Annotated in this window: 48 protein-coding genes and 2 pseudogenes (1 of these 50 only partly in view); 19 read left to right on the top strand and 31 right to left on the bottom strand. The window is 59.1% G+C overall.

Annotated features, from left to right (window positions below):
* Positions 1–1,112 carry the 3' portion of an alkyl hydroperoxide reductase subunit F gene (gene ahpF, locus HB680_RS21565; RefSeq protein ID WP_163910275.1) on the top strand. The gene continues 454 nt to the left of window position 1, outside the view, so 1,112 of the gene's 1,566 nt are visible here — the last part of the coding sequence; its start codon lies beyond the left edge, outside the window; it ends in the stop codon at positions 1,110–1,112.
* 150 nt (positions 1,113–1,262) lie between these two features.
* Here the strand turns inward: ahpF and gloA are convergent, their stop codons facing one another.
* Positions 1,263–1,784 (bottom strand): lactoylglutathione lyase, encoded by a 522-nt coding sequence (gloA, locus tag HB680_RS21560; protein ID WP_213940520.1) that lies wholly within the window; start codon positions 1,782–1,784, stop codon positions 1,263–1,265.
* A 145-nt stretch (positions 1,785–1,929) separates the two neighbouring features.
* Here gloA and HB680_RS21555 point away from each other — a divergent pair, with 145 nt between their 5' ends.
* A complete protein-coding gene (locus HB680_RS21555; RefSeq protein ID WP_213940519.1) occupies positions 1,930–2,454 on the top strand; it encodes a DUF4946 domain-containing protein in 525 nt (174 codons plus the stop codon).
* Between the two features lie 212 nt (positions 2,455–2,666).
* On the opposite strand, the gene HB680_RS21550 is transcribed toward HB680_RS21555, so the two are convergent.
* The 3 genes and pseudogenes from HB680_RS21550 to HB680_RS21540 all read right to left on the bottom strand — a co-directional run bounded on the left by HB680_RS21550 (position 2,667) and on the right by HB680_RS21540 (position 5,728).
* Entirely contained in the window at positions 2,667–3,032 is a 366-nt protein-coding gene (locus HB680_RS21550; protein WP_123408041.1) for a histone-like nucleoid-structuring protein, MvaT/MvaU family, read from the bottom strand.
* A gap of 224 nt (positions 3,033–3,256) precedes the next feature.
* Positions 3,257–4,793: pseudogene (locus tag HB680_RS21545) on the bottom strand (EAL domain-containing protein).
* A gap of 62 nt (positions 4,794–4,855) precedes the next feature.
* Positions 4,856–5,728, bottom strand: a complete 873-nt coding sequence (locus HB680_RS21540) for a LysR family transcriptional regulator (protein WP_213940518.1) — start codon at positions 5,726–5,728, stop codon at positions 4,856–4,858.
* 69 nt (positions 5,729–5,797) lie between these two features.
* Here HB680_RS21540 and HB680_RS21535 point away from each other — a divergent pair, with 69 nt between their 5' ends.
* The gene (locus HB680_RS21535) at positions 5,798–6,742 is read left to right on the top strand and encodes an EamA family transporter (protein ID WP_213940517.1); all 945 of its coding nucleotides are present in this window, start codon (positions 5,798–5,800) and stop codon (positions 6,740–6,742) included.
* Positions 6,743–7,007: 265 nt separating this feature from the next.
* Entirely contained in the window at positions 7,008–8,084 is a 1,077-nt protein-coding gene (gene hppD / locus HB680_RS21530) for a 4-hydroxyphenylpyruvate dioxygenase (RefSeq protein ID WP_213940516.1), read from the top strand.
* 126 nt (positions 8,085–8,210) lie between these two features.
* Here the strand turns inward: hppD and rarD are convergent, their stop codons facing one another.
* The 3 genes from rarD to HB680_RS21515 form a co-directional block, all read right to left on the bottom strand.
* Positions 8,211–9,092, bottom strand: a complete 882-nt coding sequence (gene rarD, locus HB680_RS21525) for an EamA family transporter RarD (protein ID WP_213940515.1) — start codon at positions 9,090–9,092, stop codon at positions 8,211–8,213.
* A gap of 331 nt (positions 9,093–9,423) precedes the next feature.
* On the bottom strand, positions 9,424–10,437 hold the full coding sequence (locus HB680_RS21520) for an aldo/keto reductase (protein ID WP_213940514.1): 1,014 nt from the start codon (positions 10,435–10,437) through the stop codon (positions 9,424–9,426).
* A 198-nt stretch (positions 10,438–10,635) separates the two neighbouring features.
* The gene (locus tag HB680_RS21515; RefSeq protein ID WP_213940513.1) at positions 10,636–11,946 is read right to left on the bottom strand and encodes an MFS transporter; all 1,311 of its coding nucleotides are present in this window, start codon (positions 11,944–11,946) and stop codon (positions 10,636–10,638) included.
* Positions 11,947–12,117: 171 nt separating this feature from the next.
* On the opposite strand from HB680_RS21515, the gene HB680_RS21510 reads away from it, so the two are divergent.
* From HB680_RS21510 to HB680_RS21495, 4 genes are all read left to right on the top strand, one after another.
* Positions 12,118–13,230, top strand: a complete 1,113-nt coding sequence (locus HB680_RS21510; RefSeq protein ID WP_213940512.1) for a sugar diacid recognition domain-containing protein — start codon at positions 12,118–12,120, stop codon at positions 13,228–13,230.
* A gap of 222 nt (positions 13,231–13,452) precedes the next feature.
* Complete coding sequence (locus tag HB680_RS21505) at positions 13,453–14,595, top strand: glycerate kinase (RefSeq protein ID WP_213940511.1); 1,143 nt, start codon at positions 13,453–13,455, stop codon at positions 14,593–14,595.
* 438 nt (positions 14,596–15,033) lie between these two features.
* The gene (locus tag HB680_RS21500; protein ID WP_213940510.1) at positions 15,034–16,659 is read left to right on the top strand and encodes a methyl-accepting chemotaxis protein; all 1,626 of its coding nucleotides are present in this window, start codon (positions 15,034–15,036) and stop codon (positions 16,657–16,659) included.
* A gap of 40 nt (positions 16,660–16,699) precedes the next feature.
* Positions 16,700–17,887: an aminotransferase class I/II-fold pyridoxal phosphate-dependent enzyme gene (locus HB680_RS21495; protein ID WP_213940508.1), complete on the top strand. Its 1,188-nt coding sequence runs from the start codon at positions 16,700–16,702 to the stop codon at positions 17,885–17,887.
* 234 nt (positions 17,888–18,121) lie between these two features.
* Here the strand turns inward: HB680_RS21495 and HB680_RS21490 are convergent, their stop codons facing one another.
* The 5 genes and pseudogenes from HB680_RS21490 to HB680_RS21470 form a co-directional block, all read right to left on the bottom strand.
* Positions 18,122–19,099: an NAD(P)-dependent oxidoreductase gene (locus HB680_RS21490; RefSeq protein ID WP_213940507.1), complete on the bottom strand. Its 978-nt coding sequence runs from the start codon at positions 19,097–19,099 to the stop codon at positions 18,122–18,124.
* A 21-nt stretch (positions 19,100–19,120) separates the two neighbouring features.
* Positions 19,121–20,419, bottom strand: coding sequence for an MFS transporter (locus tag HB680_RS21485; protein WP_213940505.1), 1,299 nt, complete (start codon positions 20,417–20,419; stop codon positions 19,121–19,123).
* Between the two features lie 45 nt (positions 20,420–20,464).
* Positions 20,465–21,510 (bottom strand): annotated as a pseudogene (locus tag HB680_RS21480) (sugar kinase).
* Positions 21,503–22,285 (bottom strand): TIM barrel protein, encoded by a 783-nt coding sequence (locus tag HB680_RS21475; protein ID WP_213940503.1) that lies wholly within the window; start codon positions 22,283–22,285, stop codon positions 21,503–21,505. The pseudogene HB680_RS21480 and the gene HB680_RS21475 overlap by 8 nt, the downstream one beginning before the upstream one ends.
* Positions 22,286–22,454: 169 nt before the next feature.
* A complete protein-coding gene (locus HB680_RS21470) occupies positions 22,455–23,480 on the bottom strand; it encodes a LacI family DNA-binding transcriptional regulator (protein WP_346657414.1) in 1,026 nt (341 codons plus the stop codon).
* 242 nt (positions 23,481–23,722) lie between these two features.
* Here HB680_RS21470 and HB680_RS21465 point away from each other — a divergent pair, with 242 nt between their 5' ends.
* The 3 genes from HB680_RS21465 (at position 23,723) to HB680_RS21455 (ending at position 29,282) form a co-directional block, all read left to right on the top strand.
* Positions 23,723–24,544, top strand: a complete 822-nt coding sequence (locus HB680_RS21465; RefSeq protein ID WP_213940501.1) for a hypothetical protein — start codon at positions 23,723–23,725, stop codon at positions 24,542–24,544.
* Between the two features lie 116 nt (positions 24,545–24,660).
* Entirely contained in the window at positions 24,661–26,679 is a 2,019-nt protein-coding gene (locus tag HB680_RS21460) for a hypothetical protein (RefSeq protein WP_213940500.1), read from the top strand.
* A 236-nt stretch (positions 26,680–26,915) separates the two neighbouring features.
* The gene (locus HB680_RS21455) at positions 26,916–29,282 is read left to right on the top strand and encodes an autotransporter outer membrane beta-barrel domain-containing protein (protein WP_213940499.1); all 2,367 of its coding nucleotides are present in this window, start codon (positions 26,916–26,918) and stop codon (positions 29,280–29,282) included.
* 92 nt (positions 29,283–29,374) lie between these two features.
* Here the strand turns inward: HB680_RS21455 and HB680_RS21450 are convergent, their stop codons facing one another.
* The 6 genes from HB680_RS21450 to HB680_RS21425 all read right to left on the bottom strand — a co-directional run bounded on the left by HB680_RS21450 (position 29,375) and on the right by HB680_RS21425 (position 36,712).
* Entirely contained in the window at positions 29,375–29,827 is a 453-nt protein-coding gene (locus HB680_RS21450) for a hypothetical protein (RefSeq protein ID WP_213940498.1), read from the bottom strand.
* Between the two features lie 208 nt (positions 29,828–30,035).
* On the bottom strand, positions 30,036–30,653 hold the full coding sequence (locus HB680_RS21445) for a LysE family translocator (protein WP_213940594.1): 618 nt from the start codon (positions 30,651–30,653) through the stop codon (positions 30,036–30,038).
* A 52-nt stretch (positions 30,654–30,705) separates the two neighbouring features.
* On the bottom strand, positions 30,706–31,545 hold the full coding sequence (locus tag HB680_RS21440) for an AraC family transcriptional regulator (RefSeq protein ID WP_213940497.1): 840 nt from the start codon (positions 31,543–31,545) through the stop codon (positions 30,706–30,708).
* Between the two features lie 76 nt (positions 31,546–31,621).
* Complete coding sequence (locus tag HB680_RS21435) at positions 31,622–32,263, bottom strand: DUF1345 domain-containing protein (RefSeq protein WP_213940496.1); 642 nt, start codon at positions 32,261–32,263, stop codon at positions 31,622–31,624.
* Between the two features lie 177 nt (positions 32,264–32,440).
* On the bottom strand, positions 32,441–35,539 hold the full coding sequence (locus HB680_RS21430) for an efflux RND transporter permease subunit (protein ID WP_213940495.1): 3,099 nt from the start codon (positions 35,537–35,539) through the stop codon (positions 32,441–32,443).
* Positions 35,540–35,554: 15 nt separating this feature from the next.
* Entirely contained in the window at positions 35,555–36,712 is a 1,158-nt protein-coding gene (locus HB680_RS21425; protein WP_213940494.1) for an efflux RND transporter periplasmic adaptor subunit, read from the bottom strand.
* A 267-nt stretch (positions 36,713–36,979) separates the two neighbouring features.
* Between HB680_RS21425 and HB680_RS21420 the strand changes: the two genes are divergently transcribed.
* Together HB680_RS21420 and HB680_RS21415 are read left to right on the top strand one after the other, a co-directional pair.
* Entirely contained in the window at positions 36,980–37,681 is a 702-nt protein-coding gene (locus HB680_RS21420) for a response regulator transcription factor (RefSeq protein ID WP_149661758.1), read from the top strand.
* A gap of 4 nt (positions 37,682–37,685) precedes the next feature.
* Positions 37,686–38,987: an ATP-binding protein gene (locus HB680_RS21415; RefSeq protein ID WP_213940493.1), complete on the top strand. Its 1,302-nt coding sequence runs from the start codon at positions 37,686–37,688 to the stop codon at positions 38,985–38,987.
* 248 nt (positions 38,988–39,235) lie between these two features.
* Here HB680_RS21415 and pncA read toward each other — a convergent pair whose 3' ends face one another.
* The 5 genes from pncA to HB680_RS21390 all read right to left on the bottom strand — a co-directional run bounded on the left by pncA (position 39,236) and on the right by HB680_RS21390 (position 42,417).
* A complete protein-coding gene (pncA, locus tag HB680_RS21410; protein ID WP_213940492.1) occupies positions 39,236–39,877 on the bottom strand; it encodes a bifunctional nicotinamidase/pyrazinamidase in 642 nt (213 codons plus the stop codon).
* 41 nt (positions 39,878–39,918) lie between these two features.
* Positions 39,919–40,695: a transcriptional regulator gene (locus tag HB680_RS21405; RefSeq protein WP_213940491.1), complete on the bottom strand. Its 777-nt coding sequence runs from the start codon at positions 40,693–40,695 to the stop codon at positions 39,919–39,921.
* Complete coding sequence (locus HB680_RS21400) at positions 40,692–41,189, bottom strand: sigma-70 family RNA polymerase sigma factor (RefSeq protein ID WP_213940490.1); 498 nt, start codon at positions 41,187–41,189, stop codon at positions 40,692–40,694. Before HB680_RS21400 ends, HB680_RS21405 begins: the two co-directional genes overlap by 4 nt.
* A 52-nt stretch (positions 41,190–41,241) precedes the next feature.
* Positions 41,242–41,772 carry a tetratricopeptide repeat protein gene (locus HB680_RS21395; RefSeq protein WP_213940489.1) on the bottom strand — a complete coding sequence of 177 codons (531 nt, stop codon included), beginning with the start codon at positions 41,770–41,772 and terminating at the stop codon, positions 41,242–41,244.
* An 81-nt stretch (positions 41,773–41,853) separates the two neighbouring features.
* The gene (locus tag HB680_RS21390) at positions 41,854–42,417 is read right to left on the bottom strand and encodes a cytochrome b (protein WP_213940488.1); all 564 of its coding nucleotides are present in this window, start codon (positions 42,415–42,417) and stop codon (positions 41,854–41,856) included.
* Between the two features lie 136 nt (positions 42,418–42,553).
* Between HB680_RS21390 and HB680_RS21385 the strand changes: the two genes are divergently transcribed.
* The 3 genes from HB680_RS21385 (at position 42,554) to nudC (ending at position 45,184) form a co-directional block, all read left to right on the top strand.
* Complete coding sequence (locus HB680_RS21385; RefSeq protein WP_213940487.1) at positions 42,554–43,327, top strand: class I SAM-dependent methyltransferase; 774 nt, start codon at positions 42,554–42,556, stop codon at positions 43,325–43,327.
* Positions 43,328–43,534: 207 nt separating this feature from the next.
* Positions 43,535–44,347, top strand: a complete 813-nt coding sequence (locus HB680_RS21380) for a crotonase/enoyl-CoA hydratase family protein (RefSeq protein WP_213940486.1) — start codon at positions 43,535–43,537, stop codon at positions 44,345–44,347.
* A gap of 6 nt (positions 44,348–44,353) precedes the next feature.
* On the top strand, positions 44,354–45,184 hold the full coding sequence (gene nudC / locus HB680_RS21375) for an NAD(+) diphosphatase (protein WP_213940485.1): 831 nt from the start codon (positions 44,354–44,356) through the stop codon (positions 45,182–45,184).
* Here the strand turns inward: nudC and HB680_RS21370 are convergent.
* Together HB680_RS21370 and HB680_RS21365 are read right to left on the bottom strand one after the other, a co-directional pair.
* Entirely contained in the window at positions 45,152–45,931 is a 780-nt protein-coding gene (locus tag HB680_RS21370; protein WP_054045796.1) for a TSUP family transporter, read from the bottom strand. The genes nudC and HB680_RS21370 overlap by 33 nt on opposite strands.
* A 218-nt stretch (positions 45,932–46,149) precedes the next feature.
* Positions 46,150–47,391, bottom strand: coding sequence for an acyl-CoA dehydrogenase family protein (locus tag HB680_RS21365; RefSeq protein WP_213940484.1), 1,242 nt, complete (start codon positions 47,389–47,391; stop codon positions 46,150–46,152).
* 354 nt (positions 47,392–47,745) lie between these two features.
* On the opposite strand from HB680_RS21365, the gene sfnG reads away from it, so the two are divergent.
* Positions 47,746–48,840 carry a dimethylsulfone monooxygenase SfnG gene (gene sfnG, locus HB680_RS21360; RefSeq protein ID WP_213940483.1) on the top strand — a complete coding sequence of 365 codons (1,095 nt, stop codon included), beginning with the start codon at positions 47,746–47,748 and terminating at the stop codon, positions 48,838–48,840.
* Positions 48,841–48,974: 134 nt separating this feature from the next.
* Here sfnG and HB680_RS21355 read toward each other — a convergent pair whose 3' ends face one another.
* Positions 48,975–49,454, bottom strand: coding sequence for a nuclear transport factor 2 family protein (locus tag HB680_RS21355; RefSeq protein ID WP_213940482.1), 480 nt, complete (start codon positions 49,452–49,454; stop codon positions 48,975–48,977).
* Between the two features lie 57 nt (positions 49,455–49,511).
* On the bottom strand, positions 49,512–50,075 hold the full coding sequence (locus tag HB680_RS21350) for a TetR/AcrR family transcriptional regulator (protein ID WP_213940481.1): 564 nt from the start codon (positions 50,073–50,075) through the stop codon (positions 49,512–49,514).
* Between the two features lie 194 nt (positions 50,076–50,269).
* On the opposite strand from HB680_RS21350, the gene pssA reads away from it, so the two are divergent.
* Positions 50,270–51,613 carry a CDP-diacylglycerol--serine O-phosphatidyltransferase gene (gene pssA / locus HB680_RS21345; RefSeq protein WP_213940480.1) on the top strand — a complete coding sequence of 448 codons (1,344 nt, stop codon included), beginning with the start codon at positions 50,270–50,272 and terminating at the stop codon, positions 51,611–51,613.
* A gap of 107 nt (positions 51,614–51,720) precedes the next feature.
* Here pssA and efeO (HB680_RS21340) read toward each other — a convergent pair whose 3' ends face one another.
* From efeO (HB680_RS21340) to efeU, 4 genes are read right to left on the bottom strand one after another with little or no spacing between them, the layout of a single operon-like run.
* The gene (efeO, locus tag HB680_RS21340) at positions 51,721–52,545 is read right to left on the bottom strand and encodes an iron uptake system protein EfeO (protein ID WP_213940478.1); all 825 of its coding nucleotides are present in this window, start codon (positions 52,543–52,545) and stop codon (positions 51,721–51,723) included.
* Positions 52,546–52,569: 24 nt separating this feature from the next.
* Entirely contained in the window at positions 52,570–53,865 is a 1,296-nt protein-coding gene (gene efeB / locus HB680_RS21335) for an iron uptake transporter deferrochelatase/peroxidase subunit (RefSeq protein ID WP_213940477.1), read from the bottom strand.
* 18 nt (positions 53,866–53,883) lie between these two features.
* Positions 53,884–55,083 (bottom strand): iron uptake system protein EfeO, encoded by a 1,200-nt coding sequence (efeO, locus tag HB680_RS21330; RefSeq protein ID WP_213940476.1) that lies wholly within the window; start codon positions 55,081–55,083, stop codon positions 53,884–53,886.
* Positions 55,084–55,091: 8 nt separating this feature from the next.
* Positions 55,092–55,931 carry an iron uptake transporter permease EfeU gene (gene efeU / locus HB680_RS21325; protein ID WP_213940475.1) on the bottom strand — a complete coding sequence of 280 codons (840 nt, stop codon included), beginning with the start codon at positions 55,929–55,931 and terminating at the stop codon, positions 55,092–55,094.
* Positions 55,932–56,339: 408 nt separating this feature from the next.
* Here efeU and HB680_RS21320 point away from each other — a divergent pair, with 408 nt between their 5' ends.
* Positions 56,340–57,356, top strand: coding sequence for an AraC family transcriptional regulator (locus HB680_RS21320; RefSeq protein WP_213940473.1), 1,017 nt, complete (start codon positions 56,340–56,342; stop codon positions 57,354–57,356).
* The last annotated feature ends 94 nt before the right edge of the window (positions 57,357–57,450 follow it).

Genomic DNA, 57,450 nt, shown 5'->3' with positions numbered 1-57,450 from the left:
CCATCGACGGCGCGCTGTTCCAGGCTGAAGTCGACAAGCGTCAGATCATGGCCGTGCCGAGTGTTTACCTGAACGGCGAGATTTTCGGCCAGGGCCGCATGGGCGTGGAAGAAATCCTCGCCAAGATCGACACCAGCGGTGCCGAACTCCAGGCCGAAAAAATCAGCGCCAAAGAAGCCTTTGACGTATTAATCGTCGGCGGTGGCCCGGCCGGTGCTGCGGCCGCGATCTACGCCGCCCGTAAAGGCATTCGTACCGGCGTGGCCGCTGAGCGTTTTGGCGGGCAGGTGCTGGACACCATGGCCATCGAAAACTTCATCTCCGTGCAGGAAACCGAAGGGCCGAAACTGGCCAGCGCCCTGGAAGAACACGTCAAGCAATACGACGTCGACATCATGAACCTGCAACGCGCCACCGCGCTGATCCCGGCGAAGAACGCTGGCGAACTGCACGAAGTGCGTTTCGAAAGCGGTGCCAGCCTGAAAACCAAGGCGCTGATCCTCGCCACTGGCGCCCGCTGGCGCGAAATGGGTGTGCCGGGCGAACAGCAATATAAAGCCAAGGGCGTGTGCTTCTGCCCGCACTGCGATGGTCCGTTGTTCAAAGGCAAGCGCGTGGCAGTGATTGGCGGCGGTAACTCCGGCGTCGAAGCCGCCATCGACCTGGCCGGCATCGTCAGCCACGTCACGCTGCTGGAATTCGACAGCAAACTGCGCGCCGATGCGGTCCTGCAACGCAAGCTGTACAGCCTGCCGAACGTCAACGTCATCACCAGCGCGCTGACCAGCGAAGTGAAAGGTGACGGACAGAAGGTGACCGGTCTGGTCTACAAGGATCGCGATTCGGGCGAGTTCACCACGGTCGAACTGGAAGGGATCTTCGTGCAGATCGGTTTGTTGCCGAACACCGACTGGCTCAAAGGTACCGTCGAGTTGTCGCCCCGTGGCGAAATCATCGTCGATGCCCGTGGCGAAACCTCGCTGCCGGGTGTGTTTGCCGCCGGTGACGTGACCACCGTGCCGTACAAGCAGATCGTGATTGCGGTGGGCGAGGGCGCCAAGGCTTCCCTGAGCGCATTCGACCACCTGATCCGCACCTCCGCCCCGGCTTAAACGTCAGCGCTGAAAACACAAAACCCCATGAGTGATCATGGGGTTTTTTGTGCCTGTCGAAAAGATCGCAGCCTGCGGCAGCTCCTACAAAAGCCCGGTCATGCGTGATTCTGTAGGAGCTGCCGCAGGCTGCGATCTTTTGACTTTGCTTTACATCGGCGCTGGCTGGATGATTTCGACCCAATACGCATCCGGGTCCTTGATAAACGCCAGGCTCTTCATGCGGCCATCGTTCAAACGTTTCTGGAAATCGCAGCCCAAGGCTTCAAAACGCTCACATGCGGCGCGGATATCCGGCACCGAAATGCAGATATGACCGAAGCCACGCGGGTCGGTGTTGCCGTTGTGGTAGGCGAAATCCGGATCGTTTTCGGTGCCGTGGTTGTGGGTCAATTCCAGAATGCCGGGGATCGACTTCATCCACTCGGTACGCGCGGCAGCATCGGCCGGGATCTGGTTTTTATCGACCAGCGCCAGAAAGTACAGGCTGAACTCGGCTTCCGGGAAGTCGCGTTTTTCAACCAGCGAGAAACCGAGGATGCGCGTGTAGAAATCCAGGGACTTGGTGATGTCCTTGACCCGCAGCATGGTGTGGTTGAAGACGAACTTCTGGGTCGCGGTGTCAGGAGCGGCGGTGACGCCGGGGAAGGTATTCAATTCGTGCAGGCTCATGGGCCCTCCGGAAAATGAGTGGGGCTGGCGAATGCTCGCAATGATACGCAAGCGTCCCGCCATCGCCAAACCAAAACGCCCGGCTATTGCCTGGCGGCCGGGTGAGGCTCAGACTTTGCGGTTCAATCTGTGAGTGCCTCTCGTAATGATCCGACCGTTCGCATCGCTATTCGTTTTCATGGGTTTGTTCGCGCTGGCCACGGCGGCTCAGGCAGACACCCCGAGCATCACTTGGCCAAGCGGCTGGGAGGTGGAAGCTGTCGCGCCAAATGAAGCCGCGCCGCAAGTGTCCCGGCAGCGCGCGGTGAAAAACGACGCCGACGGCAACCAGGTGCTGGTGATGGAACTGACCATGACCCCAGTGGAAAGCGGTCATCAGGTGAACTTGCAGGGTGTGCTGTTGGAGATGCGCAAGTCGGTGCAGAAAGACTTTTTCCAAGGCGGTTATCAAAGCGTCTGTAACAAGATTCACCCGACCACGTTGAGTCAACTGTCGGCGCTTGAAACCACCTGCACCATCACCCAGAACGGCCGACACGTGCTCTCTCAAACATTGGTCGCGGCCGTACAGGCGGACAAGGCTTATGTTCTTTCCTACGCCGGGCAGGCTGAGGTTTATAAGGCCAGTCAGGACGAAATAGAGGCCGCGCGTAACAGCTTGAAACTTTAGTTGGAGAATGGAAGGTGGATTTTCTCAAGGCTTGGTCTTTTAGATACCCAAAGGGATTAAGCCCAAAGTAAGACGGTAAGTATTGAGTGTGCTCAGAGGCGTGCACCTCATTAAAGGCATTTCCACTTTTATCGACGACTATCGTTGCATTTGTTAGATGTCGGCCATGAAAAAGCCCTGCATTAGCAGGGCTTTTTTGTTGCTGCGAAGGGTTAACCGCGCAGCCAGGAATCGACAGTGGCTGCACCGTACTGTTCCTTCCAGGCTTTCAGGCCGCGGTGGTTGCCGCCCTTGGTTTCAATCAGTTCACCGGTGTGCGGGTTGTGATAGACCTTGACCACGCGAGCGCGGCGGGTTTTAGGCGCCGCGGCCTGTTGCAGGCCCGATTTTGCCGGGTTCGGATCGAGAATGGCGATGATGTCGCGCAGGCTTTTGCCGTAGGTTTTCATCAGCCCCTGGAGCTTTTCTTCGAATTCGATTTCTTTCTTGAGCCCGGCATCGTTCTTCAAGGATTCCAGCTGCTTGAGCTGTTCTTGAAGGGCCTTTTCAGCTGCACGAAATTCAGCGAGTCTGGACAATATCTTTACTCCAATAGTGTGTTTGGCTGATACCAACCGCAAACAAAGCTATAAGCCAAGAGCCTTGTAGCGACTCGGTGATAATGGCTCACCTGCCAATCTTGCACAGGCAAGAAAAATTGTAGTAGTTAATTGCCCAAGAGTAAATCATGTCTTTTTCTTCATGTAACAACAGCAGCGTCTTGATTCAATTTGGTGCAGGATATCGTTATTTGCCAGATCGGTTAATGGTCACTTAATGCATTAATGAAGTCCGTGCCGGGCATCGGCCGGCCGTACAGATAGCCTTGCAGAAAGTTAACGTGGTGGGCGGTCAGGTAGTCGCTTTGCTCCTGGGTTTCTACACCTTCAGCAACAATTCCAAGGTCCAGCTTGGCCGAGAGTTCGATAATGCTGTCCAGAATGTGTCGGGAGAGCGCGTCGGCGCCGATCATGGCGACAAAGCTCTGATCGATTTTCAGAAAGTCCACGTTGAACTGGCGCAGATAGCCCAGGCTCGAATGACCGGTGCCGAAGTCATCAATCGCGATCATCACGCCCAACCCGTGAAGTTGCTCAAACAACTGGTGCGTCAGGGGCGTCGGTTCGATCAGTTCACGCTCGGTCAGCTCCAGCACCAGACTGACGCTGCCGGGCGGGAAAGCGCTGAGAAATTCGCGGCAATCTTCTACCAGTTCCAGATCCTGGCAGTGGCTGGCGGTGATGTTGATCCCGATATGAAACAGCCCGTCAAACGAGGTCGATACCGGCGCCAGCAACGCGGCGGTCTGGCGCATCAACGAGCGGGTCATCGGCACGATCAGCCCCGAGTGTTCGGCAAACGGGATAAACAGGTCCGGGCGCACCAAGCCTTCCTTGGGGTGATTCCAGCGCATCAGCACCTCGGCGCCGCTCCACTTTTTAGTGTCGCCAATGCACCACGGGCTGAAAATACGGAATGAACTCCCCGGCCTCCAGCGCACGTTGCAGTTCAACGCTGGGCGAGGACGCGCGTTTCTGCAGGATGTGCCCGATCGAACCCGCCAACACGCCAAAAAAGATCAGCAGACTGAACAGCGGCGGGTATTCGCGACTCATGTAGCGCCAGGTTTCACCGTCGGGGAAACCGGCGGCCACGGTGAACGCGTATTGCTCGGAAACCCGCTTGCTTTGCGCCACCGGAAAGACGGGCAGGGCGCTGTCATGGACTTTACCGTCGGCGGATAACCAGTTATTGCCCACTTGCAGCAACAACGAGGTCTGGCGGCCGATCAGCCGCAACACATTGCTCAAGTGATAACCGTCGAGGGTCGTCAGCGCGCCCTTTTTTTCATCGCTGAGACGATAGACCAGCAGCGCGGTGTCGGGCGTCACCGGGTTGCCGTCCATCAACCACAACTGACCGTGGGTGTAATCGCCGGGGTTGACCTTCTCCTGATAATCACCAAACAACGAACTGCAATAAAGGTTGTTGTCCCACACCAGATTGGTCGAGCGCACAAAGGGCCGGCGGGTTACTTGTTCGCGCAACGCCAGTTTCGCGTCGTTGCAACTGTCGCCGGCCAGAGGCAGCAACACCCGCGCCGCCTCGGCGGTGTTGTCGAGCATCAGGTTGAACTGGCGCAAGGCTTCGTCGGCGGTTTGTTCAGTACTTTGTTTCAGTGCGCGTCCGGCTTGCATATAAAGGATGGCGACGCCCAACAGAACCGGGAGCACCCCGCTCAAAATAGTCACAGCAATCCGGATGCTGCGCTTACGGCGGGATTTAACGGTCAGTGGCATGTGCGAAACCAAGAAGAGTTCAGTCATTGGCCATGATAGATGGCTGTTCGTGCTTATGCCGCTCAGCGATCGCTTAGTTTTGAAGCCAGTTCGATAAAGGCCAGCGTCGCCGGGGATGACTGGCGTTGATCCAGCACGGCCAACCCGACCTGACGTTTGACCGGTGGCGATAGCGGTCTTTTCACATAGCGGCGGTCGTTGTCTTGGGGCAATGAGCTTTCGGCAACCACCGTCAGGGCATCGCCGCGACCCACGGTGTCCAGGGTGCTGAGCAGTTGCGAGCAGCGATAGCGAATGTTCGGCGTCAGCCTCGCGGCGTTGAACAGCCGGGAAACCAGTTCCGAAGAACCGGCCTCGGTCAGCACGAAAGGGTCATGACACAAGTCCTGCAAACTCACGTCATCGCGGGCCGTCAGCGGATGATCGGTGGGCAGCAACGCCACCATCTGATCCTCCATCAGCGCAAACGTGTCGAAACGATCTTCGGGCAGCACCACAAAACCCACATCGATGCGCCGCTCTTCCAGCCATTGAATCACCTGGCGGTCCGGGCCTTCGTCGATATGCACTTCGATGCCGGGATGCGCCGCGCGGTATTGCTGCAGGATCATCGGCAGCAACTTGATCGATGAGGTTGGGCCGAACGAACCGATGCGCAGCGTGCCGCGTTTCATCCCGCGGGCATCGGCGGCTTCCTGGCGCAAGGTGTTAGCCAATCCGAGCATCGCCCGGGCGCGCAGTAATAGTTGCTGACCGATATCGCTGAGTTCGACCTGGGACTGATGCCGGCGCAGCAGCTCGACGCCCAGTTCCTGTTCCAGCGACTTGAGCGCATGGGAAACCGCCGATTGCGAAATGCCCAGGCGATTGGCGGCCGCCGTGAAGCCGCGCAGTTCGGCCACCAGCGAGAAGATTTCCAGTTGGGTCAGAGTCATGAGTATTTGCTCATTTTACGATGATCAAGCATTAGCCAGATGATACGTCATCCGTACTTCTGGTGACTTATGAATAGCTATGAACAAAGCCTGGCAAAACCGTCGGACGTCCCGGTTTACGTGAAGCTGGCGGCGGTAACGATGATATGGGGCGGGACTTTCGTGGCCGGGCGGTTTTTGGCCGACAGCCTGAGCCCGTTGTTTGCCGCGAGCCTGCGTTTCTTGCTCGCCAGCGTGGCGTTGCTGCTGTTTGTGCTGCTGGCCCGCGTGCCGCTGGTGCGTCCGAGCCTGGGGCAATGGCTGCAACTGGCGCTGCTGGGGTTCTTCGGGATTTTCTTCTACAACCTGTGCTTCTTTTATGGGCTGCATTACATCAATGCGTCCCGGGCGTCATTGATTGTGGCGTTGAACCCGGCGGTGATTGGCCTGGCATCGTGGCTGCTGTTCAAGGAGCGCTTGAGCCGGGCGAAAGTGGCGGGGATCGCGATCTGCATCGCTGGGGCGGGAATGGTGATCGTCAGCCGTAACCCGCAATTGCTCGCAGCCAACGCCGATGCGTGGATGGGCGATCTGCTGATTTTCGGCTGCGTGTTGAGTTGGGGCGTTTACTCGCTGTTTTCCAAAGCGCTGAATCAGACGCTGGGGCCGGTGCAAACGGTGACGTATTCGATTCTGCTGGGCACGGCGATGCTCTGGGCGGCCAGTGCGGTGCGCGGCGAATTGAGTGTCGATGCGCTGCTCAGCCTGGGGCCGCAACAATGGCTGAGCCTGATGTACCTCGGCGTACTCGGCTCGGCGCTGGCCTACATCGGCTATTACGACGGTATCCGCAAAATTGGCGCGACCCGCTCCGGCGTGTTCATTGCCTTGAATCCGCTGACCGCCGTGATCCTCGGGGCACTGCTGTTGGGCGAGCAACTGACACCGGCCATGTACTTGGGCGGCGGGCTGATTCTGGCGGGGATTTACCTGTGCAACAAACCGCTTGCGCCGGCCACGAAAAAGGGGATTTGATACAGAAGGCGGACAAACCGTTTTACGCTGTGTAGAATCGGGTTACGCATACAATAATAAACGTCTTCTGGCAGCAGAAGCCTCGCCCGCAAGAGCCTTGGGTCGACAATGAAGAGTTTTGGGTTTCAATTGATCTACGGTGACTTCCTCGCCCGCAGCGTTCGGGGCATCTCCTGCGCGCCACCCGCCAGTCTCAGCATTGCTAGCAACTAACGATCCGTTAATTCAGCCGTTAATTTCAAATGCAGATGATGAGGCGCCAACCATGGCAGATTTATACGAAAACCCAATGGGCCTGATGGGCTTTGAATTCATTGAGTTCGCATCGCCGACCCCCAACACCCTGGAGCCGATCTTCGAGATCATGGGCTTCACCAAGGTCGCGACCCACCGTTCCAAAGACGTGCACCTGTATCGCCAGGGCCAGATCAACCTGATCCTCAACAACGAACCGAACAGCGTCGCGTCGTACTTCGCGGCCGAGCACGGTCCGTCGGTGTGCGGCATGGCGTTCCGCGTCAAGGATTCGCAACAGGCCTACAAGCGAGCCCTCGAACTCGGCGCCCAGCCGATTCACATCGAAACCGGTCCGATGGAGCTGCACCTTCCGGCGATCAAAGGCATCGGCGGCGCGCCACTGTACCTGATCGACCGTTTCGGTGAAGGCAGCTCGATCTACGACATCGACTTCGTGTTTATCGAAGGCGTGGACCGCAACCCGGAAGGGGCGGGCCTGAAGATCATCGATCACCTGACCCACAACGTGTATCGCGGGCGCATGGCCTACTGGGCCAACTTCTACGAGAAGCTGTTCAACTTCCGCGAAATCCGTTACTTCGACATCAAGGGCGAATACACCGGCCTGACCTCCAAGGCCATGACCGCGCCGGATGGCATGATCCGCATCCCGTTGAACGAAGAATCGTCCAAGGGCGCCGGGCAGATCGAAGAGTTCCTGATGCAGTTCAATGGCGAAGGCATCCAGCACGTCGCGTTCCTCAGCGACAACCTGATCGACACCTGGGATCGCCTGAAGAAAATAGGCATGCGCTTCATGACCGCGCCGCCGGAAACCTATTACGAAATGCTCGAAGGCCGTTTGCCGAACCACGGCGAGCCGGTTGATCAACTGCAATCGCGCGGGATTCTGCTGGACGGTTCGTCCGAGTCCGGTGACCGCCGCCTGTTGCTGCAGATCTTCTCGGAAACCCTGATGGGGCCGGTGTTCTTCGAATTCATCCAGCGCAAAGGCGATGATGGGTTCGGTGAAGGCAACTTCAAGGCATTGTTCGAATCGATTGAGCGGGATCAGGTGCGTCGGGGCGTGCTGTCCACGGACTAAACCGTCACCGCTGTAAAACTGTGGGAGCGGGCTTGCTCGCGAATGCGGTGTGTCAGACGACATTAATGTCGACTGACACACCGCATTCGCGAGCAAGCCCGCTCCCACATTTGTTTTGCGCCGTCGTTAAGGCCGGCGACTACGCATCATGTGCTTGAACCCTTCAAACACCAGCACCACCACCGCCAACCAGATCGGAATATAGGTCAGCCACTCCCCAGGCTTGATGCTCTCGCCCAGCAGCAACGCCACGCCCAGCAACAACACCGGCTCAACGTAGCTCAACAGCCCGAACAGGCTGAACGGCAGCAAGCGGCTGGCAATGATGTAGACCACCAGCGCAGACGCACTGATCAACCCGAGTACAGGGATCAGCAGCGACAGCCACGGATATTGATCGAACACGCCGAAACCTTGCTCACCGCCCCAGACAAACCAGAACGCCACTGGCAGCATCAGGCTCATGTCCAGCCACAAGCCGCCGAGGTTGTCGGTCGCCAGCCATTTGCGCAACACGAAGTACAGGGGGTAACCGACCACCACCAGTAAGGTCGCCCAGGAAAAACCGCCGACCTGATACAGCTCGTTGAGCACGCCGAGCGAGGCGAAAAATACGGCGACTTTTTGCAGGTAGGACAAGCGTTCGCCATAGGCAATCCGCCCGGTCAGCACCATCGCCAGCGGCAACAGGAAGTAACCCAGCGAGACGTCGAGGCTGTAGCCGTTGAGCGGCGCCCACATGAACAGCCAGAGTTGCACGCCCAACAGCGCCGCCGACACGATCAGGCCAGCGAACAACTTCGGCTTGCCGCCCAGGCGTTTGACGATCTCGATCGCGCGCCGCCATTCGCCGGACACCAGCATGAACACCGTCATGCAGGGCACGGTCAGCAGCATCCGCCAGCCGAAGATTTCTACACCGCTCAAGGGCGTGAGCAGTGAGGTGTAGTAATACATGACGGCGAACAGCACCGAGGCTGTGACCGATAGAGCGATACCTTTAGACAAACTGTCCTCGCGGAGTTGAACGTGAAACGGGGGCGCAGAGGATACGTGGTTTTCAAGATGAATATTGACCGATCAATCAACACCAGCCGAATGTGGGAGCGAGCCTGCTCGCGAAGACGGACTTTCAGCCAACATTAATGCTGAAGGGTAGACCGCTTTCGCGAGTAGGCTCGCTCCCACAGTTGATCCGGGGTTATCTACAAGATTTGCAGACAACACAAAACCCTGTGGGAGCGGGCTTGCTCGCGAAGGGGCCGTGTCAGTCAACATTTACATTGCCTGACACACCGCTTTCGCGAGCAAGCCCGCTCCCACAGGGGGACTGTGTTTTTCAGGTATTACGGGGTTTACGGCCTGACACAAAATGGCTCACGTCATTGAACCCCGGTGTCGAGGAATGCCCCGGTGTCACCAGCGAATCGATAAACGCTTCATCTTCCGCCGTGATCTTCACCGCCTGCGCCTTGGTGTAGGCATCCCACTGTTCTTCAGTGCGCGGCCCGACGATCGCCGAAGTCACGGCGCTGTTGTTGATCACCCAGGCAATGGCGAATTCAACGATGCCCACGCCACGGCCCTGGGTGTATTCCTGGATCTGCTGGGCAATGCGCAACGACTCGACGCGCCATTCGGTTTCGAGGATGCGCTTGTCCTGACGCCCGGCGCGGCTGTTGGCGTCTGGCGTCACGTCCGGTGCGTATTTGCCGCTGAGCACGCCGCGAGCCAACGGGCTGTAGGGCACGACACCCAATCCATACGCGTGGGCGGCGGTGATTTGTTCGGTTTCGGCCTGGCGGTTGACGATGTTGTACAGCGGCTGACTGATCACTGGCCGGTCGACCCCGAGCTTGTCGGCCACACGAATGACTTCGGCGATGCGCCAGCCACGGTAGTTGGACAGGCCCCAATAACGGATCTTGCCCTGGCGAATCAGGTCGCCAATGGCCGAAATGGTGACCTCCAACGGCGTGTTGTGGTCTTCGCGGTGCAGGTAATAGATGTCGACATAATCGGTGCCGAGCCGCGTCAGGCTGGCGTCGATGCCATTGAACAGGTGCTTGCGGCTCAGGCCGCTGCGGTTCGGTATGCCGTCCACCGGGCCGAAGCCGACTTTGGTGGCGAGTACCCATTCGTGGCGGTTGCCGGCGACGGCTTCACCGACGATCTCTTCGGAACGGCCGCCGGTGTAAACGTCGGCGGTGTCGATGAAATTGATGCCCTGGTCCCAAGCCTTGTCGATGATCCGCAGGGAATCTTCGGTGCTGGTCTGTTCGCCGAACATCATGGTGCCCAGGGTCAGGGTAGACACCTGCAGACCCGAATGACCCAATGTGCGGTAGCTCATGACGAAATCCTTTTGCCGGTGGGGAGGGCGTCAATCAAATACCAGAACTACCCCACGGATCAATCTGATTTATCGAACACAGCGGATCAAATGTGGGAGCGGGCTTGCTCGCGAAGAGGGAGTGTCAGGCGACATCTTTATTGCCTGACACACCGCTTTCGCGAGCAAGCCCGCTCCCACAGGGGCCTACGGCGGATATCAGGCGCGCAACGTACGCGTCATCCGCAACGCCAACACACTCCCGCACACAATCACACCCGCCAACAGATACAACGCCGCATCGGTCGACCCGGTGCTGTCCTTGACCCAACCGACCAGGTACGGGCTCAAGAAGCCGGCCATCTGCCCCATGGAGTTGATCAGCGCCAGACCACCCGCCGCCGCACCCGCGCTCAGCAGGGCGGTCGGCACCGGCCAGAACATCGGCAGGCCGGTGAGGGCACCCATGGTGGCGATGGTCAGGCCGAGAATCGCAATCGCCGGCGTGGTGGCGAAGTTCACGGCAATCAGCAAACCCACCGCGCCCATCAGCATCGGCACTACCAAATGCCAGCGGCGCTCCTTGCGCAAGTCCGCCGAGCGACCGACCAGCAACATAAACACCGCAGCCAGCAGGTACGGAATCGCACTCAACCAGCCAATCACCAGGTTATCGCTGAAGCCCAGGTTCTTGATGATCGACGGCAACCAGAAGTTGATCGCGTAAACGCCGCTCTGGATGCAGAAGTAGATCAGCCCAAACGCCCAGATCGCCGGGTTCTTGAACACCGCAGCCAGCGAGTCAGTGGTGGTTTTCGGCTTGTTGGCCAAATCTTCTGCGTGATCGGCTTCCAGCACCGAGCGCTCGAACGGCGTCAGCCACTTGGCATTGGCATAACTGTCGCTGAGCAAGAAGTAGGCGAGGGCACCGAGAATCACCGTCGGGATCCCTTGCAGCAAAAACATCCACTGCCAGCCGGCCAAACCCGCTTGCCCGGCGCCGAAGTGGTTAAGAATCCAGCCGGAGAACGGGCTGCCGAGCAGGCCGGACACCGGGATCGCCGACATGAACAGCGCCATGATGCGGCCACGACGGAAGGTCGGGAACCACTGCGAGAGATAGAGCACCACGCCCGGGAAGAACCCGGCTTCGGCCGCGCCGGTGAACAGACGCAAGGTGTAGAACTCGGTCGGGGTGGTGACGAACAGCAGGCCCGTCGAGAGCGAACCCCAGACGATCATCATCAACGCGATCCAGCGCCGTGGGCCAAACTTGGTTAATGCCAGGTTGCTCGGCACGCCGCACAGCACGTAGCCGATAAAGAAGATCCCGGCCCCGAGGCCGTATACGGTTTCGCTGAATTTCAGCGCGTCGAGCATCTGCAACTTGGCGAAGCCAACGTTCACACGGTCGAGGTAGTTGAACAGGTAGCAGATGAAAATGAAGGGGATCAAACGCAGGGTGATGCGTTTATAAACGGCGTTTTTTTCGTCAACGATGGTCTGGGTAGCGGCTGCGCTCTGTGACATGGCGGGCTCTCTCTTTATTATGATTTTTTGCGATGCAAAGGGTAACGTTGATCGCCCTGTGAGTCTCGGCCACCCCTTGGGTGATTGTCTTTGTGCCTGAGCACAGGGTTTGCCACCAAGGCCTGTGCGGGTGAACAACCCGTCCCACCCCGTTTTCAAGGATCCGCCCGCATGTTTGAACTCGATCACGACCTGGCCCAGGACATCGTCGACCGGGCCATGGCCATCCTGCCGTACAACGTCAACGTCATGGACAGTCAGGGTCTGATCCTCGGCAGCGGCGAGCCGGAGCGGATCAACACCCGCCACGAAGGCGCGCAACTGGTGTTGGCCAACGGGCGGGTGGTGGAAATCGATGCGCAAACCGCGATTCATCTCAAAGGCGTGCAGCCGGGGATCAACCTGCCGCTGTTGCTCGATCAACGATTGATCGGCGTGCTTGGCATCACCGGCGAGCCGGAGCAACTGCGCACCTACGCCGAACTGGTGCGCATGACTGCCGAGATGTTGGTAGGCCAGCGCAATCAGCAGGCCGAACAGCAATGGCGGCGCCAGCGTTGCGATGATTTGCTGGCGTTGCTGCTGACCGACGCCGGGGATTCGCCGCGATTGGTGGACGAGGCGCAACAACTGGGGCTCAAGCCGCAATTGACGCGGGTGCCGTATCTGTTCGAGTTGGGGCTGGAGCACGGGCCGGGGCAGACTGTCGAAGCCCTCAGTTCCTGGTTGATCAGTCGTTACCCCGACAGTTGGTGCGTGAGCTCCGCCAAGTCGTCGCTGCTGTGGTGCCGACCGGCGAGCCAGGCGATCGAACATGAACGACTGCTGGAAAAACTCGATGGCCTGGGCTGGAACATCCTGCGCATCGCCGTCGGCGGGCAGGCCGATGGACTGCCGGGTTTGCGCCGCTGCTATCGCCGGGTCGCCGATTTGCTGGCCTATGGGCGCGATGTATTGCCACGCTCGCGGTTGCTGACCCTGAACCGTTATCGTCTGCCGGTGATGCTTTGGCGGCACCGCAACGACGATGCCCTGGACGAACTGCTCAAGCCGTTGCGCAAAGTCATCGCCAAGGACAGCAACGGCCAACTGCTCGCGACCCTGCGTTGTTGGTGCGATCACGACGGGCAGAGCCAGGCGTGCGCCGATGCGCTGGGTATTCATCGCAACAGCTTGCGCTATCGCATGGAGCGGATTGCCGAGTTGAGCGGGGTCGATCCGTTGCGGTTGGATGGGATGCTTGCTTTGTACCTGGGGGTGCAACTGCTTCCGCAGACCGAGTAGAGATGTGGCGATTGTAAGGACGCCTTCGCGAGCAAGCCCGCTCCCACACGGGAACACATTCCAAAATGTGGGAGCGGGCTTGCTCGCGAAGAGGCCATCCCTGCCACCACAATGCCCACTTTGTAGAAATGAACAACAAACGCCACCCCCGTTTGTGCAGCGGACCGGCGTCATCACTCCGGGCAACTGGCAGCATGGAGGCATTGGAACTGGAGAATGCTCATGAAAATCGTCATCGCCCCCGATTCGTTCAAGGACAGCCTGAGTGCCCAGGGCGTAGCCGATGCCATCGCGTCGGGTTTGGCCGAGGTTTGGCCGCAGGCGCAATTGGTCAAATGCCCGATGGCCGACGGCGGGGAGGGGACTGTCGAGTCGATTCTGGCGGCGTGCGCCGGTGAGTTACGCCGCACCCCGGTTCGCGGTCCGCTGGGCGCAACCGTCGAAGCCGCTTGGGGCTGGTTGCCGCACAACCACACCGCAATCATCGAAATGGCCGAAGCCAGTGGCTTGCAACTGGTCCCACCCGGGCAGCGCGATGCCTGCATCAGCAGTACTTTCGGCACTGGCGAACTGATCCGCGCCGCACTCGATGCCGGCGCGCAACGGGTGATCCTGGCGATTGGCGGCAGCGCCACCAATGACGGTGGCGCCGGCGCGATGCAGGCCTTGGGCGTGAAACTGTTCGACGCGCAGGGACAAGTTCTCGCGCCCGGCGGATTGGCGCTGGCACAACTGGCGAATATCGACCTGAGCGAAATCGATTCACGGCTGAACGCGGTGCGCTTCGACATCGCTGCAGACGTCAACAATCCCTTGTGCGGTCCTCATGGCGCGTCGGCGATTTTCGGTCCGCAGAAAGGCGCGTCACGGCAACACGTCCAGCAACTCGATCAAGCCCTTGGGCACTTCGCCGATCTGTGTGCGCAGGCGTTGAATAAAGACGTGCGCGATGAACCCGGCAGCGGAGCGGCGGGTGGCTTGGGCTTTGCGGCCAAGGCGTTTCTCTGCGCGCAATTTCAGGCCGGTGTCGAAGTGGTCGCCGAACTGGTTGGTCTGGCCGAGGCGGTCAAAGACGCGGATCTGGTGATTACCGGCGAAGGCCGTTTTGACGCCCAGACCTTGCGCGGCAAGACGCCGTTTGGCGTAGCGCGGATCGCTCGTCAGCAGGGTGTGCCGGTGATTGTCATTGCCGGGACGTTGGGGGAGGGGTATCAGGAGCTTTATGGTCACGGGATTGATGCGGCGTTTGCCTTGGCGAGCGGGCCGATGACGTTGGAGCAGGCGTGTGCCGAGGCACCGCGGTTGTTGCGCGAGCGGGCGAGTGATATTGCGCGGGTTTGGCGGATGGCGGCTGGCAAGGTTTGATTTTTTGGGTGGATTCAAGAGCTACCCCTCACCCCAGCCCTCTCCCCATAGGGGAGAGGGGGAAAGGGAGCTGATCGGGGACACTTCAAAATCTGTGTTCGGCTCGCCATCCAGACCTGAATCCAACTCGGACTTTCAGGTCGATGTAGCTCGTAAGACTCCTCGGTCAGTCCCCTCGCCCCTTTGAGGATAGGGCTAGGGTGAGGGGGCGATCTAACGGTCGCTCACTTCTAAGTGTTTCACCGTTGAAACACCCGTAACCCCTTGAAATATATTTCCACTTCCCCCGCAAAAATCCTCAAGTCCAGCCGATAACCCTCATAGGCGCACACAAACCTATTACAACAGTGGCGCCAGGCTGCTCCGGCCGGCTTACACGCCCACCCGCCAGCGATCACGGCACGGATGCTCGAAGTTCAATCACCCGAGACTCATCCTATGTCCATGCGTAATCTGAATATCGCGCCCCGCGCCTTCCTCGGCTTTGCCTTTATTGCGTTGCTGGTCATCGTGCTAGGCGTGTTTGCGGTGAGTCGCATGTCGATCATCCGCCAGGCCTCCGTGGACATGGAAAGCAACCACCTGCCCAGCATCGGCTTCCTCGGCACCATGACCGAAAACGTCCTGCGCCTGCGCATTCTCTCGTTCCGCGTCCTGGTGAACCGTGAGCCGGCGAGTCTGCAAGAAGCCGCTGCCCGCATCGACGTGCTGGTAGAAAAAGTTAAAACAGCACAGGCCGGTTATGCGGCATTGCCGGCGGGCGGCGAAGAGGCGACGTTGTACAAAACGTTCGCCACCACGCTCGACAATTACATGCAGGCCCAGCGCGAGATGATGGATCTGTCCCGCCAGGACAAACTGGATGAGTTGCGCAAGTTGATCAACTCACGCATCAAGGACGGCACCGACCAGATGGGTGAGCAGTTGAACAAGCTGATCGCGATCAATAAGGCTGACGCTACAGCGGCCGACGCCGAAGCCGATGACCAGTATTCCTTCGCCTTCAACGGCATCATCGTGGTGTCGGTGATCGCGGCGCTGCTGACGGTGCTGCTGGCCTGGCTGCTGACGCGCAGCATCGTCGAACCGCTGAACCGTGCGGTACAGGCCGCGGAAACCATCGCCGGCGGTAACTTGATCAAAGCCATCGAAGTCGACGGCAAGGATGAGCCGGCCCGTTTGCTCGGCGCCTTGTCCGCCATGCAAAGCAGCCTGCGCCAAACCATCGAGCAGATCGCCGGCTCTGCCACCCAGTTGGGGGCCGCCGCCGAGGAACTCAGCACGGTCACCGAAGAGTCTTCCCGTGGTTTGCAAAAACAGAACAACGAAATCGAACAGGCCGCCACGGCAGTGAATGAAATGACCGCCGCCGTGGAAGAAGTGGCGCGTAACGCCGTGTCGACTTCCGAAGCCTCGAACCAGTCGACCCAGGCCGCCCGTGAAGGTCGCAACCGCGTGGTGGAAACCGTCGACGCGATCCAGACCATGACGCACGACGTGCAAAACACCTCGCTCATGATCGAAGGCCTCGCGGCCCAGGGCCGTGACATCGGCAAAGTGCTGGACGTGATCCGCGCCATTGCTGAACAAACCAACTTGCTGGCACTCAACGCCGCGATCGAAGCGGCCCGTGCCGGTGAAGCCGGGCGTGGTTTTGCGGTGGTGGCGGACGAGGTTCGGGCACTGGCTCATCGCACCGCGCAATCGACCCAGGAAATCGAAAAAATGGTCGCCGGTATTCAGAACGGCACCGGTGAAGCGGTTTCCTCGATGCAGCAAAGCAACCAGCGCACCCAAAGCACCCTGGAAATGGCCCGCGCCGCCGGTGTGGCACTGGAGCAGATCACCCAGTCGATCAACTTGATCAACGAGCGCAATCAGGTGATCGCCAGCGCCTCCGAAGAACAGGCCCAGGTGTCCCGCGAAGTAGACCGCAACCTGGTCAACATCCGCGACCTCGCGACCCAGTCCGCAGCCGGTGCCAACCAGACCAGTGCCGCGACTCATGAACTGTCGCGATTGGCGGTGGATTTGAATGCGATGGTGGCGCGTTTTGTAATTTGAGATAGGGTTGAGACTGGAGCACGCGCGATAGGAGAAGTACATGCGCTATTCAGCCTTGACCCAACGGATTGCCGGTGACGGAGCGGCAGCCTGGCAAATTCATGATCGAGCGCTGGAGATGCGCGAGCAGGGCGTTGACGTGCTGCTCCTGTCGGTGGGCGATCCGGATTTCGATACGCCCAAGCCCGTTGTCCAGGCGGCCATCGATAGCTTGTTGGCCGGCGATACTCATTACTCGGACGTGCGCGGCACCCGGGCGCTGCGCACCAGCATCGCCAGTCGGCACCGGCGTCGCAGCGGTCAAGCGGTGGATGCCGAGCATGTGATCGTGTTGCCCGGCGCGCAATGCGCGGTGTACTCGGTGGCGCAGTGCTTGCTCGATCCGGGCGATGAGGTGATCGTCGCTGAACCGATGTATGTCACTTACGAAGGTGTCTTCGGTGCCTGCGGCGCCAAGGTGATGCCGGTGGCGGTGCGTCCGGAGAATGGCTTTCGGGTGGATCCGACGGATGTCGCGGCGCTGATCACGGCCAAGACTCGGGTCATTGTGCTTAACAGTCCGAACAATCCTTCCGGCGCCAGTCTGTCCTTGAAGATCTGGCAGGAACTGGCGGCGCTGTGCGTTCGCCACGACTTGTGGCTGATCAGCGACGAGGTCTACAGCGACTTGCTGTACGAAGGCGAACACATCAGCCCGGCCAGTTTGCCGGGCATGGCCGAACGCACCGCGACCCTCAACAGTCTGTCCAAATCCCACGCCATGAGCGGCTGGCGGGTCGGTTGGGTGATCGGCCCCAAGCCTTTGGCCGAACACTTGATGCACCTGTCGCTGTGCATGCTGTTTGGCATTCCGGATTTCGTGCAGAAAGCCGCGCAGGTCGCGCTGGACAGGGATTTGCCGGAAGTGGCGCAGATGCGCGAGGAATATCGCCAGCGGCGGGATCTGGTGTGTGCGCGGTTGAGCAATTGCCCGGGCATCCGGCCAATCAAGCCAGACGGCGGGATGTTCGTGATGGTCGACGTGCGCCCGACCGGGCTGTGTGCCCAGGGCTTTGCCGAGCGGCTGCTGGAAGGCTATGGCGTGTCGGTGCTGGCGGGAGAAGCCTTCGGGCCGAGCGCGGCGGGGCATATCCGGATTGGGTTGGTGGTGGATCAGGTGAAACTGGCGGATGCGTGTCGGCGGATTGCCCTTTGTGCGGCGGATCTGTTGGAAGCACGGCGGGCCTGAAGGCCTCTTCGCGAGCAAGCCCGCTCCCACATTGGATCGGTGGCGCACACAAATCTCCTGTGGGAGCGAGCTTGCTCGCGATAGCTATCTGGCAAGCGGCAAATAGCTCAAGCCTTCACCCCTGTGTTGTTAGGACTGGCCTCTTCGCGAGCAGGCTCGCTCCCACATTTGGAATGCGTTCCCCTTGTGGGAGCGAGCCTGCTCGCGAAGGCGTCCTGGCAGGCGCCAAATCTCTCAGGCCTTCCACGCCCCGGCATTCACCAGATTCACCGGCCGCTCACCCGCTAACGCCATCAGCAGGTTGTCCACCGCACACTGGGCCATGGCCTCTCGCGTCTCATGCGTCGCCGAGCCAATGTGCGGCGTCGCCACCACATTGTTCATCTGCATCAACGGCGAATCATGGTTCAGCGGTTCTCGCTCGAACACATCCAGCCCGGCGGCGCGGATCTGCCCGTTGCGCAGCGCGGTGATCAGCGCCGCTTCGTCCACCACTTTACCCCGGGAAATGTTGATGAAGATCGTTTCCGGGCCCATCAAGGCGAACTGTTCGGCGCCGATCAAACCTTCGGTTTCAGCGGTGAGCGGCAAGGTCAGGCAGACAAAATCCGCCTGCTGCAACAGCTCCGGCAGGCTGCGGTATTGCGCGTTGAAACGCTGCTCCACCGCCGGTTTCGGCGAGTGGCTGTGATAGATCACCGGCATGCCAAAACCGAAATGCCCACGCTGGGCCAGCGCCTCACCGATGCGGCCCATGCCGATGATGCCCAGGGTTTTGCCATGCACATCCGTGCCGAACTGCGCCGGGCCGATGTTGCGGTGCCAATGGCCGGCGCGCACCATGTTCGCCAGTTCCACCACGCGCCGGGCGGTGGCCAGGATCAGTGCGAAACCGGTGTCGGCCGTGGTTTCGGTGAGCACATCCGGGGTGTTGCTCAGCAGGATCCGGCGCTCGGTCAGGTAATCGATGTCGTAGTTGTCGACGCCCACCGAGACGCTGGCAATCGCCTCCAGATTCGGCGCCAGGTCGAGCAGTGCGGCGTCCAGTTTCAGACTGGCGCCGAGCAAACCCTGGGCCCGGGGCAGGGCATCGCGCAATTTGGCCAGGCCTTCGGCATCGAGGCTGTCGATCAAGGTCACGTCGGCGTGTTCGTGAAGGCGAGCCATCAGCAACGGCGAGAGTTTCTTGTACAGCACAACCTGCTTTTTCATCGTCATCGTCTCAACTTCAATTCAAGGGTGAGCAGGCACGGGCCGTTTCGCAACGGTTTTGGCCACGACCCGGTCACTTGCGCCGGGCTTGAGGAAAATCGTCAGCACCACCGAGAGCATCAATGCACCGCTCATCAGCAGGTACGAAGCGCCGGGCGAACCGGTGCTGCTGTTCAGGTAACCGACCAAATAGGAACCGCCAAACGAGCCGAGCGCGCCCATGCTGTTGATCAGCGCCATGGCGCCACCGGCGACGTTGGCCGGAAGGATTTCCGGGACGATCGCAAAGAACGGCCCGTACGGCGCATACATGCAAGCCCCGGCTATCACCAGCAAGGTGTAGGACCACCAGAAATGCTCAGCGCCCAAGGCGTAGGAGCCGTAGAACGCAATCGAAGCGATCAACAGCGGCGGCCAGACAAAGCGTTTGCGCTTCTGCAACTTGTCCGAGCCCCAGGACACCGCGAGCATGCCGATCACTGCCGCCAGATACGGCAGCGCCGAGAGCCAACCGGCTTCAACCATGTCCATCTGCAGACCAGCCTTGAGGATCGACGGCAACCACAGCACAAAGCCGTAGACGCCAATGCTCCAGCAGAAAAACTGCAAGGCCAGCACAATGACTTTCGGCGAGCGGAAGGCTTCGGCGTAGTTCTTCACCGCTTTGATCCCGACCTGTTCGGCGGCCAAAGCGCTTTCCAGATCCTGTTTCTCCTGGTCGCTGAGCCACTTGGCCTGGGCCGGACGCTCGTCGGCCAGGCGCCACCAGATAAACGCCCAGAGCACCGCCGGCAAGCCCTCGATGATGAACATCCAGCGCCAGCTGAAATGCTGAACCAGGTAGCCCGAGACCACCGACATCCACAGCATGGTCACCGGGTTGCCGAGGATCAGGAAGGTGTTGGCCCGTGAGCGTTCGGCACGGGTGAACCAGTGGCACAGATAAACCAGCATCGCCGGCATCACCGCGGCTTCGACCACGCCGAGCATGAAGCGGATGACGATCAACCAATAGGCGCTGGAGACGATGCCGGTCAGGGTGGCGAGGCCGCCCCAGAGAATCAGGCTGACGAAAATCAGTTTCTTCACGCTGTGCTTCTGCGCGTAAATCGCCCCCGGGACCTGGAAGAAAAAGTAGCCGAGGAAGAACAGCGCACCGAGCATCGATGACAGGCCCGGCGTGATCATCAGGTCTTCGGCCATTCCGGAGGCGGCGGCGAACCCGTAGTTGGCGCGGTCCAGATACGCCAGGCTATAGGTGATAAACACGATAGGCATGATGTACCACCAGCGGCGGGCGGCGAGTGTTGCGGTTTTCATGATGGTGCTCCTGAGCTTGTTGTTTTTGTCGCAGCAGGTAACGGTCTAAATCTTCACTGACTGTGCGGGCCTCATCGCGAGCAAGCTCGCTCCCACAGGGGATTTGCGGTGGACTCAGGACCATTGTGGGAGCGAGCTTGCTCGCGATTGGCGGCCTCAAATTCAACCGACATTTCGATGCGACTGGGCAACCCCTCCATATCCCCCCGACTCTGCACCGCCCGGCTGCCAATCCAGTTGGCCCGCTGCACGGCTTCGGCAAAGCTGAGGTTTTCCAGCAGGGCGCTGATCATGCCGACGGCAAAGCCATCGCCGGCACCGACGGTGTCGACGACGATTTCCACCGGCACGCCCGCGACAAAACCCTGATCCAGATGCGTGCGGTAATAGGCACCGTGCGGTCCGAGCTTGATCGCCACCGCTTCCGCCCCTTGATCGAGGTAAAACGCCGCGATGTCGGCCGGGTCTTCAAAACCGGTGAGTAAACGACCTTCGCTTAAGCCTGGCAGCACCCAGTGGGCGAGGGCGGCGAGGCGGTTGATCTCGGTGATCATCTGCTGCTCGCTGGCCCACAGGCTCGGGCGCAGGTTCGGGTCGAAGGACACACTGCGCCCGGCGGCGCGCATGCGGGTCATCAATTCGAACGACATCTCCCGGGCACTGGCCGACAGCGCCGGAGGAATGCCGGTGGCGTGCAGGTGCCGAGCGTTTAACAGTCCGGCGGTGATCGATTGCACCGACAAGTGACTGGCCGCCGAACCGCGACGGAAATACTCGACCACCGGATCGCTGCCATCGTCGGTGCGGGATTTGAGCTGAAAACCGGTGGGGTGCGCCGGATCGATAGCTACATTGCGGCAATCGAGGCCTTCTTTCTCCAGCGTTTCGATCACGAAGCGACCCAGGGAATCCGCCCCGACCCGGCTCAGCCAGGCCACGTTGAAACCCAGTCGCGACAAGCCGATGGCTACGTTGCTGTCGGCGCCGGCAATACGTTTGTGAAACTGCCCGACCGCAGCCAGATCACCGCTCTGCTCGGCGACGAACATCGCCATGGTTTCGCCGAACGACAGAATATCGATCTCAGACATGCGTGCTCTCCAACCGTGATTGACCGAGGCGGGCGAGGGTGGCGACGTGTTCGGTGGTCAGTTGCACCAGGTCGTCGCCCTGCAACGGGTACTCCGCCGCCCGCATTACGCCTTGGGCCATGTGCCGCAGCAGTTGTTCCCACAAATGCAGGTCGCTGGCACTGGGCGGCATCGCCACCAGTTTGCCGTCGGCCCGACGCGCCACAGCCTTGCAATGCACATAACCGACATGCCGACCTAGCAAACGCGCGGCGCTGGCAGCGGACTGGTCCTGCCATTGCCAATTGCCGATGTCGAAGGTCATCTTGATCGGCAGGTTGTGTTGCTCGACTTCAGTGAAGAACCGCTGGAACGGTTCGATGTGCCCACCGTGCAAGGTCTGATCGTTCTCCACCAGCAGTTGCACCGGGCTCTGGCTCAACGGCCGAGCCAAGGTGTCGAGGTCATTGTTGTCGGTGAAGTAACCGAGGGAGACTTTCAGCCACTTGGCGCCAAAGCTTTGCGCGCGTTGCAGGGCCACCGCCAATTCAGGATTAGGCTTGGATTGACCGGCGAGCCACAGTTCCATGGGCGAGGAGTACACGCTTTCCAGCCCGCGAGCCTGGGTGGCATCGGCCAGTTGCGCCGGTTCTTCGTGGGTCAGCAACTCTTCGCGCCATTCAATCCGCGTCGCGCCGGCGGCGGCCAACAGGTCGATGAAACTGCCCTGGCCGCGCTGGCGCACCAGATCGGCGCCGTAGCTCGACAGGCTGATGGAAACGGGTGGTTTATTCATTGTTGTTTACCTCTGAAACCGGTTTCATTTTTGTTCAAAAAAAAGGGTTTTATTCAAGTGGGCGGTGTTTTCAAGGACGCCTTCGCGAGCAAGCCCGCTCCCACAGGGGATTTGTATACGCCGCCGATCCAATGTGGGAGCGGGCTTGCTCGCGAAGAGGGCCGCACAATCACCGCAAATCCCCTTGTGTAGACCCACGCACCACCAACCGCGCCGCAAAATCCACGGTCCGCACCGCCCCGACATCCCCACGCAAGCGCTTGAGCAAACACTCAAACGCACTCGCGCCAATCTCCGCTGTCGGCTGGGCGAGGGCGGTGATCCCGCTGCCCACCAACGGATACCAATCCAGATCATCCAGGGCAATCAACCCCACATCCCCGAACAACCGGCAGCCCAGCTCACGCAACGCATGGGTACTGGCCAGCGCCGCAATCCCGTTGGCACAGAACAACGCTTTCGGCCCCGGACCGAGTGTATCGAGGAAGGTTTTCAAACGTGAAGTCAGGTCGCTGCCGGTTTCGACGACAGCCCCTTGCAGCGCCGAACGCTGCTCGATCTGCGCCTTGAAACTGCTGACCCGCTCAATCCGCGAACTGGTGCCGTCGAACGGTTCAGTCACCAGCAACACATCGCGGTAACCGCGTTCTTCTAGATGGGCGAGGGCCATTTCAACGGCGGCCGGATTATCCAGGCCCACCAGGTCGCTCTCGAGCTGGTCGACCTTGCGGTCCACCAACACCAGCGGCATTTCCCGATGCAGTTCGCGCAGTTCATCGCGGTGATGGCCCAGGGTGTTCACGATCAGACCTTCGATGTTGTACGAGCGCAGCAACGCCAGGTGCTGGCGTTCCTGCTCGTCATCGCGATCGGTGTTGCACACCACCAGGCTGTAGCCGTGGCGACGGCACGCGGTTTCCACGCCATGCATCACGGCAATCGAATAAGGGTTGCGGATATCGGCCACCAGCATGCCGATCAGGCGGGTTCGCCCGCGTTTAAGGCCACGGGCCATCTGGTTCGGGCGGTAGCCCAACTCGCTGATGGCCTGCTCGATGCGCTGGGCGATGGCATCGGAGAGCAGGGCGCGGTCGTCACCGATAAAGCGCGACACGCTGGCCTTGGACACGCCGGCGTGTTCGGCGACATCGAGCATGGTGACGCGGCTGCGCTGGGCGGCGGAGAAATCGTTCACGGTGGTGGACCTTATTTTTCTATACCTTCGAAACAAGCTTATGAAACCGGTTTCAGTGAGCGCCAAAAGTTACTTGTTCGTCAAGCCCTGTTACATCAGTCGTTCATACAAAACTGCGATAAAACCGACAAACGGTCCATAAACCTGTCAGATATGACAGTAGAAAAGGCCGTTTTTTCGGCTTTTAATTTACTTCATCAGAAACCTGAAACCGTACTCAATATATTCAAGAGGAGGCAAATATGTCGTTTTCGGACAGTAACGAAAACTCTGAAGGTATTTTGCTTGCCGACCCCCCTACAGTAGATGGTGTGCCTGAGAGCGATCCCGACGGAAAACTTCCAGCGGAAGTGCTTTTGAATGGCGGGCAGGCAAGAATTAAAAGGTGGCCTATATATGCCGATGAACTTGGCGAAACAGATGAGTTAACCGTCTACTGGCGACGGAATGGCATAACAACCACGATCTTCCAAGAGCGGAAAAATGGGCCGATTACCGATACTGAGTTTCTGATTCCAATCGATGTCATTTTGCTCCAGGACGATGGTGTTGCATATCTTTGGTATAGAGTGCGTGCTATACCGGGGAACCCGCTTTTATCGGTAGAAAAAAAGCTGACTATTGATCACAGTGTTATTCCATTGCCCAGCCTATTGCAGGCGCGTTTCCCCGATGCAACACTTTGGGGATATTTGAACTGTGAAACTAAGCGGCCAATCTGGTTCGGTGTTTATCTAAATATCCCTTTTCAAAGTTTGCAGGGCGGCGATGAGTGTGTTTACTTCAGTCGAGGCTACACCTCATTGAATGGTGGTGAAGAATATTTAATTGAAGGCACTCAAGGCGAGTTCACTTATATATTGACTGATGCGGATGCAAGAAATGCGGACGGATTCGAACCCACGCCTATCCCCTTCATTCCGTATGTACGGCCAATGATTGATAACGATTCCATGGGGGTGTCCTATAAAATCCGGAGAAGAGGAGTATTTATTGGTGAAGCCCCGCAAGCGATTGTAAAGATTGATCGTATGCAGTCAGGAGTGCCGTGCGGACCTTCCTGATAGTTGAGGTTGGCAACTGCTGTAGCTGAAAATGTGCCGTAGTTATCGGCATGGTATTTGTTTGCAAGGCAAACAATATTAAAGTTTTATTAATGTAATGGTGATGGAGAATTGTAATGAACGCAAAGCAAGAAGTGGCAGAAATTGATAGAGAGTTACATCGGAGTCAGTCTAGTGGCGTTACGGCCGGTCCCCCGCCGCGAATCCCCGATATAATTAGCGCTACCGACAGACGAGTGTATGTCAGCAAACTCGGGGCCGGTGCTCGCTTACAAGCTATTCTTCCTATCTGGCCAATCCAGGACGAGAATGATCGGGTCTCTATCCATATTAAAAGGACTGGCACCGCGGCTTCAAACTGGAAGGAAGTTTTCTTTTTCTTTGCCGGTCCAGTAGCCTCGCGGCCTCCCGAATATACATCTTCCTATATCCCGGCCGACGAACTGGTCGAAGACAATCCGCCGGCGACCCCAACCAGTTGGGATGTTGAATATCGGGCTAGACCTGCCGTTGGTAACTTCTGGAGATCAGATACAACGACCGTCATTATCGACCGTAGAGCTCCGTATCAGGCAGCTCCGGGAGGGCCAAAAGCACGGCCGCCACAGGCAACGTTGCCTACCTTATCGGCTGGCAATCTTATTGACGATGCTTTCATTGGCCGCAACCCGGGTGGCATGGTGGTGACTGTTCCAATGACCTACCAGAATCCGTTACCTGCCGATCATCTCAGGTTCTATATCAGCAGGACTTACTCGCTCACCAACCCTGAGCGTCCGCTTTGGGAAGGGCCTATTGGTACCGGGACCTTTACGGTTCCAGTTGTAAACGTAAGAGCGATCAGTGCGGATGCTGTATATGCCTATTACATAATTAATGATGAGCCCGGTAACGTAAGCGCACTCTCAGCCGCACAGGGGTTGGGCGTCAGGTTTGCGCCGCTTCCCGTACTCGAACCTCCCATTATCCCTTTGGCACGAGATGCAACTGATCAATTAATCGATATCAAAGATTGCCGCGAACCGGGCGGCGTTACGATTGAACTGAAAAGGGTAGATGAAATTCTGTCTACCGATGAAGTCAGGTTTATGTGGAATGCTGAAAATTTGGGTGATTTTCCATTCCTTGCTCATGACCCGCTGATCACGCCGGTGCCCTTTGATAAAATTTTTGCAGATTACTATAAGGATGGTCCTGATACGGAAACTGATGTCCCTGTGAAGGTGGAATGCATTTTATTTCGTGGTAATAATGAAATTAGCCGTTCAAGCAGAGATATTTTTTCAAATATTTACTATCCAGGACCGGTGAACCCGGTAGACCCGGCGCCCGTCAACAACGAACTGAATGCACCACACATCACCAGCACCGCAGTGGATGACATCTTGGAGCCGGTAGACTATAACAAGGAAGCAACGGTAACCATTACTCTCTGGACGGATGTTGATAAGCCTGTTAAAGCAGGGCAACAGATATTTGCCGAGTATGCAGGTCAACGATTCGGCCCTGTATTTTTAACTGATGGCCAAACGACGGTAGATATCCCACTGCCTTGGGTGTTGATTAATAATGCTGGATTTGGACCGGGTATAGCACTTCAGTATTTTGTTTCCGACATTGGAGGTGTTAACGAAAACCCGTCACCGATTCAACCGGTAACAAACAATGCAATAGTCATTGAGCTCGAGCCGCCATCGATCGAGCGGGAATTCCCAGACGATAACGTAATACTGTGCAGTGATCTAACAGCGCCAAACTTTGGAGCAGTAGTCAAAATCCCGGGTGACACCACGCACCTGTTACTTGGGCGCAAAGTTACACTCCGTGCCCAAGGGTATAGAGATGAGGCTATGAGTGTTACTTCACCCGGTACGGCATATACGTCAACACCGCATGAAATTATCGGAACTGAACCTGCCGATGGTTTTGAAATGGTGCTTCAACCCTATGATCCGTTTATCAGGAATATTCCCGTACCGCCTCCAGCTGAAATTCCTGAGCCACCAGGCGATTACCACGGGTACTGGAAAGTTTGGTATGAGGTCGATATCAATGGCACGCTTTATCCGTCTGATGAGTTCATCAGTTCCATCTACCTAGTCAATGCACGCGGTGAGTATTGCGAAGAGGCATAGTTTAATTGGGATGTGTTTGCCACGGCAACGAGTTGACGACGTTGTCGTGGCGTACTCACGCACGTGTCGGGCGATTTTTCCTACTAATCAAAACACCAAATTCCACCGAAGTGGCAGATTTTTCCTACATTCGGTCCTCATTGCAATCGATAGGCTAGCCGCCCTCTGGTGAGACCTTTCCTAGGGAGTTCGTCAAGCCGGCCCATTTCAAAAATCGACAGTTGCGGTGATTTAACATGTGGAAAAACAGGCTCCCCTTATTGCAGTTAACGAAGGACACCAAATGGCGGTATCCGTCATTTGCCGTCCTTTTTTTGGTGTTGCCCCAAGCACAAGCCCGATTTCTAAATCCAGGTGAAACTGAAAGCATTTCACCTTCGCCGACTGTAGAAAGCTGGCAGATTTCTCCCGACGCAACGCTAACGGTCAATGGGGCGCAGACGCTGGACATTACAATCGAGGGTGGCACGCTGAATGTAAATGGTGGCCAGACCCGGCAAATTGAGGCGGCCAACGGTGGCACAGTTAACCTTGACGGTGCGACAGTCACCGGCACGGAGGGATTCACGACGTTGACGCTGGCTAATAGCAACGCGAATATTTCAAATAGCACCGTTTCAGGACTCCAGTTTGGCTTGCAGGCAGTGCGTTTCACCTCGACCGAAACAGGTTCACTGGTAACGCTCTTGGACAGTACCGTCCAAGGGACCTCCGGGGGGGCTGTGGTGACTGCCTTTAGCACGCTGAACTTAAGCAATACGACGATCGAAGGCACAGGTGCTTCAAGTTTTGGACTTGGTTTGTTGGGCGGCCAGGCGAATGCAAGTGCAGGGTCAAAAATCATCGGCGGCCTTAACGGCGTGACGTTCCAGCCTGATGGCGACAACGAGCAGGTCAGCAAACTGGTTCTGGACAACTCGAGCGTTGAAGGAAAAACCGGATCGGCAATCATTGCCGACCTGGAAAACAATCCATTGGGCCCGCTGATTATCGAGGCGCGCAACGGTTCGACCCTCAAAGGCGGCAACGGTACGATTCTGGAGGTGGCCGGGGGGGCTGCGGTGAACTTCACCGTGGATAACAGCTCGCTGCAGGGCAACGTGGATGTCGAGTCCGGCAGTCCTACAAACGTGTTATTGCGCAATAACGCATCACTGACAGGTGACTTGCTCAACGTCGCCGATCTGAGGCTCGACAATCAAAGTGCATTCAACGGGAACTTCAAAGGTGACCCCGCAGGGAGCGCGCGCGTGGTACTCGACAATGGATCGGTGTTCACCGGAGGCGTGGAAAACGTCACTGACTTTGCTATCAATCATTCGACGTGGGTGATGACTGGCAGTAACACAGTGAACAACCTTACCTTGGCGGGAGGCACGGTAGACCTTGCGCCTGGGCCCACTTTCTACAAACTTGACGTCGTCAACTTGTCGGGCAATGGCACCTTTTCCATGGCTACCGATTTTGGCAGCCGTCAGACCGACTTCTTGAATGTCACGGGAACAGCCACCGGCACCCATGAATTGTCGGTCAGCGCTACCGGGAGCAAGCCGGCTGACGATCAACCGATCCAGGTCGTAAAAGTCGCCAGCGGCGATGCTCGATTTTCGTTACGCAATGCCGTTGATGCGGGTGCATTCACCTACAAGCTGTTCGAAGACGATAATGGTTGGTTTCTGCGACCAGATGCTCAGGTCAGCACCAGTACTCAATCGGTTCTGGCCATCGCCAATACCGCGCCAACCATCATTTACGCCGAAAACACCTTGCTCAACACACGTATGGGGGACCGTCGCCTGACCGGCGCAAAACCAGGGTTGTGGACTCGAACTTACGGCAATCGATATAGCGTCGAGAATGCATATGGCGATGGTTACAGTCAGACCCAGCAGGGGCTAGTCATCGGGGCCGATACAGCGTTGGGAGACAGTGACTGGTTGGTCGGCGGAATGGTCGGCTACAGCAAAACCAGCCTGGACTTGAAGCGTGGCAGTTCAGGTACGGTCGATAGTTATTCTGTAGGCGCATACGCTACAAAATTTGACGCTCAAAGCGGTTTTTACGTGGATGCCGTTACTAAAATCAATCGCTTCGACAATGATCTCAAAGTCAGCATGAGTGATGGCGTTCGTACTCGAGGCGGCTACGATAACTATGGCCTGAGCGGGTCACTCGAAATCGGTAAGCAAAGCGAGTTCGGCAATGGATTCTTTTGGGCTCCCTTTGCCCAAGTGAGCGCCGCCGTTGTGTCGGGCGATCACTACACGCTGGACAATGGTCTTGATGTGGACAGTGAGTTGACTCGTTCACTGGTAGCGAAGGGTGGGTTGTATGCGGGCAGAGAGATCGACCTGGGTAACGGTCAGAAATTACAACCTCGCCTGCGCGTCGCTGTTGGCCATGAGTTCATAAAAAACAACGAAGTTAGCGTCAACGATAGCAATTTTAATAACGACAGCTCGACGACCAGTGTGGAATGGGCGGGAGGCGTCAATTGGGCGTTGCCGCGAGGAGTTCAACTGTTCGTCGAGGGTGGGTCGAGCCGAAGTAAAACAGTTAATCAAGACTACAATGTCAGTGCTGGCTTCAGTGTTAACTTCTAGTTGATTGACTCGCGCCGCAATATAAAAAAGGAAGCTTACGCTTCCTTTTTTATGAGCCGTTACTCCATGGAAGCTTGATCAAGGTTGGTTTACTACTGCGCTACAAGATCGAATTCAGCATTAACGTCATGAAACTTCGGATCGACCAGTCCGTCCGTGACCTTTGCACTGATTTCGCCTTTGATGGTCTGGTTGGCGGAGTTGAATGAAATGGAAATCATCGCTAATGTTGCCGAGTACTCTGATGGCGGGTCTTCTTCCGTGTTGGCGTAAATGATCTTGAAGTCATCCGTCACTTTGTGAGGCGCATCCTCAACAGGGTCTTTGAAGAAGATGATTCGAATCGACTTGATATGATTGCTCTGACTGTCTCGGTAACGCGCCTCAATGGTCCAGCGCGGAGGTTCACCTTCCTGGGGGTAATCGATCCGGGAGAAAGTCGCATTAAAATGGATCGGTATGTTTCTGTCGATCGATGCGCTGAAGGAGTTATTGATCACGGATTTCCGTGCTTGAGAAAAGTCTAGTTTCTGTGCTGCGCTCATGAATAGAATCTCCACAATGAATATCGCAAGAGGAACGGTGGCCCCAGAGTTCTCTCCGAGCTATGGGTAGTCCATCAAATCGCGATTCAAGGAGGCTGTAAACTGTCATAGTTTACAGTTTACAGGCCTATATATTTGTGAAACTTGCTTTGTGTTCAGAGCGTCGTTTAATAGCAATAATTTATATGAAATAAGCGTTTTATCGAAATCATACGATCACGCTGAGCCAGGCAGATCCCAGCAGCAATAAAGCTAGACAGCGATTGAGGCGACGAAGGGCTTTGGGTGACTCAAGAAGCCGAATTGAACCACTGCCCAAGCCTGCCCATAGTCCGAGGCAAGGAATGGAAACCAAGAAAAACAATATCGATAAGAACAGCGTATGGATCATCTGTTGATCCCCTCTCACGGCAAACACACTCACCACCGCCAGTGCCATTGTCCATGTTTTGGGATTGATCAATTGCAGGCAGGCAGCGCCCCATAAACCCAAGCGCGGATCATTGCTGGCTTGGGTGTCGAACTCAAAGGCCTTGGCAGGTGCCTGATAGATTTTCCAGGCCAGGTAGCTCAACCAAACCACGCCTCCCCATTGCAGGAAACTACGCAGCAAAGGAAATCGATTGAACGTATCTCCGAGTCCACATCCCACCAGCAAAATGAGGGTCGCCGCACCGGCGCACGCACCAAAAACAATCGGCAACGCAGCCCTGAATCCATAACGAGCGCTATTGCTGAGCACCAGAATATTGGTCGGCCCCGGCGTAATGGACGCGACAAACGCAAACAACAAAAACGGTAACAGGGTGGGGAAGGTGGACAACATGACCTTTGGCTCCAGTGAATGATCGATGGCTTCGATCTTCACAAGCCGAGGGTCACGCGTCTGGAAGATTTGAGCAGCGCTTGCGGTACATCGCTGGCGTCAACCCATAAGCCCGGACAAACCAGCGCCCCAGGTGACTCTGATCGGCGAATCCCAACTCCATGGCCACCGCAGCGGGTTGCGCGCCGCTGGCAAGCAGGCGCCGGGCCTTGGACAGGCGCAGTTGCACCAGATAGGCATGGGGCGCCAGACCATAGGCGGCTTTGAACGCACGGGTCAGACGGAAGCGATCGACGCCAGTCGCGGCGGCCAGTTGGTCGAGGCCGATGTCGAAGTGCGCGTTGGCGTGCAGATATTCCCGGGCCTTTTGCGCCACCAGCGGCAGGCGCGGGTCTTCGCGGTAGCGGGTGCGCCAGTGCAAATGGCTGGTGAGGCGTTCGAGCAAGCCGTCGAGGGCGGTCTGGCGCACGATCTTCAGTTCGCCACTGTGCAAGGTCTGGAACGCCAGGCTGGTGGCCTGGGCCAGTTGCGGGTCGCTGGTCAGGGTGTTGGCGAAACTCAGTTGGCTGTTGAGCGGGGCGTCCTCGAACAGCGTCGCCAATTCCCGTTCCAGCCATTGCGGGTCGAGGTACAGCATGCGGTAGGTGAAGCCATCCTCGGTGGGCGCTTCGCCGTCGTGGATATCGCCGGGCTCCAGCAGGAACACTTTGCCCGGCGTGCTTTGATGCCGGGCTCGGCGGCAGTTGAATTGCTGCACGCCTTGCTCGGTGACGCCCACCAGATAGCTGTCGTGCCAGTGCGGGTCGTAGGCGTGGCCCTCGAAATGCGCGCGCAGGGTTTCGATGCCGGTGTCGGCGTCCTGGGCCAGGTCGATCCAGTTATGCGGGCTCATGCTGCACCTGTGAGACGGATTGCCGACTTATTTAACGCCTGTGACGCGGTGGCTGCCTAGAACGTTTGTGCAGCGTTTAACTGAACAGTCCGGCGGCGATGTTGATCGAAAACCCGAGAATTGCCGTGTTGAACAAGAAACCGATCAGCGACTGCGCCAGCACAATCTTGCGAATGCCCCGGGTGGCCACGCCGACATCCGCCGTTTGCACCGCTACGCCGATGGTGAACGAGAAGTACAGGAAGTCCCAATAGTTAGGCGTTGTCAGGCCTTCGGCGAAGCGAAGCGCCGGCTCCTTGCCATCCCAGGTGTAAAACAAGCGCGCGTAGTGCACGCAGAAAATCACCCCGATCAGCAGCCATGAGCCGATCACCGTTGCCGCCGTAAAGGCGTAATGCAGCAGCTTGCGCGAGGTTTCCAGGTCTTTACTGCCGGCGAGTTCGAAAGTGATGGTCGCGAGGCTGGCCAGCGCGGCGATGCACACCACAAACAGCACCAACCCGGCGTTTTCGTCTTCGACCTCGGCAATGCGCTTTACGTCCGGGGCCTTGGCCCGGGCCGCGAGCCAGAACATCAGGATCAGGTAAGTCCAGACCCCGGCGTTCCAGCCGATGAGGATTTTGCTGATGATCGAATCGGCCGGAGCCAGAATGCCCACCGCGATGCCGAGCGTGGCAGCGGCAGACAGGCGAGGGTGGGTGCGGGCGAGGAGGGGCATGAGAACTCACAGAAGCAGGATTGCACCCACCATAGCTCAGGTGACGGGGCTTTTGTAGGAGCTGCCGAAGGCTGCGATCTTTTGATTTGGACTTTGATTTTCAAGATCAAGATCAAAAGATCGCAGCCTTCGGCAGCTCCTACAGGGGAATGGGTTCACATTCCCGGGAGTGTTGGGTCAGGTGTCTTTGTGGCGCTTGCGCACCAGTTTCATCACCACCACAAAAAACACCGGCACAAACAGTACCGCCAGGGTCGCGGTGATCATCCCGCCAATCACGCCGGTGCCGATCGCCTGTTGGCTGGCCGAACTGGCGCCAGTCGCAATCGCCAACGGCACTACGCCGAGGATGAACGCCAGCGACGTCATGACAATCGGCCGCAACCGCAGACGCGCGGCTTGCAGGGTGGCGTCGATCAGGTCGTGGCCTTCGTCGTACAGACTCTTGGCGAATTCGATGATCAGGATCGCGTTCTTCGCTGACAAACCGATGATGGTGATCAACCCGACCTTGAAGAACACGTCGTTGGGCATTCCGCGTAGCGTAACGGCCAGTACCGCGCCCAATACGCCGAGCGGCACCACCAGCAGCACCGACGTCGGAATCGACCAGCTCTCATACAACGCCGCCAGGCACAGGAACACGATCAGCAGCGATAAACCGAGCAGAATCGGCGCCTGACTGCCGGACAAACGCTCCTGCAACGACAACCCGGTCCATTCCTGGCCCAATCCCGCCGGGCCTTGCGCCACCAAACGTTCAATTTCCGCCATGGCTTCGCCGGTGCTGTGCCCCGGTTTGGGTTCACCGGAAATACTGATGGCCGGATAGCCGTTATAGCGGGTCAACTGCGCCGGGCCCTGAGTCCATTTGGCCTGGACAAAAGCCGACAGCGGCACCATGTTCCCGGCGTTGTTGCGCACGTGAATCTTCAGCAGATCTTCGACCTGACTGCGCTGGTCGCCTTCAGCCTGAACGACGACGCGCTGCATCCGCCCCTGATTGGGGAAATCGTTGATGTAGGCCGAACCGACCGCCGTGGACAACACGCTACCGACATCGGCAAACGAAACCCCCAGTGCGTTGGCCTGTTTACGGTCGACTTCCAGTTGCACCTGCGGCGCTTCGGCCAGGGCGCTTTCGCGTACGTTCATCAGGATCGGACTTTTCTCGGCCGCCGCCAGCAACTGCGTGCGGGCCTCCATCAACGTGGCATGGCCGAGGCCGCCGCGATCCTGCAAGCGGAATTCGAAACCGCTGGAGGTGCCGAGGCCGTCAACCGGCGGCGGCAACACGGCAAACACCATCGCATCCTTGATCTGGCTCAGGGCGATGTTGGCGCGGTCGGCAATCGACATCGCCGAATCGTCGCTGCTGCGCTCGGACCAATCCTTCAGCGTGGTAAACGCCAACGCTGCGTTCTGCCCGCTGCCGGAGAAGCTGAAGCCGAGAATCACCGTGCTGTCGCCGACGCCGGGTTCCTTGGCGTTATGTTTTTCGATCTGCTCGACCACTTGCACCGTGCGGTTCTTGCTCGCACCCGGTGGCAGTTGAATGTCGGTGATGGTGTAACCCTGGTCTTCCACCGGCAGGAACGAGGAGGGCAAGCGGCTGAAACACAGGCCCAGCCCGATCAGCAGCACACCGTAGATCAGCAGGTAACGCCCGGTGCGTTTCAGCGCATAGGCGACCCAGCCTTGGTAACGCACGGTCAGTTGTTCGAAACGGCGGTTAAACCAGCCGAAGAAACCAGCCTTTTCGTGATGCTCGCCTTTGGCGATCGGCTTGAGCAATGTGGCGCAAAGTGCCGGGGTCAAGGTCAGGGCGAGAAACGCCGAGAACAGGATCGAGGTGGCCATCGACAGCGAGAACTGCTTGTAGATGACCCCGACCGAACCCTGCATGAACGCCATCGGAATAAACACCGCCACCAGCACCAGGGTGATGCCGATGATTGCGCCGGTGATCTGCTTCATTGCCTTGCGCGTGGCTTCCTTGGGCGACAGGCCCTCGGTGACCATGATCCGCTCGACGTTCTCCACCACCACAATCGCGTCGTCCACCAGAATGCCGATGGCCAGCACCATGCCGAACATGGTCAGCACGTTGATCGAAAAACCCAGCGCGAGCATGGTCGCAAAGGTACCCATCAGCGCCACCGGCACCACCAGCGTCGGGATTAGCGTATAGCGGATGTTTTGCAGGAACAGGAACATCACCGCAAACACCAGCAACATCGCCTCGCCGAGGGTGTAGACCACTTTGGTGATCGAGACCTTCACGAACGGCGAAGTGTCGTATGGGATCTTGTATTCCACGTTAGCCGGGAAGTAGCGCGCCAGTTCATCCATCTTCGCCCGCACGGCGGTGGCGGTGCTCAGGGCGTTGGCCCCCGGCGACAGTTGCACGCCGACGGCGGTGGACGGCTTGCCGTTCAAGCGCGTGCCGAACTGGTATTCCTGACTGCCGATCTCGACCCGTGCCACGTCTTTGATGCGCACCGTGGAACCGTCGGGGTTGGCCTTGAGCACGATATCGGCGAATTCTTCCGGCGTCGACAACTGGCCCTTCACCACGATGGTCGCAGTGATTTCCTGGGTGCTGCGGGTTGGCAAGTCGCCGATGCTGCCGGCGGACACTTGGGCGTTCTGCGCGACGATGGCGGCGTTGACATCGGCGGGTGTGAGGTTGAAGCCGATCAGCTTGCGCGGGTCGATCCAGATCCGCATGGCCCGCTCGGCGCCGTACAGTTGCGCTTTGCCAACGCCGTCCAGACGCTTGATTTCGTTCATCACGTTGCGCGCCAGGTAATCGCTGAGCGCCACGTCGTCGAGCTTGCCGTCACTGGAGGTCAGGGTGATCAGCAGCAGGAAACCGGAGGAGACTTTCTCCACCGACAACCCTTGCTGGTTCACCGCTTGGGGCAGGCGTGACTCGATGACTTTGAGGCGGTTTTGCACGTCCACCTGAGCCAATTCCGGGTTGGTGCCCGGTTGAAACGTGGCCTTGATCGTGGCGCTGCCAAGGCTGCTCTGGGATTCGAAATACAGCAGGTGATCGGCGCCGTTGAGCTCTTCCTCGATCAGGCTGACCACACTTTCGTCGATGGTTTGCGCCGAGGCGCCCGGGTACGTCGCATTGATTTCGATCTGCGGCGGCGCGACGTCGGGGTACTGCGCCACCGGTAACTGTGGAATGGCCAGGGCACCGGCCAGCAGGATGAACAACGCGACCACCCAGGCAAACACCGGGCGGTCGATAAAGAACTGCGGCATATAAAAGCGTCCTGCTTACTGACCAGAAACCTGGGCAAGTGGAAGAGGGGTATCGTCGATCTGGACTTTTTCGCCGGGCTTCGCGTGTTGCAGGCCTTCGGTGACGATGCGGTCGCCGGGTTTGAGGCCGCTGGTGACGATCCAGCGATCGTTCTGCACCGCGCCCAGTTGCACCGGTTGCTGGCCGATCCGCTGCTCGGCGTCGAGCAGCAGCACTTGGGCGACCCCGGCGCTGTCACGCTGAATCGCCCGTTGCGGCACGCTGATGCCTTGCTGGTCGACGGCTTGTTCAATGCGTACCCGCACAAAGCTGCCGGGCAGCAAGTCGAGGTCCGGGTTGGGGAATTCGCTGCGCAGGATGATCTGGCCGGTGCCCGGATCGACCGTGATGTCGGTGAACAACAGTTTGCCCGGCAGCGGATACAGGCTGCCGTCATCCTGAATCAACGTGGCTTTGGCCTGGCCTTGGCCGACCTGCTGCAATTGCCCGGAGCGAAACGCCCGACGCAGGTCGTTGAGTTCCCGGGTCGACTGGGTCAGGTCGGCGTGGATCGGGTTCAGTTGCTGGATCAACGCCAACGGGGTGGTTTCGTTCTGCCCGACCAGCGCACCTTCGGTGACAAGGGCACGACCGACGCGCCCGGAAATCGGCGCAGTCACCGTGGCGTAACCCAGGTTCAGCTTGGCCCGGGCCACGGCGGCTTTATTGGCGGCCACATCAGCGGCGGTTTGGCGGGCATTGGCCCGGGCATTGTCGTAGTCCTGGCCGCTGATGGCGTTGCCTTCGATCAACTGCGAATAACGCTGCTCTTGCAGTTTGGCCTGGAACGCATTGGCCTCGGCCTTGCGCAACGCGGCTTCGGCACTGTCGAGGTCGGCCTTGAATGGCGCCGGGTCGATGCGGAACAGCACGTCGCCCTGTTTCACGTCGCTGCCTTCGCGGAAAGTGCGTTGCAACACCACGCCGGCCACCCGGGCGCGGACTTCGGCAATCCGTGGCGCGGCGATGCGCCCGCTCAGTTCGCTGGAGATCGACAGCGGCCGCGCTTCGATGGTTTCGACCCGCACTGTGGCCAGCGGCGCCGCTTCTTCGGCGGTCGAGGACTTGTCACAAGCGCTCAGTGTCAACGCCAGTGCAAGCAGGCTGAGCGTGGCAAGCAGATTCTTTGACATGTAAATACCCCAATAATGACCCCGGCATCCTACGGGGAGGCGACGAGAGTAGCGGTGAAGCTTTGTAGGTGCTGTGTGAAATTGTGTAAGGGTTTTACTCTTAGACGTACGAGGGCGTATATCCTTTGCCGCCTGATTACTTTTGCGACTGCCAGGCTGCCTTCGCGAGCAAGCCCGCTCCCACATTTGAAATGCATTCCCCTGTGGGAGCGGGCTTGCTCGCGAAAGCGGTCGACCAAACGCCACCGCACTTTCTGGAAACACCCCATGCCCAACATCCTCCTGGTCGAAGACGACACCGCGCTCTCCGAACTGATCGCCAGCTATCTGGAACGCAACGGCTATTGCGTCAGCGTGATCAGTCGCGGCGATCATGTGCGCGAACGCGCGCGTGTCAATCCGCCGGACCTGGTAATCCTCGACCTGATGCTGCCGGGGCTCGACGGCCTGCAAGTCTGTCGCTTGCTCAGGGCCGACTCGGCCACGCTGCCGATCCTGATGCTCACCGCCCGGGACGACAGCCACGACCAGGTGTTGGGCCTGGAAATGGGCGCCGACGACTACGTGACCAAACCCTGCGAGCCCCGCGTTCTGCTGGCTCGGGTACGCACGTTGTTGCGCCGTAGCAGCCTCGGCGAACCGCAGACCGCCAACGATCGCATCCTGATGGGCAACCTCTGTATCGACCTGTCCGAGCGAACCGTGACCTGGCGCGAGCAATTGGTGGAACTGTCCAGCGGCGAATACAACCTGCTGGTGGTGCTGGCCCGGCATGCCGGGGAAGTGCTGAGCCGCGACCAGATCCTGCAACGCCTGCGCGGCATCGAGTTCAACGGCACCGACCGCTCGGTGGACGTGGCGATTTCCAAGCTGCGACGCAAGTTCGACGACCACGCCGGCGAGGCGCGCAAGATCAAGACAGTGTGGGGCAAGGGTTACCTGTTCAGCCGCTCCGAGTGGGAATGTTGAGCCGATGTTCAGACTCCTCTTTCGCCTGTACCTGGTGACGATCGTCTCGTACAGCGCGGCGATCTACCTGGTGCCGGACGTGGTGATCAAGCTGTTCCATGAACGCTTTGTCACCTACAACCTCGATTATTCCCGTGGCTTGCAAACCCTGATCGTCAAACAGTTTCACGGCGTGCCAGAGGCGCAGTGGCCGGCGTTGGCGGCGGAAATGGACAAGGAATTCCAGCCGCTGCACATCGTGCTGTCCGGCAACAATGACGCCGAGTTCACCCTCGATGAGCGTGAACGATTGCAGCGCGGTGAGAATGTCGTGCGCATCGGCGATTGGGGCTGGCGCACCCTGGCGGTGGCACCGTTGAACGAGCGGACGGTGGTGCAAATGGTGGTGCCGCCGGACCCGATGGACGTCAATCTGTTGTACTGGAGCATCAACGTGCTGATCGGCGCGACCATGCTCGCGTGCCTCTTGTTGTGGCTGCGACCGCACTGGCGCGATCTCGAACGCCTCAAAGGCACGGCCGAGCGCTTCGGTAAGGGCCACTTGAGCGAACGCACGCAGATCTCCCAAAGCTCAAACATCGGCAGCTTGGCCAACGTCTTCGACACCATGGCCGGCGACATCGAAAACCTGCTGAACCAGCAACGGGACTTGCTCAACGCCGTGTCCCACGAACTGCGTACGCCGCTGACCCGCCTGGATTTCGGCCTGGCCCTGGCGCTGTCCGATGACATGCCGGCGCCGAGCCGCGAACGCCTGCAAGGTTTGGTGGCGCACATTCGTGAGCTGGATGAATTGGTGCTGGAATTGCTGTCCTACAGCCGTTTGCAGAATCCGGCGCGGTTGCCGGAACGGGTTGAAGTGTCGCTGGATGAGTTCATCGACAGCATTCTGGGCAGTGTTGATGAAGAACTGGAATCGCCGGAAATCGTGATTGATGTGCTGTTGCATGGTCAGCTAGAGCGCTTCACCCTCGACCCGCGTTTGACAGCGCGCGCGTTGCAGAACCTGCTGCGCAATGCGATGCGCTACTGCGAGAAACGCATTCAGATTGGCGTGCAGGTGTGCCAGAAAGGTTGTGAGATCTGGGTGGATGATGACGGGATCGGTATTCCGGATGACGAGCGGGAGCGGATATTCGAGCCGTTTTATCGGCTGGATCGGAGTCGGGATCGCGCGACTGGTGGATTCGGGTTAGGGCTGGCCATCAGCCGCCGCGCCCTGGAAGCGCAGGGTGGGACGTTGACGGTTGAAGCATCGCCGTTGGGTGGGGCGCGGTTCCGACTATGGTTGCCGACACCGGGGTGAAGCATGGCGCTCTGTAGCAGCATGCGTTCGGCTTGTAGCAGCTGCCGAGGTACGAGGCTGCGTTCGGCTGCGAAGCAGTCGTAAAATCAGACGACGCGGTGTTTCAGGAACACCGTGCATTCAGGTTTGACGACTGCTGCGCAGCCGAACGCAGCCTCGTACCTCGGCAGCTGCTACAGACCGAACGCAGGCTCGGCAGCTGCTACAGGCCGGACGCAGGCTCGGCAGTTGCTACAGATCGTGTGATGTCAGGCGAGTATCGCCGCGGATTGAATCAACCCAACCCCGGCCACCTGCATCCGCTCAGTCGCCGCCGCCAACGAGCCATCCAGATCAATCGCCCGGCAAGCATCCAGCACCACGAACGCGTTAAACCCCGACGTCCGCGCATCCAGCGCGGTAAACATCACGCAGAAATCCAGCGCCAGTCCGACTACGTAAACGGTGTCGATCCCCCGTTCCTTCAAGTACCCGGCCAAACCGGTTGCAGTGGTGCGATCAGCCTCCAGAAACGCCGAATAACTGTCGATATCCGGATTGCAGCCCTTGCGAATGATCAGTTGCGCATGAGGCAAATCCAGATCGGTGTGCAACTCGGCCCCATGGGTGCCGCGCACACAATGCTCCGGCCACAGCGTTTGCTCGCCGTAGGGCAGTTGAATCACATCGTAGGGTTTGCGATCTGGGTGGCTGGACGCAAACGAGGCATGCCCCGACGGGTGCCAGTCCTGGGCGATCACCACTTGGGTGAATTGAGCGCCGAGGCGATTGATCAAGGGCACGATCAGGTCGCCTTCGGGCACCGCCAGTTGGCCGCCGGGGATGAAGTCGTTTTGCACGTCGATCACCAGCAAGGCCGTGCGTGAAGGGTGGAGCGCGGGATGTGGCATGGTGGGTTTCCTCCTTGGAAGTCAGGTGCCTAGCATAGTCGTCATGCGCTCAGTCGGCCTCTCAACACCTTGGCCATGTCCTCAAGATCCGCCATGGAGCTATGGCCGATCAGCATCCAGGCGTGTTCCGTGTCAGCCCAATACACGACATTCATGTTGTGCCGACGCTCCTGGGCAAACGGCCGGCTGCCTTTGTTGGAACGGGTGACGCACAATGCCATCGGGCCGTGAGTCGGGTCGAGGTAGGTAATCTGCGCGATGGGCACGCCGTCGTACTCGAGGATTTGCGCACGCTTGAGCTCCAGGCGCGGCAAGGCCAGTTTTGCCGGCGCTAGATTCAGACCCAAACGGCTGTCGATGGTGCGCAATTGCGCGCGTTGGGCGGGCTCGTCGCTGGGCAAATGTTCCAGGGTTTGCGGCACGTAGAGCGACATATAGTCCGCCACCAGCCCGCGCCAGTTGTTTTTCTGCTGGCTCAACTGCCAGCCAAGAAACAGCCGATCCGCCACCACACTGCTGAGCACCAGACCCGCGGCGGCCGCCAGGAACCAGCGCCGGTTCAGGGCCGGACGGGCAGGGCTGGGCAAGGTGTCGAGCATGGCTTGCAGGCGCTCCAACGGCGCTTGCTGACCCAGTTCGTCGTAGGCGTCCTTGAACGGCAGGTTGCTGCGGGCCAGCCATTGCAGGCGCAGGCTGAGCGTCGGGTCTTCCTGGATGGCGGCGGCGATGCGGGTGCGCTGCTCGGTGTCGAGCTGGTCGTCGAGGTAGGCCACCAACTGTTCATCCGACGGTATTGTCGGTCGTGAGTGGTCGTTCATCGACGTTCTCCCGTGGTTGGGTTCGGTACGGCATGCAGGGGCGGGTACTCCGCGAGTTTCAAGCGGGCGGTGGCCAGTCGGCTCATGACCGTGCCGATGGGCACTTGCAGCACATCGGCCACTTCGCGGTAGGACAAGCCCTCTACATAGGCCAGGTACACCGTTTCACGCTGGGTTTCGGGCAAGGCATCGACCCGGCGGATCACCTGCGCGGCAAACACATGGGTTTGCGCCGCGTGTTCACCGTCGAACGACAGCGCCTCATCGGCGTTCACCAGACCCTGGCCCAGACGCACGCGCCGGGCGCGTACTTCATTGAGCCAGATCGAGTGCAAGATGCTCAGCAGCCAGCGGTCCATGCGGGTGCCAGGCTCATATTGCCCGGCTCGCTCCAATGCGCGCACGCAAGTGGCTTGCACCAGGTCTTCGGCCACATGCCGTTGTCGGGACAGCAGCAAGCCGTAGCGCCATAACCGCGCCAGATGCTGGCCCAACTCTGCTCGTACTGCCTGATCGCTGGCGATAGCGACCTCCGTCCGTTCGGTGTCAGGTTTTCGATGAATCGTTGATGGCTTCGGCCAGGTCCTGGTATTCCTCGCAGGTGCTGCCGCAGATCGATTTGATGTGCTGCAACTGTTCCTGGGCCAGATCCAGTCGACCTTTGATCACATACGCCTCGCCGAGGTATTCGCGCACTTGCGCATACTGCGGGTCGAGTTTGACCGATTGCAGGTAATAGCCGATGCCTTCGTCGGTGCGGCCCAGTTTACGCGTGGCGTAGCCGCGATAGTTGAGGGCTTTGGCGGTGTTTGGATCTTTAAGCGTATCGAGCAGGGCCAGGGCTTCTTCGTAACGACCGTCCTTGGCCAGGCGATAGGCGTAGTCAGTGCGGTCGGCGTCCGGCACCAGGCTGCTGGTTTGCAGCACGCACTTGTTCGACTTGCTGTCGAACACCTGACCTTTGGGGCAATTGGGCTTGGCTGGCGCGTCATCGTCACCGTTGGCAAACGCCATCGTGCTCGATAACGCCGCGACCAGCAGCAGCGGGGCGGTGAACACAGCGAAACGGATTTGCATTTTGCGAAACTCCATTCACAGAGAAAACAGCATTCAAGGGCAGGTATCCATAGAACACCCGGCCCCGGTGTTTTATTCGCTTCAGTTGATATCGCGCCCGGGCAACATCCGGCGCAACGTACCGTCACGCAGGCCGTAATGATGGACCAGCGCCATCACTGCGTGCAGCCCGGCCAGAAGGATGATGGCCCACGCCACGTTTTCATGCAGGCCGCCAAATACCGACTTCATGCTTTTATCGAAGGTCATCAACATTGGGACATCAAACAACCCGAAGAAGTTGAACGGTTCGGCCTGGGCCCAGCGAAACAGGAAACCCAGCACGATCTGGCTCAACAGCAGCAGCAAGTACAACGCCAGATGCGCGGTTTTCGCTGCAATGTTCATCACGCCCTGATTGGCCGGGGGCAAACGCCGGCCACGGGACAGGCGCCAGAGCAATCGGCCGATGACAATCACCGCCAGCAGGATGCCGCAGGAAATGTGCACCGACTGCAAACCCTTGCGCAGCGGCGTGCCTTTGGCCAGTTGCTCCCAGATTTGTGCACTGGCGAACATGAAAATCACCAGCGCGGCAGTCAGCCAGTGCAGGCTCATGGTCAAGCGGTCGTAACGTGTCGGCGAATCGACGTTCAGGCGGTTCATGGGCAATCCTCATGGGCGATGGCAAGTGAACACCGTTGTGTGAACAATTATTCATTTCTTTCTTGAGATCTTTGCAGGGGAAGTTCAAGTCCATTCGCTATGCTCGCAAGCATCGCTGTCAATCGGGAGAACTGCCATGAGAGAACACATTCACCCTGCTGCTGCCGATGGCTACAAAACCGGGGCTGACACCTATGTGCGCGGCCGCCCGGACTATCCGCCGCAAGTGGCGGACTGGCTGACTGGCACGTTAGGCCTCAATGACGACAAAACCGTGATTGACCTCGGTGCCGGCACCGGCAAATTCACCGGGCGCCTGGTGGCCACCGGGGCGCAGGTGATTGCTGTCGAGCCGGTGCCGGAAATGCTCGACAAGTTATCCGCAGCTTATCCTGACGTGCTCGCTGTCAGCGGTACTGCCACCGATTTGCCGCTGCCGGATGCCTCGGTGGACGTGGTGGTCTGCGCCCAGGCCTTCCACTGGTTCGCCAGCCCCGAAGCCCTCAGCGAAATCGCCCGGGTGCTCAAGCCGGGCGGCAAGTTGGGCCTGGTATGGAACCTGCGCGATACCCGGGTGAGTTGGGTGCCGAAACTCGACGCGATCGTCAACGCCCTGGAAGGTGATACCCCGCGCTACTACACCGGCGCCTGGCGCCTGGCTTTTCCGCACAAGGCGTTTGGGCCGTTGCAGGCGCAGCATTTCGGGCATGGGCATACGGGCTCGCCGGAGGATGTGATTTTCAATCGGGTGCGGTCCACCAGTTTTATTGCGGCGTTGCCCAAGGCGCAGCGGGATGCGGTGGATGCGCAGATGAAGGCGTTGATTGAAAGTGAGCCGGAGTTACGGGGTAAGGATGTGATTACTGTGCCTTATGTGACGGCGGCCTTTGTGGCGGTGAAAGGGGGTTAGATCGGCGGCGCGGCCATTCGCGAGCAAGCCCGCTCCCACATTTGGAATGCATCCCCTGTGGGAGCGGGCTTGCTCGCGAAGGGGCCAGACCAGGCAACACAAAACCAACAGCCAGTCCCGCATTTGGCCGAACCACTGCCTTACTCCCACCCGCGATGCCTTGTTATAGTTCGGGCCTCATTTTCTGCCCGGTCAAGGATCACTGCCATGTCTCAGTACACCGCGTTCACCGTCGAACTTGCCGACAACATCGCCCATGTGCAGATCAACCGCCCGGAAAAGATCAACTCGATGAATGCCGCGTTCTGGAGCGAGATCATCGAGATTTTCCAATGGATCGACGACACCGACGCAGTGCGGGTGGTGGTCCTCAGTGGCGCCGGCAAACACTTTTCCTCCGGCATCGACCTGATGATGCTGGCCGGCGTGGCCAATGAACTGGGCAAGGACGTCGGCCGCAATGCGCGCCTGCTGCGGCGTAAGATCCTCGCCCTGCAAGCCTCGTTCAATGCCGTCGATAACTGCCGCAAACCCGTGCTCGCGGCGATTCAGGGTTATTGCCTGGGCGGCGCCATCGACCTGATCGCAGCCTGCGACATGCGCTATGCCGCCGAAGACGCACAATTCTCGATCAAGGAAATCGACATCGGCATGGCCGCCGACGTCGGCACACTGCAACGCTTGCCGCGGATCATCGGTGACGGCATGCTGCGTGAACTGGCTTACACTGGTCGCAACTTTGGGGCCGAGGAAGCGCGCGGCATGGGCCTGGTCAATCGGGTCTACAGCGACCGCGACAGCCTGCTCGATGGCGTGATGGGCATTGCCCGCGAGATCGCCGGCAAGTCGCCGATCGCTATCAGCGGCACCAAAGAGATGATCAGCTACATGCGCGACCATCGCATCGACGACGGCCTCGAATACGTCGCCACCTGGAACGCCGCCATGCTGCAATCCACCGATCTGCGCGTGGCCATGGCCGCCCATATGAGCAAACAGAAACCCGAATTTCTGGACTGATTAACCATGATTTCACGCTGGACCACCGCAGTACTGGACACCGATCAACCCGGCGGCTGGGCCGTGGCACGCAGCCCTGAAGGCTTTCTGTTCGATGACAATGGCGCGCTGTTCCCCCGGGAATGGCTCAAGCGCCAGGACCTGTCGATCCTCGCCGAACACGGCATCGGCCACCTTGATGGCGAGCCCGTCTACCTGCTGGAGTTGCGCAGTCCCGGTGAAGTACCGGGCTGCAACTGGAAAGGCTTGCGGGCGTTCATGCTGGAGGGCGATCACACCGTCTACAAGGTGCTCGGTTACGCCGCGCAAATCGGCACCTGGTACCGCGAACACCGCTTTTGCGGCAACTGCGGGCAAGCGACGCATCAGGTTCCACGCGAGCGCGCAATGTACTGCGAGCCGTGTGATATCCGTTATTACCCACGGATTTCGCCGAGCATGATCGTGCTCGTCACCCGTGGCGACGAAGTGCTGCTGGCGCGTTCGCCGCGTTTTGTCGCCGGGGTCTACAGCACGTTGGCGGGGTTTGCCGAGCCGGGTGAATCGGCCGAGGATTGCCTGATCCGCGAGGTTCGCGAAGAGGTGCAGATCGAGGTCAAGAACATCCAGTACATGGGCAGCCAGTGCTGGCCTTTCCCGCACTCGATGATGCTCGGGTTTCATGCCGAATACGCGGGTGGCGAGATCGTCTGTCAGGAGGACGAAATCGAGGACGCCCAGTGGTTCAACATCCACGCAATGCCGCCGTTGCCAGCATCGCGCTCGATTGCCCGTTACCTGATCGACGTCTACCTGGCGCGGCGCTTAGGCCACGCTGAACCAGTGCTGCCAGGCTAGCCGCACGGTCAGGCCCAGCACCACGGTGATGAACACCGGGCGAATGAACTTGGCACCGCCGCTGATGGCGGTGCGCGCGCCGAAGAACGCGCCAACCATCACCGACACGCCCATGCTGAGGCCAATAATCCAGTCCACCTGCCCGGAAAACACGAACACCGACAGCGCCGCAATGTTGCTGACGAAGTTCATGCTGCGGGCCACGCCGCTGGCCTTCACCAGGTCGATGGGGTACATGAGCATGCTGCTGACGGTCCAGAACGCACCGGTGCCGGGGCCGGCTACGCCATCGTAGAAACCGAGGCTAAAGCCTTGGGTCGATTGCCACTTTTTCTTGATCGGTGCGTCGCTGTCCAGCGGCGCTTTCGGCGTGCCGCCAAACAATAGGTAGACGCCGCAGGCGAAGACGATCACCGGTAGCATCTTGTTCAGCCATTCGGCGGGCAGGTAATGCGCGACCACTGCGCCGGTCAAGGCGCCGACCAATGTGCCGACGATGGCGTGTACCCATTGCTTGGGGTGGAACAGCTTGCGGCGATAGAAGGTGAAACTGGCGGTGGCCGAGCCGAAGGTCGAACTCAGTTTGTTGGTGCCCAGCACCAGGTGCGGCGGCAGGCCGGCGGTCAGCAGCGCAGGAGTGGTGAGCAGGCCGCCACCGCCGGCAATGGCGTCGATGAAACCGGCAATGAAAGCGACAAAGGCCAGAATGGCCAGGGTGGTGAGGTCAACGCTGAGTTCGAAAGGCATGGAATCGGCTTATTCGGCGGGGCGCAGAAAGAGGCTGCGGGGAAGGCCGGTATCTTACCCATATCGAACCTTTGCGGCGACCCGTCTGGCAGGAGCTGCGTAGGAGCTGCGGAGTGCAACGAGGCTGCGATCTTTTGATGTTGTTTTTTAAGAGCAAGATCAAAAGATCGCAGCCTCGTTGCACTCGACAGCTCCTACAGGGATGGTGTGCAGCGGTTTTAGACTTTGCGCTGCGGCCCATTCCCGATCTGCCAAACAAACGGCGGCTCAGTCCCGTTAATCGCCCAATCCCCAATAATCCGCGCCTTGTAGATCACCGGATTGTGCGACGACACCGTCCGCGCATTACGCCAATGCCGATCCAGCGATTTACCCTGGCGAATATCCGAGGCCCCCAGTGCATTGAACAGTTCTGTGGTCGCGCGTTGAATCAGCTCGGTGACCACCACTTGCGCCTTGGCCGATTCGATTTCCGCCGCGACATTGGCCGCTTGTTCTAAAAGGTCATCGCCAAAGAACCGCGCCTCATAAGCCCGTTGCGCCGGTTGCGCCGCCTTCAACGCAGTGGCTTCGGCGGCATACACCAACGCCGCAATCTCACCGACCACCTGTTGCACCTGCGCATCCTGGCTGACATGCGGGGCATTGCCATGGCTGTAGATGCGTTTGCGTTCGCGGACCTGATGCGCCACGTCGCGCAAGGCTGAACGGCCGATGCCGGCCAGGGTCACCAGCAGCACCAGTTGATAGAACGCCGTCTGGTATTTGAAGCGGGTGGCGAAGTCGATGATGTTTTCGGCGTCGACTTCGGCATCGACAAACCGCGACGTACCGCTGCCAGTAGTGCGCTGGCCGAAACCGTCCCAGTCGTCGCTCTGCACAATGCCGGGCTGGCGGGTGCGCACGGCGGCGATCACGTCGCCGCCGGTGTCGCTGCGCTGGGCGTAGACGTCGATCCAGTCGGAAAAAATGCTCCCGGTGCTGTAGAACTTCTCGCCGTTGAGCCGCCATTGATCGCCGTGGGGCGAGACTTTGGTGATCACATCGCCGATGGTCACGCTGCCGATTTCGGTCCAGGCGCAACCGACGATGTCGCCGGCCACGAAGCGTTTGAACCAGACGTCCCGCGCCGGGCCGGGCGCCGCGTTGAGGCGGTCCTCGGCAAAGGCGAAGTGTCCGCGCAAGGCCTGGGGCACGTTGGAATCGGCTTCGGCCAGTTCGATCAGCAGTTCGAACAGTTGCGGCACCGAAGCACCGCCACCGCCGTACTCCACCGGAACGCGCACGGCGCCAAAACCGGCTTCCTTGAGCCACTGGATCGGCTCGTAGGGCAGGCTGCGGGACTGTTCGCGCTCAACGGCGCCGGCGGCGATGCGTTCAAAGATCGGCCGAAATCGCGACGCCAACGCTTCATAGTCAGTACCGGTGGAAAGAGGATTGATTACCTGGTGTTCGGTCATGGCGCAGTTCCTGGGATCGGCAGTTGAGACAGGGGGGATTGCACGGTCCATGCCGAAGCGCGCAGGCCATGTTTATAGGGTGTTGTGGGTTTTGGCGGGGGTTGAACTGTTGCTGCACCAACAGTGCAACAGCAAATTGCCCCTGACACCCCCGAATCCCTGTGGGAGCGGGCTTGCTCGCGAATGCGGTATGACATGCAACATCTTCGCTGGCTGATACACCGCATTCGCGAGCAAGCCCGCTCCCACAAGGATCTCGCCAGTCTTGAGACTGTCCTGTCACCAGCGCGATGGAGCACTGGCACGGTTGCTGCTCTTGTCCAAAGACTTCCCGAAAGTCCTGAGGACAAGCCAATGAGTCAGCAAGCCGTCAAATTTGCCTATTGGGTACCGAACGTCAGCGGTGGGCTGGTGGTCAGCAAGATCGAGCAGCGCACCCACTGGGGCATCGACTACAACCGCAAACTGGCGCAACTGGCCGAAGCGGCGGGGTTCGAATACGCCCTGACGCAGATTCGCTTCACCGCCGGGTACGGTGCCGAGTTCCAGCATGAATCCGTTGCCTTCAGCCACGCGCTGCTGGCGGCCACCACCACACTCAAAGTGATCGCCGCGATCCTGCCCGGCCCGTGGCAACCGGCGCTGGCGGCCAAACAACTGGCGACCATCGACCAACTCACCAATGGCCGGGTGGCGGTGAACATCGTCAGCGGCTGGTTCAAGGGTGAATTCCAGGCCATCGGCGAACACTGGCTGGAACACGACGAGCGCTATCGTCGTTCCGAAGAGTTTATTCGTTCGCTCAAGGGCATTTGGACTCAGGACAACTTCACGTTCCGTGGCGATTTCTACCGCTTCGACAATTACAGCCTCAAACCCAAACCACTGGGCCAACCGGAAGTCTTCCAGGGCGGCAGTTCCCGCGCGGCGCGGGACATGGCGGCGCGGGTCTCGGATTGGTACTTCACCAACGGCAACACCCCCGAAGGTATCAAGGCCCAGGTCGACGACATCCGGACCAAGGCTGCGGCGAACAATCACTCGGTGAAGGTCGGGGTGAACGCGTTTGTCATCGCTCGCGATACTGAAGAAGAAGCCCGCGCGGTGTTGGCGCAAATCATCGACCAGGCCGACCCGGAAGCAGTGAATGCGTTTGGCGATGCGGCGAAGCAGGCGGGCAGGGCGTCGCCAGAAGGTGAGGGTAACTGGGCCAAGTCGACGTTCGAGGATCTGGTGCAGTACAACGACGGCTTCAAAACCAACCTGATCGGCACGCCGCAGCAGATTGCCGAGCGCATTGTGGCGTTGAAAGTCGTGGGCGTGGATTTGGTGCTGGCGGGGTTCCTGCACTTCCAGGAAGAGGTGGAGTATTTCGGCAAGCGGGTGCTGCCGTTGGTGCGCGAGCTTGAGGCCAAAGCGCTGAGCAAGCAGGCTGCCGAAGTCGCCTAACCACCCCAAATCCTCTGTAGGAGCTGCCGAGTGAAGCGAGGCTGCGATCTTTTGATCTTGCCCTTAAAAAGCAACATCAAAAAATCGCAGCCTTCGGCAGCTCCTACAGGGGAAATCATTTCAAGTCGGGTAAGTTACAGGCCCAGGTCGGACAGGCCCGGATGATCATCCGGACGACGCCCCAGCGGCCAATGGAATTTACGCTCGCTTTCTTTGATCGGCATATCGTTGATGCAGGCAAAACGGTTGGCCATCAAGCCGTTCTCGTCAAACTCCCAGTTTTCGTTACCGTAGGAACGGAACCAGTTGCCCGAGTCGTCGTGCCATTCATAGGCGTAGCGCACGGCGATGCGGTTGCCGGTGAAGGCCCAGAGTTCCTTGATCAATCGGTAGTCCAGTTCCTTGGCCCATTTGCGGGTCAGGAAACCTTTGGCTTCTTCGCGGTTGTAGGCGAATTCGGCGCGGTTACGCCACTGGGTGTCCAGGGTGTAGGCCAGGGAGACGCGCTCCGGGTCGCGGGAGTTCCAGCCATCTTCGGCCAGGCGAACTTTTTCAATCGCCGATTCACGGGTGAACGGCGGCAATGGCGGACGAACTTCGGCGTTAGATGACATTTTAATGTCTCCTGATCAAAGTAAAGTTAAAACACAGTGTCGAGCTTGATTAAGCAGTTACAGGTCCAATAACTTTCGCGCCATGCATTGCGCATTATCGGCGGCGCTGTGATCACCCATCACAAGCGCTACGGTAATGGCCCCATCGATCAGGATCAGCAACTGTCTGGACAGTGCCTGCGGGTCGGTGGCGCCATGTTCGGTACAAAGCTCGCACACGTAGTCGAGCAATTTCTGTTTATGGTCTTTGGCGACCAGGCGAACCGGGTCTTGCGGGTCGCCGGTTTCACCGCTGGTGTTAATGAAAGCACAGCCGCGAAAGCCTTCGGAGTCAAACCAGGCCCGGAGCACGGTAAACAGGTTGAGCAGGCGCTCGGCCGGGGTCGGGGCGTTGTCGACTTCAGTGCGGTACCAGTTCATCCAGCGCACGTCGCGGCGTTGCAGGGCGGCGACGGTCAGTTCCTCCTTGTTGGCGAAGTAGCGGTAGATACTTTTCCGGGAGACGCCGGCGGTTTTCACCAGAAGATCCATGCCGGTGGCGGCAATGCCACTTTTGTAGATCAACTTTTCGGTGACGTCCAGAATGATGTTGCGTGTGTCGTTGCTGGTGAGTTCGTTCATGCGGCAAACAGTAGAACGATCGTTCTCCTTGGTCAACCGGTTTTTTAAAGTCAAAAGATCGCAGCCTTCGGCAGCTCCTACACCGATCTCTGTAGGAGCTGCCGAAGGCTGCGATCTTTTGCCCTCAACAAGACCCAAACCCATCCATGGTGTAAGCTCTCGGGTTCTTCGGATTCGACCTTTTTGCGAGCCTTATGCCGTCGCTTTTCAAACGCTCTCTGCTGCCTAAACTGCGCAGTTTTCCGCTGACCGCCGATGCCGTCACCATTCTGTCCGGCGCCGCCGAATACCGTCGTTGCCTGCTGGAAAAAATCGCCCAGGCGACCCAGCGCATCTACATCGTCGCGCTTTATTTGCAACACGACGAAGCCGGCCAGGAAATCCTCGATGCCTTGCACGCTGCCAAACTGGCGCGTCCGGAACTGGACGTGGTGGTGGTCGTCGACTGGTTGCGCGCCCAGCGTGGCTTGATCGGCGCAGGCAAGCAGCCGGGCAATTCGGCCTGGTATCAGGAAATGACCCGTACTCATGCCAGCGAAGTGCCGGTGTACGGCGTGCCGGTGCAGACCCGCGAGCTGTTCGGCGTGCTGCACCTGAAAGGTTTCGTGATCGATGATTGCGTGATCTACAGCGGCGCGAGCCTGAACAACGTGTACCTGCACAAATTCGACAAGTACCGCTACGACCGCTATCACCTGCTGCAGAACAGCGCGCTGGCCGATTCCATGCAGCACCTGATCCAGCACGGTTTGATCGCCTCTAAAGCGGTGCATCGCCTCGATCTGCCGAACCTGCCGACCACCCGCAGCCTGCGCAACGACATCGGCGACCTGCGCAGCCGTCTCAAGCACGCGACCTACGACACCACGGCTGGCAGCACGGCCAAGGGTGGTTTGTCGGTGAGTCCATTGCTCGGTGTGGGCAAGAACAACCCGCTGAGCCGGGTGATCTGCGAATTGATCGCCAGCGCCCAACATCAACTAACCATCTGCACGCCGTATTTCAACCTGCCGCTGCAAGTGACCCGGGAAATCAACCGGGCCCTGGCCCGTGGGGTGAAGATCGACATCATCGTCGGCGACAAGACCGCCAACGACTTCTACATCCCGCCGAACGAGCCGTTCAAGGTGATCGCCGCGCTGCCGTACCTCTACGAGATCAGCCTGCGCCGCTTCGCCAAGCGCCATCAGCAGAACATCGACAGCGGCCAGTTGAACCTGCACCTATGGCGTGACGGCGACAACACCTATCACCTCAAGGGCATGTGGATCGACGAGCGCTACACCTTGCTGACCGGCAACAACCTCAACCCACGGGCGTTCCGTCTCGATCTGGAAAACGCGTTGTTGATCGACGACCCGAAAAACGAGTTGCAGGTGCCGCGTCGCCAAGAGCTGGCGGAGATTTTCGAGAACACCGAACGCGTCACGCGTTACCTGGACCTGGAAACCCTGCCGGAATACCCGGGGGCGGTGGCCAAGTTTCTCAAGCGGGTAAGCAGGGTGCGGATTGAGCGGTTGCTGTATCGGATGTTGTAAAGCTTAAAAGCAAAAGATCGCAGCCTCCGGCAGCTCCTACATTGGGATGACGTACACCCCGTAGGAGCTGCCGAAGGCTGCGATCTTTTTACAAACGACGCCGAGGCTTAGTTCAGCCCCAACTTCCCGCGCAACGTCGACAAATCTTCCGCCAAGGTATTCACCGGGCCAACCAGCGCCTTACGATCCGCTTCTTTCACTTTGTCGTAAGTTTCGAAACCGCCATCCTTGGTTTTGTACTTGGCCAGGATCTTGTCCACGGTCGCAAAGTTCTTGTCGACCTTGGCGATGAAGGCTTTGTCCTGCTTCTCGATCTGCGGGTGGAACAGGTCGACGATTTTCTTCGCACCGTCGATGTTGCCCTGGAAGTCATAAAGGTCGGTGTGGCTGTAACGGTCTTCTTCACCGGAGATCTTGGTCGCCGCCACTTCTTCAAGCAGCGCAGCAGCACCGCCCACGACTTTCTCAGGCGGGAAGGTCAGGCCGGCGACGCGGGCTTGCAGGTCTTTGACGTCTTTGTTCAGACCATCAGCCAATTCGCCCAGACCCTGGGTGCTCTTTTCCGAGAACAGGGTGTATTCGATGCGGTGGAAACCGGTGAAGTCTTCGGCTTTCACGCCTTTTTCGTGGTCGTCGACACGGGAGTCGATGGACGCATCCAAGTCACTGAACAGCTCGGCAATCGGCTCGATCGACTCGTAGAAGACGCGGGTCGGTGCGTAGAGCTTTTGCGCGGTAGCCAGGTCGCCTTTTTTCACGGCGTCGGTGAACTTCTGGGTGTGCTCACCCAACTGGTCCAGTTGTTCGGTGACGTAGATCTTGTAGTCCGATACCGGTCCCACCAGATCCAGCGGCGCCGTTGCCGCGAAAGCCGAAAACGGGGTGTTGAGCAAGCCAAGGGTCAGCATTAAAGCGAGTGGTGACTTTTTCATGGGACGGTTCCGTGTTGGGGGTTGTTATGCGTTTGTTGTGGTGTGTGTAGCGTCGAGCAGCGAGCGACCGATGAAGTCTTTGTCGCCCGTAACACCCGGCAAGGTGAAGAAGTACCCGCCGCCCACCGGCTTGAGGTATTCCTCCAGCGGTTCGCCGTTGAGGCGGGTCTGGACGGTGATGAAGCCTTTTTCCAGGTCGGCCTGGTAGCAGATGAACAACAGGCCCATTTCGAGCTGGCCGTTCTTGTTCACGCCGTTGGAATAGTTGAACGGCCGACGCAGGATCAGGTTGGCCTGGGTTTGCGCAGTCCGCGGGTTGGCCAGGCGAATGTGCGCGTCGAGCTTGGTCAGTTTGCCTTCCGGGTCCTTGGCGTAGTCCGGGACCTGGGATTCGTGCTCGCCGCCCATCGGTGCGCCGCTGCTCTTGACCCGGCCGAGGATGCTTTCCTGTTCCTGCAACGGCGTGCGGTCCCAGCGTTCGACGAAATTGCGGATGATCCGCACCGCCTGGTAGCTGCCATTCGCGGCCCAGGTCGGCTCGTCGCTGCCCGGTTGCACCCAGACGATGCTGTCCATGGCCTTGGCGTCGTTGGAATCCGGGTTAGCCGAACCGTCGCGAAAACCCAAAAAGTTGCGCGCACTTTGCGCCGGCACACCGGATTTCGCCGGGGCTTGCGGCGGTACGCTACCTTCCTGTTTCCAGCGCACCAGCAGCAGGTCCGGCAGGTTTTTCACGATGTCGCGCAGGGCGTGGATGTTGGTGTCGGTGGTGTTGGAACAGAACTGCAGGCTCAAGTCGCCGTGGCAGCAATCGGCTTCCAGGGCATCGTTGGGGAAACCGACCATGCGGATCAGCCGCTTGGGTTTGGCGTTGGCCAGGCCGAAGCGCTCATCGAACAGCGACTCGCCCACCGACACGGTGATGGTCAGGTTGTCCGGCGTGACCACCGGGCCAAGAATCCCTGAATCCACGGGCGGCAATTTCGGATCAACCTGCGCCACGGCGCCGCCCTTCATCAGGAACGCGATACGCTCGTTGAGGGTGCGGAACAGTCGCTCCAGGTCATCGCGGTCGGCGGCCAATACATCAAACGACACCAACATGCCCGACGCCGGGCGCGGGGTCACAATGCCGGTCTGGTGCTTGCCATAAAAGGTATGGCGATCTTCGGTCTTTTCGCTGCTCGGCGCTTCGGTCACCTGGCTGGACGCGGCCATCGCCGGGCAGCTCAGGGCGGTGCCGGCCAACGCGACACCGGCGGCGCCCATGCCCATCAATACGCGGCGACGCTGGGCGGAAAACTGTTCTAAGTCTTTCATCTAAATGTCGTCTTCTACTTACAGGCCGGAAAGGCCAAGGGCTGGGTCGATTTCGTCGAGTACGCTGGCCAGGGTTTTGGCCTTGTCGGCGATCTGTTTGCGCTGCTCGGCACTGACCGTGTCGTAGCTGGCGTAGCCGTCCTTGACCTTGAATCCATTGAGTTCGGCGTCGAAAGCGCTGATGGCACTGTCGATTTTTGGCAGCAACTCGGCGGCAGACTTGCTCAGCAACGGCCGCAACAGATCGACAACCTTGCGCGCCGCGTCGAGGTTGGCGGCAAAGCCATTCAGGTCGGTGTGGCTGTAGCGTTCTTCTTCGCCGCTGCTGGCGCGAACCTCGGCGATGCTGTTGAGGTTGCGCACCACAATGCTCACCAACTGCTCCGGCGGCAGGGACTGGGCGAGCAATTGCTGTTTGAGCGTGGTGATGTCGATGATCAACTGCATGGCCACCGGCGTCAGGGCGTCGAGTTTGCGTTGCTGGAACAACGCGTATTCGAGGCGATGGAAACCGGTGAAGGCCGGATCCTGTTCACGTTTTTCGAAGTAATCGGCACGGGCGTTGACGGCGTTATCGAGCTCGGCCAGACGCTGGGCGGCCGGGGCGATCCGTTGATAAGCGGCGCGGGCCGGCACGTAAAGCGCCTGAGCCTGGGCCAGATCGCCGGCCTCAATGGCGTCCTTGAGCGCGGTCGTGGCTCTGATCAATGCGCTGCTCTGGCTGCTCAGGTACACCCGGAATTCCGACAGCGGACCGATGAACGCGACCATCGATGGCTGTGCCTTGGCCGCCGCGTCGGACGCAGCCGTCGGGGTCACGTGCAAGGTGCCGCGGGGGTTGCTCAGCAAACCGCAGGTGATCGCGTAGTCGCCGGGCGCGAGGTTGGCGTTGATCACCTGGCTCAGCCCGGGGGCGATGTTTTCCCGTTCTTCGAGCACCAGCACGCCGTCGAGGATTTCCCATTCAACGGCACGGTCGGAGCGGTTGACGATGCGGAAACTGGCGCGCCCGGCCGGGACCGTCAGCGCATTCGGTTCGCAACTTTTCGGGTGAATGTTCACCACCACTTCGTCATGGTTGGTCTGGCGCTTTGCAGCGGCCATTTTCGAGGCGTAGTAGAACAGGCCACCGGCCGCGATCATCACGATCACCGAACCGGCCACCGCCCAGCGCAACGCGCGGGGAGGTGAAGCCACGGGAGGAATAGGCGTTGACATGAAAGCCCTTACTGGCTGGAAACGGAAGAAGACTGCTTGACGGGCGCGGCGGCCGGGAGGAAGAACATCACCAGCGCCACCACCAGATAAATCAGATACGCGCCGAGGGTGCTGACGGTCGGCGCGTCCTGGTAGCCGAACATGCCGGCCAGCACCGCGCCCAACGGGCCATCCATCGGCAGTGTGGCGCTGAAGTCGAAGAGCACGGTTTGCAGGTGATTCCAGACGCCCGCTTCATGCAGGGCCTGCACCGAGTTGGAAAGGATGCCGGCGGCCACCACCAGGATGAACAAACCGGTCCAGCGGAAGAACGCGCCGAGGTTCAGGCGCATGCTGCCGGTGTAGATCAGGAAGCCGACGATGATCGCCAGGATCAGGCCGAGCAGGGCGCCAATCGGTGCCGCCGGGCCTTCGCTTTGCTGGAACACTGCCAGCAGAAAGAACACCGTTTCCAGTCCTTCCCGGGCCACGGCGAAAAACACCATGGCGATCAGCGCCGTGACCTGATGCTTGGAGCCGGCCAAGGCGTGATCGAGGGAAACATGCAGGGAATGCTTGATCGAACGCGCCACTTTGCGCATCCAGAACACCATCGAACTGAGAATGCCGACGGCAACCAAACCGACGATGCCTTCGAACAGTTCCTGTTGCTTCTGCGGGAACTCGGCGCTCATCAACTCCAGGCCACCACCGACCAACAGCGCCAGTGCAGCGGCGAGGAACACGCCAATCCATACGGCGGGCATCCACTGACCGCGACCGGTTTGTTTGAGGTAGCTGGCGATAATGCCGACGATCAACGCCGCTTCAATGCCTTCGCGCAGCATGATCAAAAAGGGAACAAGCATTCAGCACCGTGTCGAGTTAGTTAGGTTGCTAAGTTGTAACATAATGACACTCATTCTCACATGAGATCGATTGACTTTAGCTGAACCTGAGCTGAACGACCCAAAAGATCACTCCGTTCCCTGTAGGGGCAAGGCTTGCCCGCGAAAGCGGCGTGTCAGTCAGCAGAGATGTTGAATGTGCCGGCCTCTTCGCGAGCAAGCTTCGCTCCTACAGGTTTGCAGGATGACCACCAATTTGTGATCGACTACAAATCCATTGTAGGAGCGAGGCTTGCCCGCGAAGGCGGTGTGTCATTCAAATAGATGCTGCCTGACACGGCCCCTTCGCGAGCAAGCCCGCTCCCACAGGGGCTCTGCGCTGCGCTAATATGCCCGCCACTTGAACAAGAACAGGGCTCACCCCGCGCAATGTCGGAAAAAGACACCATCGCCATCCAACTGGTGCGTGAAGCGCTGTTGCAGAGCTGCGCGCCTGGCGCGCCCACCGAAGAGGCGTTGCACAAAGTCGGGATTGATCCGGCGTTGCTGGACGCTGTTGACGCCCGAGTCCCAGCCACTTCGTACGCACGACTGTGGCGTTTGCTGGCACGGCGTGGGGATGATGAGTTTTTCGGCATGGATCCGCGCCAGCTCAAATCTGGTAGCCTGGAATTCCTGTGCCGCTGCGCCATGGTCCAGCCCAATCTCGTCGCTGGCCTCACCTCGGGCCTGGCCTTTCTGTCATTGATGCTCGAACACTTGCCCGCGCAATTGGTGCGCCAGCAAAGCCTGGCGGAAATCGTCTTGCTCGAAGACGACCAGGAACCGCGCCGGGCCTTCACCTATTTCACGTATTGGATGATTGTCCACGGCGTCGCCTGTTGGCTGGCAGGGCGGCGGATTCCGATCCTGGCCATCGAGCTGCGCTGCCCGGCGCCAGACTTTTGCGATGACTATCAGGTGATGTTTTCCGAAAACCTGCGCTTCGACCGGCCGCGCACGCGGATGATTTTCGCCGCCGATTGCCTGGACCTGCCGATCAAGCGCAGTCCGGAAGAACTCAAGCGCTTCCTGGCCCATGCGCCGGCCAACATCCTGGTGAAATACCGCGACCCGGAAAGTCTGGCCAGTCGGATCAAGCACGATTTGCGGCAACTGCCCGCCGAGCAATGGCCGGAAACCGAGGCCCTGGCGCAGCAGCTGTGCATGTCGGCCTCGACCCTGCGCCGGCGCTTGGCTGAAGAGGGGCAGACCTGGCAGGGGTTGAAGGACAGCGTGCGCAAGGAATTGGCGATTGTCTGGCTGGCGGAACCGGCGATCAGCTTTGCCGAAATTGCCGCGCGGTTGGGGTTTGCCGATGCCAGTTCGTTCTATAAGGCGTTTCGCAAGTGGTCGGGGACCAATCCGGGGCATTATCGGAGTTTGATTCTGAACGAGGCGAGCTGATCCGAGGTTTGCATTGCCTTGGCTGACGCCATCGCGAGCAAGCTCGCTCCCACATTAGTTCTGTGGTGTGAACACTGTCTATGTCACACCAATA

This window comes from Pseudomonas sp. dw_612, assembly GCF_018449725.1.
Lineage (GTDB): Bacteria > Pseudomonadota > Gammaproteobacteria > Pseudomonadales > Pseudomonadaceae > Aquipseudomonas.
This window is presented reverse-complemented; position numbering and strand designations above follow the sequence as displayed.

What these genes read in the sequence shown, in the direction of transcription:
- HB680_RS21350 (WP_213940481.1), bottom strand. Translation starts at nt 50,075, where the DNA reads ATGAACGAACTCACCAGCAACGACACACGCAACATCATTCTGGACGTC.
- HB680_RS21425 (WP_213940494.1), bottom strand. Translation starts at nt 36,712, where the DNA reads ATGTCAAAGAATCTGCTTGCCACGCTCAGCCTGCTTGCACTGGCGTTG.
- HB680_RS21440 (WP_213940497.1), bottom strand. Translation starts at nt 31,545, where the DNA reads ATGAGCCCGCATAACTGGATCGACCTGGCCCAGGACGCCGACACCGGC.
- HB680_RS21415 (WP_213940493.1), top strand. Translation starts at nt 37,686, where the DNA reads ATGTTCAGACTCCTCTTTCGCCTGTACCTGGTGACGATCGTCTCGTAC.
- HB680_RS21540 (WP_213940518.1), bottom strand. Translation starts at nt 5,728, where the DNA reads ATGACTCTGACCCAACTGGAAATCTTCTCGCTGGTGGCCGAACTGCGC.
- HB680_RS21355 (WP_213940482.1), bottom strand. Translation starts at nt 49,454, where the DNA reads ATGTCATCTAACGCCGAAGTTCGTCCGCCATTGCCGCCGTTCACCCGT.
- HB680_RS21505 (WP_213940511.1), top strand. Translation starts at nt 13,453, where the DNA reads ATGAAAATCGTCATCGCCCCCGATTCGTTCAAGGACAGCCTGAGTGCC.
- sfnG (WP_213940483.1), top strand. Translation starts at nt 47,746, where the DNA reads ATGAGTCAGCAAGCCGTCAAATTTGCCTATTGGGTACCGAACGTCAGC.
- pncA (WP_213940492.1), bottom strand. Translation starts at nt 39,877, where the DNA reads ATGCCACATCCCGCGCTCCACCCTTCACGCACGGCCTTGCTGGTGATC.
- HB680_RS21390 (WP_213940488.1), bottom strand. Translation starts at nt 42,417, where the DNA reads ATGAACCGCCTGAACGTCGATTCGCCGACACGTTACGACCGCTTGACC.
- HB680_RS21450 (WP_213940498.1), bottom strand. Translation starts at nt 29,827, where the DNA reads ATGAGCGCAGCACAGAAACTAGACTTTTCTCAAGCACGGAAATCCGTG.
- efeO (WP_213940478.1), bottom strand. Translation starts at nt 52,545, where the DNA reads ATGAAAAAGTCACCACTCGCTTTAATGCTGACCCTTGGCTTGCTCAAC.
- efeB (WP_213940477.1), bottom strand. Translation starts at nt 53,865, where the DNA reads ATGAAAGACTTAGAACAGTTTTCCGCCCAGCGTCGCCGCGTATTGATG.
- HB680_RS21500 (WP_213940510.1), top strand. Translation starts at nt 15,034, where the DNA reads ATGTCCATGCGTAATCTGAATATCGCGCCCCGCGCCTTCCTCGGCTTT.
- efeU (WP_213940475.1), bottom strand. Translation starts at nt 55,931, where the DNA reads ATGCTTGTTCCCTTTTTGATCATGCTGCGCGAAGGCATTGAAGCGGCG.
- HB680_RS21475 (WP_213940503.1), bottom strand. Translation starts at nt 22,285, where the DNA reads ATGAATAAACCACCCGTTTCCATCAGCCTGTCGAGCTACGGCGCCGAT.
- HB680_RS21555 (WP_213940519.1), top strand. Translation starts at nt 1,930, where the DNA reads ATGATCCGACCGTTCGCATCGCTATTCGTTTTCATGGGTTTGTTCGCG.
- HB680_RS21435 (WP_213940496.1), bottom strand. Translation starts at nt 32,263, where the DNA reads ATGCCCCTCCTCGCCCGCACCCACCCTCGCCTGTCTGCCGCTGCCACG.
- HB680_RS21430 (WP_213940495.1), bottom strand. Translation starts at nt 35,539, where the DNA reads ATGCCGCAGTTCTTTATCGACCGCCCGGTGTTTGCCTGGGTGGTCGCG.
- HB680_RS21445 (WP_213940594.1), bottom strand. Translation starts at nt 30,653, where the DNA reads ATGTTGTCCACCTTCCCCACCCTGTTACCGTTTTTGTTGTTTGCGTTT.
- nudC (WP_213940485.1), top strand. Translation starts at nt 44,354, where the DNA reads ATGATTTCACGCTGGACCACCGCAGTACTGGACACCGATCAACCCGGC.
- HB680_RS21365 (WP_213940484.1), bottom strand. Translation starts at nt 47,391, where the DNA reads ATGACCGAACACCAGGTAATCAATCCTCTTTCCACCGGTACTGACTAT.
- HB680_RS21460 (WP_213940500.1), top strand. Translation starts at nt 24,661, where the DNA reads ATGAACGCAAAGCAAGAAGTGGCAGAAATTGATAGAGAGTTACATCGG.
- HB680_RS21510 (WP_213940512.1), top strand. Translation starts at nt 12,118, where the DNA reads ATGTTTGAACTCGATCACGACCTGGCCCAGGACATCGTCGACCGGGCC.
- HB680_RS21455 (WP_213940499.1), top strand. Translation starts at nt 26,916, where the DNA reads ATGTGGAAAAACAGGCTCCCCTTATTGCAGTTAACGAAGGACACCAAA.
- HB680_RS21495 (WP_213940508.1), top strand. Translation starts at nt 16,700, where the DNA reads ATGCGCTATTCAGCCTTGACCCAACGGATTGCCGGTGACGGAGCGGCA.
- HB680_RS21465 (WP_213940501.1), top strand. Translation starts at nt 23,723, where the DNA reads ATGTCGTTTTCGGACAGTAACGAAAACTCTGAAGGTATTTTGCTTGCC.
- HB680_RS21405 (WP_213940491.1), bottom strand. Translation starts at nt 40,695, where the DNA reads ATGAACGACCACTCACGACCGACAATACCGTCGGATGAACAGTTGGTG.
- HB680_RS21535 (WP_213940517.1), top strand. Translation starts at nt 5,798, where the DNA reads ATGAATAGCTATGAACAAAGCCTGGCAAAACCGTCGGACGTCCCGGTT.
- HB680_RS21515 (WP_213940513.1), bottom strand. Translation starts at nt 11,946, where the DNA reads ATGTCACAGAGCGCAGCCGCTACCCAGACCATCGTTGACGAAAAAAAC.
- HB680_RS21395 (WP_213940489.1), bottom strand. Translation starts at nt 41,772, where the DNA reads ATGCAAATCCGTTTCGCTGTGTTCACCGCCCCGCTGCTGCTGGTCGCG.
- HB680_RS21320 (WP_213940473.1), top strand. Translation starts at nt 56,340, where the DNA reads ATGTCGGAAAAAGACACCATCGCCATCCAACTGGTGCGTGAAGCGCTG.
- gloA (WP_213940520.1), bottom strand. Translation starts at nt 1,784, where the DNA reads ATGAGCCTGCACGAATTGAATACCTTCCCCGGCGTCACCGCCGCTCCT.
- HB680_RS21485 (WP_213940505.1), bottom strand. Translation starts at nt 20,419, where the DNA reads ATGAAAACCGCAACACTCGCCGCCCGCCGCTGGTGGTACATCATGCCT.
- HB680_RS21370 (WP_054045796.1), bottom strand. Translation starts at nt 45,931, where the DNA reads ATGCCTTTCGAACTCAGCGTTGACCTCACCACCCTGGCCATTCTGGCC.
- HB680_RS21490 (WP_213940507.1), bottom strand. Translation starts at nt 19,099, where the DNA reads ATGAAAAAGCAGGTTGTGCTGTACAAGAAACTCTCGCCGTTGCTGATG.
- HB680_RS21380 (WP_213940486.1), top strand. Translation starts at nt 43,535, where the DNA reads ATGTCTCAGTACACCGCGTTCACCGTCGAACTTGCCGACAACATCGCC.
- HB680_RS21385 (WP_213940487.1), top strand. Translation starts at nt 42,554, where the DNA reads ATGAGAGAACACATTCACCCTGCTGCTGCCGATGGCTACAAAACCGGG.
- efeO (WP_213940476.1), bottom strand. Translation starts at nt 55,083, where the DNA reads ATGTCAACGCCTATTCCTCCCGTGGCTTCACCTCCCCGCGCGTTGCGC.
- hppD (WP_213940516.1), top strand. Translation starts at nt 7,008, where the DNA reads ATGGCAGATTTATACGAAAACCCAATGGGCCTGATGGGCTTTGAATTC.
- HB680_RS21420 (WP_149661758.1), top strand. Translation starts at nt 36,980, where the DNA reads ATGCCCAACATCCTCCTGGTCGAAGACGACACCGCGCTCTCCGAACTG.
- HB680_RS21520 (WP_213940514.1), bottom strand. Translation starts at nt 10,437, where the DNA reads ATGAGCTACCGCACATTGGGTCATTCGGGTCTGCAGGTGTCTACCCTG.
- pssA (WP_213940480.1), top strand. Translation starts at nt 50,270, where the DNA reads ATGCCGTCGCTTTTCAAACGCTCTCTGCTGCCTAAACTGCGCAGTTTT.